At 71.7% G+C, this 55,204-nt stretch carries 55 protein-coding genes and 1 tRNA gene (1 of these 56 running past the window's edge); 35 read left to right on the top strand and 21 right to left on the bottom strand.

What is annotated here, in order from left to right; translation table 11 throughout:
• From G567_RS0116265 to G567_RS0116235, 6 genes are all read left to right on the top strand, one after another.
• On the top strand, positions 1-329 hold a 329-nt coding region (locus G567_RS0116265; protein WP_028928952.1), incomplete at its 5' end, for an IS630 family transposase.
• Between the two features lie 236 nt (positions 330-565).
• The gene (locus G567_RS0116255) at positions 566-790 is read left to right on the top strand and encodes a hypothetical protein (RefSeq protein WP_147201068.1); all 225 of its coding nucleotides are present in this window, start codon (positions 566-568) and stop codon (positions 788-790) included.
• Positions 791-1,020: 230 nt separating this feature from the next.
• Positions 1,021-2,886: a molecular chaperone DnaK gene (dnaK, locus tag G567_RS0116250; RefSeq protein WP_028930812.1), complete on the top strand. Its 1,866-nt coding sequence runs from the start codon at positions 1,021-1,023 to the stop codon at positions 2,884-2,886.
• Complete coding sequence (gene grpE, locus G567_RS29350; protein ID WP_084796184.1) at positions 2,883-3,617, top strand: nucleotide exchange factor GrpE; 735 nt, start codon at positions 2,883-2,885, stop codon at positions 3,615-3,617. The genes dnaK and grpE overlap by 4 nt, the downstream gene beginning before the upstream one ends.
• A gap of 24 nt (positions 3,618-3,641) precedes the next feature.
• The gene (dnaJ, locus tag G567_RS0116240; protein WP_028930811.1) at positions 3,642-4,844 is read left to right on the top strand and encodes a molecular chaperone DnaJ; all 1,203 of its coding nucleotides are present in this window, start codon (positions 3,642-3,644) and stop codon (positions 4,842-4,844) included.
• A gap of 8 nt (positions 4,845-4,852) precedes the next feature.
• Complete coding sequence (locus tag G567_RS0116235) at positions 4,853-5,317, top strand: heat shock protein transcriptional repressor HspR (RefSeq protein ID WP_028930810.1); 465 nt, start codon at positions 4,853-4,855, stop codon at positions 5,315-5,317.
• A 14-nt stretch (positions 5,318-5,331) separates the two neighbouring features.
• On the opposite strand, the gene G567_RS0116230 is transcribed toward G567_RS0116235, so the two are convergent.
• On the bottom strand, positions 5,332-6,504 hold the full coding sequence (locus tag G567_RS0116230; protein WP_028930809.1) for a globin domain-containing protein: 1,173 nt from the start codon (positions 6,502-6,504) through the stop codon (positions 5,332-5,334).
• A 354-nt stretch (positions 6,505-6,858) separates the two neighbouring features.
• Here G567_RS0116230 and clpB point away from each other — a divergent pair, with 354 nt between their 5' ends.
• The 11 genes from clpB to G567_RS0116175 all read left to right on the top strand — a co-directional run bounded on the left by clpB (position 6,859) and on the right by G567_RS0116175 (position 18,032).
• A complete protein-coding gene (gene clpB, locus G567_RS0116225; protein WP_028930808.1) occupies positions 6,859-9,474 on the top strand; it encodes an ATP-dependent chaperone ClpB in 2,616 nt (871 codons plus the stop codon).
• 63 nt (positions 9,475-9,537) lie between these two features.
• On the top strand, positions 9,538-9,897 hold the full coding sequence (locus G567_RS29345; protein ID WP_051233183.1) for a YbaB/EbfC family nucleoid-associated protein: 360 nt from the start codon (positions 9,538-9,540) through the stop codon (positions 9,895-9,897).
• Complete coding sequence (locus tag G567_RS29340; protein WP_037057456.1) at positions 9,894-10,193, top strand: type VII secretion target; 300 nt, start codon at positions 9,894-9,896, stop codon at positions 10,191-10,193. The genes G567_RS29345 and G567_RS29340 overlap by 4 nt, the downstream gene beginning before the upstream one ends.
• A complete protein-coding gene (locus G567_RS0116210; protein ID WP_028930807.1) occupies positions 10,190-11,197 on the top strand; it encodes a PPE domain-containing protein in 1,008 nt (335 codons plus the stop codon). Before G567_RS29340 ends, G567_RS0116210 begins: the two co-directional genes overlap by 4 nt.
• Before the next feature lie 47 nt (positions 11,198-11,244).
• On the top strand, positions 11,245-11,898 hold the full coding sequence (locus G567_RS29335) for a type III secretion system chaperone family protein (RefSeq protein ID WP_037057455.1): 654 nt from the start codon (positions 11,245-11,247) through the stop codon (positions 11,896-11,898).
• 37 nt (positions 11,899-11,935) lie between these two features.
• The gene (locus G567_RS29330) at positions 11,936-12,763 is read left to right on the top strand and encodes an SDR family NAD(P)-dependent oxidoreductase (protein WP_051233182.1); all 828 of its coding nucleotides are present in this window, start codon (positions 11,936-11,938) and stop codon (positions 12,761-12,763) included.
• Between the two features lie 11 nt (positions 12,764-12,774).
• On the top strand, positions 12,775-13,548 hold the full coding sequence (locus G567_RS0116195; RefSeq protein ID WP_028930806.1) for an SDR family NAD(P)-dependent oxidoreductase: 774 nt from the start codon (positions 12,775-12,777) through the stop codon (positions 13,546-13,548).
• 20 nt (positions 13,549-13,568) lie between these two features.
• Positions 13,569-14,129: an orotate phosphoribosyltransferase gene (gene pyrE, locus G567_RS0116190; RefSeq protein ID WP_028930805.1), complete on the top strand. Its 561-nt coding sequence runs from the start codon at positions 13,569-13,571 to the stop codon at positions 14,127-14,129.
• A gap of 141 nt (positions 14,130-14,270) precedes the next feature.
• Entirely contained in the window at positions 14,271-14,942 is a 672-nt protein-coding gene (locus G567_RS0116185; protein WP_147201069.1) for a hypothetical protein, read from the top strand.
• Positions 14,939-17,293, top strand: coding sequence for an AAA family ATPase (locus tag G567_RS29325; RefSeq protein WP_037057454.1), 2,355 nt, complete (start codon positions 14,939-14,941; stop codon positions 17,291-17,293). The genes G567_RS0116185 and G567_RS29325 overlap by 4 nt, the downstream gene beginning before the upstream one ends.
• Before the next feature lie 67 nt (positions 17,294-17,360).
• On the top strand, positions 17,361-18,032 hold the full coding sequence (locus tag G567_RS0116175) for a TrmH family RNA methyltransferase (protein ID WP_028930803.1): 672 nt from the start codon (positions 17,361-17,363) through the stop codon (positions 18,030-18,032).
• Between the two features lie 9 nt (positions 18,033-18,041).
• Here G567_RS0116175 and G567_RS32245 read toward each other — a convergent pair whose 3' ends face one another.
• Positions 18,042-18,485 (bottom strand): DUF4262 domain-containing protein, encoded by a 444-nt coding sequence (locus G567_RS32245; RefSeq protein ID WP_051233181.1) that lies wholly within the window; start codon positions 18,483-18,485, stop codon positions 18,042-18,044.
• Between the two features lie 53 nt (positions 18,486-18,538).
• Here G567_RS32245 and G567_RS0116165 point away from each other — a divergent pair, with 53 nt between their 5' ends.
• Positions 18,539-19,606, top strand: a complete 1,068-nt coding sequence (locus tag G567_RS0116165; RefSeq protein ID WP_028930802.1) for a glycoside hydrolase family 76 protein — start codon at positions 18,539-18,541, stop codon at positions 19,604-19,606.
• Here G567_RS0116165 and G567_RS0116160 read toward each other — a convergent pair.
• The 3 genes from G567_RS0116160 to G567_RS0116150 are packed head-to-tail and all read right to left on the bottom strand — an operon-like array spanning position 19,594 to position 21,183.
• The gene (locus G567_RS0116160) at positions 19,594-20,271 is read right to left on the bottom strand and encodes a DedA family protein (RefSeq protein WP_028930801.1); all 678 of its coding nucleotides are present in this window, start codon (positions 20,269-20,271) and stop codon (positions 19,594-19,596) included. The genes G567_RS0116165 and G567_RS0116160 overlap by 13 nt on opposite strands.
• A 28-nt stretch (positions 20,272-20,299) precedes the next feature.
• Positions 20,300-20,587, bottom strand: a complete 288-nt coding sequence (locus tag G567_RS0116155; RefSeq protein WP_147201070.1) for a hypothetical protein — start codon at positions 20,585-20,587, stop codon at positions 20,300-20,302.
• A complete protein-coding gene (locus G567_RS0116150) occupies positions 20,584-21,183 on the bottom strand; it encodes a SigE family RNA polymerase sigma factor (protein ID WP_245585668.1) in 600 nt (199 codons plus the stop codon). Before G567_RS0116150 ends, G567_RS0116155 begins: the two co-directional genes overlap by 4 nt.
• 100 nt (positions 21,184-21,283) lie before the next feature.
• On the opposite strand from G567_RS0116150, the gene fbaA reads away from it, so the two are divergent.
• The 4 genes from fbaA (at position 21,284) to G567_RS0116130 (ending at position 24,651) form a co-directional block, all read left to right on the top strand.
• Positions 21,284-22,318: a class II fructose-bisphosphate aldolase gene (fbaA, locus tag G567_RS0116145; protein ID WP_028930798.1), complete on the top strand. Its 1,035-nt coding sequence runs from the start codon at positions 21,284-21,286 to the stop codon at positions 22,316-22,318.
• A 76-nt stretch (positions 22,319-22,394) separates the two neighbouring features.
• Positions 22,395-22,808, top strand: a complete 414-nt coding sequence (locus tag G567_RS0116140) for a DUF3151 domain-containing protein (protein ID WP_147201071.1) — start codon at positions 22,395-22,397, stop codon at positions 22,806-22,808.
• Positions 22,809-22,819: 11 nt separating this feature from the next.
• Entirely contained in the window at positions 22,820-23,908 is a 1,089-nt protein-coding gene (locus G567_RS0116135; RefSeq protein WP_186814208.1) for an FUSC family protein, read from the top strand.
• Positions 23,909-23,973: 65 nt separating this feature from the next.
• Complete coding sequence (locus G567_RS0116130; protein ID WP_028930796.1) at positions 23,974-24,651, top strand: lysophospholipid acyltransferase family protein; 678 nt, start codon at positions 23,974-23,976, stop codon at positions 24,649-24,651.
• A gap of 44 nt (positions 24,652-24,695) precedes the next feature.
• On the opposite strand, the gene G567_RS0116125 is transcribed toward G567_RS0116130, so the two are convergent.
• Positions 24,696-25,391 carry a hypothetical protein gene (locus G567_RS0116125; protein ID WP_186814209.1) on the bottom strand — a complete coding sequence of 232 codons (696 nt, stop codon included), beginning with the start codon at positions 25,389-25,391 and terminating at the stop codon, positions 24,696-24,698.
• A 109-nt stretch (positions 25,392-25,500) separates the two neighbouring features.
• On the opposite strand from G567_RS0116125, the gene G567_RS0116120 reads away from it, so the two are divergent.
• Positions 25,501-26,781 (top strand): adenylosuccinate synthase, encoded by a 1,281-nt coding sequence (locus tag G567_RS0116120; RefSeq protein ID WP_028930794.1) that lies wholly within the window; start codon positions 25,501-25,503, stop codon positions 26,779-26,781.
• Between the two features lie 57 nt (positions 26,782-26,838).
• Here the strand turns inward: G567_RS0116120 and G567_RS0116115 are convergent, their stop codons facing one another.
• Genes G567_RS0116115 through nth form a run of 4 tightly spaced genes read right to left on the bottom strand, consistent with a single transcriptional unit; the run spans position 26,839 to position 30,148 of the window.
• Positions 26,839-28,041, bottom strand: a complete 1,203-nt coding sequence (locus G567_RS0116115; protein ID WP_028930793.1) for a MarP family serine protease — start codon at positions 28,039-28,041, stop codon at positions 26,839-26,841.
• A gap of 13 nt (positions 28,042-28,054) precedes the next feature.
• A complete protein-coding gene (locus G567_RS0116110) occupies positions 28,055-28,759 on the bottom strand; it encodes an NUDIX hydrolase (RefSeq protein ID WP_028930792.1) in 705 nt (234 codons plus the stop codon).
• On the bottom strand, positions 28,756-29,397 hold the full coding sequence (locus tag G567_RS0116105; protein WP_028930791.1) for a TlpA family protein disulfide reductase: 642 nt from the start codon (positions 29,395-29,397) through the stop codon (positions 28,756-28,758). Before G567_RS0116105 ends, G567_RS0116110 begins: the two co-directional genes overlap by 4 nt.
• A 19-nt stretch (positions 29,398-29,416) precedes the next feature.
• Positions 29,417-30,148 carry an endonuclease III gene (nth, locus tag G567_RS29315; RefSeq protein ID WP_084796189.1) on the bottom strand — a complete coding sequence of 244 codons (732 nt, stop codon included), beginning with the start codon at positions 30,146-30,148 and terminating at the stop codon, positions 29,417-29,419.
• 253 nt (positions 30,149-30,401) lie between these two features.
• On the opposite strand from nth, the gene G567_RS0116095 reads away from it, so the two are divergent.
• Together G567_RS0116095 and G567_RS0116090 are read left to right on the top strand one after the other, a co-directional pair.
• Complete coding sequence (locus G567_RS0116095; RefSeq protein ID WP_028930790.1) at positions 30,402-30,656, top strand: hypothetical protein; 255 nt, start codon at positions 30,402-30,404, stop codon at positions 30,654-30,656.
• A 166-nt stretch (positions 30,657-30,822) separates the two neighbouring features.
• A complete protein-coding gene (locus G567_RS0116090) occupies positions 30,823-31,497 on the top strand; it encodes a Crp/Fnr family transcriptional regulator (protein ID WP_028930789.1) in 675 nt (224 codons plus the stop codon).
• Between the two features lie 15 nt (positions 31,498-31,512).
• Here the strand turns inward: G567_RS0116090 and G567_RS0116085 are convergent, their stop codons facing one another.
• Together G567_RS0116085 and G567_RS29310 are read right to left on the bottom strand one after the other, a co-directional pair.
• Positions 31,513-32,307, bottom strand: coding sequence for an MBL fold metallo-hydrolase (locus tag G567_RS0116085; RefSeq protein ID WP_028930788.1), 795 nt, complete (start codon positions 32,305-32,307; stop codon positions 31,513-31,515).
• Positions 32,304-33,110, bottom strand: coding sequence for an NUDIX hydrolase (locus G567_RS29310; protein ID WP_147201072.1), 807 nt, complete (start codon positions 33,108-33,110; stop codon positions 32,304-32,306). The genes G567_RS0116085 and G567_RS29310 overlap by 4 nt, the downstream gene beginning before the upstream one ends.
• A gap of 542 nt (positions 33,111-33,652) precedes the next feature.
• On the opposite strand from G567_RS29310, the gene G567_RS36265 reads away from it, so the two are divergent.
• Complete coding sequence (locus G567_RS36265) at positions 33,653-34,363, top strand: VldE C-terminal domain-containing protein (RefSeq protein ID WP_051233175.1); 711 nt, start codon at positions 33,653-33,655, stop codon at positions 34,361-34,363.
• Between the two features lie 47 nt (positions 34,364-34,410).
• On the opposite strand, the gene G567_RS32235 is transcribed toward G567_RS36265, so the two are convergent.
• The 4 genes from G567_RS32235 to sp36 are packed head-to-tail and all read right to left on the bottom strand — an operon-like array spanning position 34,411 to position 37,559.
• Positions 34,411-36,270, bottom strand: coding sequence for a hypothetical protein (locus G567_RS32235; protein ID WP_028930787.1), 1,860 nt, complete (start codon positions 36,268-36,270; stop codon positions 34,411-34,413).
• 27 nt (positions 36,271-36,297) lie between these two features.
• Positions 36,298-36,921: a hypothetical protein gene (locus tag G567_RS29295; RefSeq protein WP_051233173.1), complete on the bottom strand. Its 624-nt coding sequence runs from the start codon at positions 36,919-36,921 to the stop codon at positions 36,298-36,300.
• The gene (locus G567_RS0116060; RefSeq protein ID WP_028930786.1) at positions 36,921-37,379 is read right to left on the bottom strand and encodes a RidA family protein; all 459 of its coding nucleotides are present in this window, start codon (positions 37,377-37,379) and stop codon (positions 36,921-36,923) included. The genes G567_RS29295 and G567_RS0116060 overlap by 1 nt, the downstream gene beginning before the upstream one ends.
• A 3-nt stretch (positions 37,380-37,382) precedes the next feature.
• A complete protein-coding gene (gene sp36 / locus G567_RS34345; RefSeq protein ID WP_147201074.1) occupies positions 37,383-37,559 on the bottom strand; it encodes a Sp36 family protein in 177 nt (58 codons plus the stop codon).
• Positions 37,560-37,669: 110 nt separating this feature from the next.
• Between sp36 and bagA the strand changes: the two genes are divergently transcribed.
• Both bagA and bagB read left to right on the top strand, forming a co-directional pair.
• The gene (gene bagA / locus G567_RS0116050; protein WP_028930785.1) at positions 37,670-38,704 is read left to right on the top strand and encodes an ATPase BagA; all 1,035 of its coding nucleotides are present in this window, start codon (positions 37,670-37,672) and stop codon (positions 38,702-38,704) included.
• Positions 38,701-39,870: an ArsA family ATPase gene (gene bagB, locus G567_RS29290; RefSeq protein WP_483826398.1), complete on the top strand. Its 1,170-nt coding sequence runs from the start codon at positions 38,701-38,703 to the stop codon at positions 39,868-39,870. The genes bagA and bagB overlap by 4 nt, the downstream gene beginning before the upstream one ends.
• 3 nt (positions 39,871-39,873) lie before the next feature.
• Here bagB and G567_RS0116040 read toward each other — a convergent pair whose 3' ends face one another.
• Positions 39,874-40,167, bottom strand: a complete 294-nt coding sequence (locus tag G567_RS0116040; protein WP_028930784.1) for a WhiB family transcriptional regulator — start codon at positions 40,165-40,167, stop codon at positions 39,874-39,876.
• A gap of 162 nt (positions 40,168-40,329) precedes the next feature.
• Here G567_RS0116040 and G567_RS0116035 point away from each other — a divergent pair, with 162 nt between their 5' ends.
• From G567_RS0116035 to G567_RS0116005, 7 genes are all read left to right on the top strand, one after another.
• The gene (locus G567_RS0116035; protein ID WP_307724140.1) at positions 40,330-42,771 is read left to right on the top strand and encodes a transglycosylase domain-containing protein; all 2,442 of its coding nucleotides are present in this window, start codon (positions 40,330-40,332) and stop codon (positions 42,769-42,771) included.
• Between the two features lie 89 nt (positions 42,772-42,860).
• Complete coding sequence (locus G567_RS0116030) at positions 42,861-43,328, top strand: hypothetical protein (protein WP_147201075.1); 468 nt, start codon at positions 42,861-42,863, stop codon at positions 43,326-43,328.
• Positions 43,329-43,530: 202 nt separating this feature from the next.
• Positions 43,531-45,510: a bifunctional MFS transporter/dTMP kinase gene (locus tag G567_RS0116025; RefSeq protein ID WP_147201076.1), complete on the top strand. Its 1,980-nt coding sequence runs from the start codon at positions 43,531-43,533 to the stop codon at positions 45,508-45,510.
• Between the two features lie 34 nt (positions 45,511-45,544).
• Entirely contained in the window at positions 45,545-46,696 is a 1,152-nt protein-coding gene (locus G567_RS0116020; RefSeq protein ID WP_028930780.1) for a DNA polymerase III subunit delta', read from the top strand.
• 69 nt (positions 46,697-46,765) lie between these two features.
• Positions 46,766-46,842 (top strand) — tRNA-Thr (locus G567_RS0116015).
• A 281-nt stretch (positions 46,843-47,123) separates the two neighbouring features.
• Positions 47,124-47,447: an antitoxin VbhA family protein gene (locus G567_RS35575; RefSeq protein ID WP_211223947.1), complete on the top strand. Its 324-nt coding sequence runs from the start codon at positions 47,124-47,126 to the stop codon at positions 47,445-47,447.
• Entirely contained in the window at positions 47,444-48,049 is a 606-nt protein-coding gene (locus G567_RS0116005) for a Fic/DOC family protein (RefSeq protein WP_028930779.1), read from the top strand. The genes G567_RS35575 and G567_RS0116005 overlap by 4 nt, the downstream gene beginning before the upstream one ends.
• A gap of 568 nt (positions 48,050-48,617) precedes the next feature.
• On the opposite strand, the gene G567_RS0115995 is transcribed toward G567_RS0116005, so the two are convergent.
• The 4 genes from G567_RS0115995 to G567_RS29275 form a co-directional block, all read right to left on the bottom strand.
• The gene (locus G567_RS0115995) at positions 48,618-49,754 is read right to left on the bottom strand and encodes a TIGR02679 family protein (protein ID WP_281169671.1); all 1,137 of its coding nucleotides are present in this window, start codon (positions 49,752-49,754) and stop codon (positions 48,618-48,620) included.
• Between the two features lie 92 nt (positions 49,755-49,846).
• Positions 49,847-53,941 carry a TIGR02680 family protein gene (locus tag G567_RS29280; protein ID WP_051233170.1) on the bottom strand — a complete coding sequence of 1,365 codons (4,095 nt, stop codon included), beginning with the start codon at positions 53,939-53,941 and terminating at the stop codon, positions 49,847-49,849.
• Complete coding sequence (locus tag G567_RS0115985) at positions 53,938-55,116, bottom strand: TIGR02678 family protein (RefSeq protein WP_028930777.1); 1,179 nt, start codon at positions 55,114-55,116, stop codon at positions 53,938-53,940. The genes G567_RS29280 and G567_RS0115985 overlap by 4 nt, the downstream gene beginning before the upstream one ends.
• Positions 55,113-55,204, bottom strand: the 3' portion of a protein-coding gene (locus tag G567_RS29275) for a TIGR02677 family protein (protein ID WP_037057451.1). 1,441 nt of this gene lie beyond the right edge of the window; 92 of the gene's 1,533 nt are visible here — the last part of the coding sequence; its start codon lies beyond the right edge, outside the window; it ends in the stop codon at positions 55,113-55,115. The genes G567_RS0115985 and G567_RS29275 overlap by 4 nt, the downstream gene beginning before the upstream one ends.

Here is a 55,204-nt window from a genome sequence, read left to right as displayed (position 1 = left end):
TTGACGTACACCTGGTCTGCGACAACTACAGCACCCACAAGGCGCCCGTGGTCCGTGCCTGGCTGGAGCGCCATCCGCGCTTCCACCTGCACTTCACCCCGACCTACTCGTCCTGGCTCAACCAGGTCGAACGCTGGTTCGGGCTGCTGACCGACCAACGGCTCCGCCGCGGGGTCCACAAGAACCTCCAAGCCCTCGAACGCGACATCCGGGAGTGGATCCAGAGCTGGAACGACAACCCCCGGCCCTTCGCCTGGACCAAGACCGCGGACGAGATCCTCGAACGACTCGCCGCATATCTTGACCGGATTCCTGGCGCGACTCACTAGCCCATCCCCGCGAGTCGCGGGATTCCCGCGACCGAGTCGGGCCTGCCCGGCATCGCCGCGACGGGTGGCCTCGGGTCGGTGTGCTGCGGGACCGACCGTGGCGACGAGCTCGCCGAGGTCGCGGAGCAGGCCTGCCCGGTCCAGCGGCTGATCGTGACGATGTCGCGTCCGCCCGGAGCCAGGCGGCGCAGCTGACGGTAGTGGCCCGCCGGAGTGTGGTGTCGATCAAGGCGCGGATGCGTTCGTTGAACGCCTGCGCGGCGACCGGCGAGATCGGGTCACCGCCACACAGCCTGACTCCCAAGTCCTTGCTGTGGCTGTCGAGCTTCGTCCGCAACCGGTACGCCTCCGCCAGCAGCACGGCACGCGCCTGCAGCACGGTCTCCCGGTCGATCTGCATCCGCAGGCTGTCCACGGCGGACTGGAACTGGGCCCGGCTCGACGCGGGGACACAGGCATGATCGGCAGCGTAGAGCGGCGACCGGATGCCGTGGGGCGGTTCGGAGAAGCAGGCCGCGACTCGCGCTCGGGAATCCCGCGACTCGCCGGGAACAAGGTCGGGGTGGTGTGCGTTGGGCTGGTACGAGGAAGTTGAGCGAGATCGGCTCAAGGTCGGTTTGACGGCCGGGGCGGGTCTTGTGGAGAATTGAGTCAGATCGGCTCAAGTACGCAAACCACGGAGGCAACCACCATGGCTCGTGCGGTCGGTATCGACCTCGGGACCACCAACTCCGTCGTCGCCGTCCTGGAGGGTGGCGAGCCGACGGTCATTGCGAACTCGGAGGGCTCGCGCACCACCCCGTCGGTGGTGGCGTTCGCGCGCAACGGCGAGGTCCTCGTCGGGCAGTCGGCCAAGAACCAGGCCGTGACCAACGTCGACCGGACGATTCGATCCGTCAAACGGCACATGGGCAGCAGCTGGGCCACGCCCGATATCGACGGCAAGAAGTACGCCGCACAGGAGATCAGCGCGCGCGTGCTGCAGAAGCTCAAGCGCGACGCCGAGGCCTACCTGGGTGAAGAGATCACCGACGCGGTGATCACCGTCCCGGCCTACTTCGAGGACGCGCAGCGTCAGGCCACCAAGGAGGCCGGCCAGATCGCGGGCATGAACGTCCTGCGCATCGTCAACGAGCCGACCGCCGCCGCGCTGGCCTACGGGCTGGACAAGGGTGAGAAGGAGCAGACCATCCTGGTCTTCGACCTGGGTGGCGGCACGTTCGACGTCTCACTGCTGGAGATCGGCGAGGGCGTCGTCGAGGTCAAGGCGACCAATGGCGACAACCACCTCGGCGGCGACGACTGGGACGAGCGGATCATCAGCTGGCTCGTCGACAAGTTCAAGAGCGCCCAGGGCATCGACCTGACCAAGGACAAGATGGCGATGCAGCGGCTGCGCGAGGCCGCGGAGAAGGCCAAGATCGAGCTGTCGAGCCAGTCGACCGCCACGATCAACCTGCCCTACATCACGGTCGATGCGGACAAGAACCCGCTGTTCCTCGACGAGACGCTCTCGCGCGCCGAGTTCCAGCGGATCACCTCCGACCTGCTCGACCGCACCCGGGCCCCGTTCAACCAGGTGATCAAGGACGCCAGCATCTCCGTCGGCGATATCGACCACGTGGTGCTCGTCGGCGGTTCCACCCGGATGCCGGCGGTCACCGAACTGGTGAAGGAGCTCACCGGCGGCAAGGAACCCAACAAGGGCGTGAACCCGGACGAGGTCGTCGCTGTCGGAGCGGCGCTGCAGGCCGGTGTGCTGAAGGGCGAGGTCAAGGACGTCCTGCTGCTCGACGTCACCCCGCTGTCCCTGGGCATCGAGACCAAGGGTGGCGTGATGACCAAGCTGATCGAGCGCAACACCACGATCCCCACCAAGCGGTCGGAGATCTTCACCACGGCCGACGACAACCAGCCGTCCGTGCAGATCCAGGTGTTCCAGGGCGAGCGCGAGATCGCGGCCTACAACAAGAAGCTCGGCATGTTCGAGCTGACCGGACTGCCGCCCGCCCCGCGCGGCGTGCCGCAGATCGAGGTCTCCTTCGACATCGACGCCAACGGCATCGTCAACGTCTCGGCGAAGGACCTCGGCACCGGCAAGAGCCAGGCCATGACCATCACCGGCGGATCCGCCCTGGGCAAGGACGAGATCGACCGGATGATGCGCGAGGCCGAGCAGCACGCCGAGGAGGACCGCAAGCGCCGCGAGGAGGCCGAGGTCCGCAACCAGGCCGAGACGCTCGTCTACCAGACGGAGAAGTTCGTCAAGGAGAACGAGGAGAAGCTCCCGGCCGACGTCAAGGACAGCGTGAACGGCGCGCTGGCGCAGGCGCAGGAGGCGCTGAAGGGCACCGACTCCGACGCCATCAATGCGGCCATGGAGAAGCTCGCCACCGAGTCGCAGAAGCTCGGCTCGGCGCTCTACCAGCAACAGGGCGGCGATGCTGCCGCTGCCGGGGCCGCCGGCGGTCCGAGCGGTCAGCAGACCGGCGCCGACCCGGGTGCCGACGACGTCGTTGATGCCGAGATCGTGGACGAGGGCAAGGACAACAAGTGAGCACCCACGACGGTCCCCGCGCCAACGCGGACCGCGACGGTGAGCACGAGGGCGAGCGGGTCGTGGTGCGCGATCGACGGCGCGTCGACCCGGTGACGGGCGAGGTCCGGGCCCCGGTCGGCGAGCAGCCGGCGGGGGCTCCCGGCCCGGCGCCCGAGCCCGTCGCGGACGCAGGTGCGGATTCAAGGCTGGCCGAACTGGAGAGCCAGGTCGCCGAGCGCACGGCCGATCTGCAGCGGGTCACGGCCGAGTACGCCAACTACCGGCGGCGTGTCGATCGCGACCGGGAGGGCGTGTTCGCCGGGGCCAAGGCTCAGGTTCTGTTCGAGTTGCTCAGCGTGCTCGACGATCTCGATCGGGCCGAGCAGCACGGCGACCTGAACGGCGCGTTCAAGGCGGTGGCCGACAAGCTCACCGACATCCTGACCAAGCAGGGTCTCGAACCCTTCGGCGCCGAGGGCGAGGTGTTCGACCCGACGCAGCACGAGGCGGTCCAGCACGAGGCGACGGACGCCCTCGCACCGACGATCACGGTGATCTCCGCCGTGCTCCGACGGGGCTACCGGATGGGCGATCGGCTGCTGCGGCCGGCGATGGTCATCGTTGTCGACAAGATCGACGACGGCAGCGGGGCCGGCGCCGAGAGCCCGGCGGATGCGGCCTCGGACACCAGGGATGCCCGAGATACCAGGGATGCCGCAGGCGGCGGGGCCGACCCGACGTCCCACTGAGCCACAGCACGGGAAGGAGGCGGAGTGACCCAGCGCGACTGGATCGAAAAGGACTTCTACCGCGAACTGGGCGTCGCCTCCGACGCGTCCGCGGACGAGATCAAGAAGGCCTACCGGAAGCTGGCCCGGGAGCTGCACCCGGACGCGAACCCGGGTGACGCCAAGGCCGAGGCGCGGTTCAAGGCCGTGTCCGAGGCCTACGGCGTGCTCTCGGACGAGAACAAGCGCCGCGAGTACGACGAGACGCGCGCGCTGTTCGCGGGCGGCGCCTTCTCCGGCGCCCCGGGCGCCGGAGGATTCCCCGGCGGGTTCGGTGCCGGCGCGGGCGGGCAGGCCTTCGATCTCGGAGACCTGTTCGCCCGGGCCGGTGGCCCCGGCGCCGCGTCGGGGGCCGGGGGTCTCGGCGACCTGCTCGGCGGGCTGTTCGGGGGTCGAGCAGGCGCCACCCGGACGGGGGCGAACCGCGCGCAGCGCGGTGCCGACGTGGAGAGCGAGCTGCGGATCTCGTTCGAGGACGCCGTCCGCGGCGCCGAGGTGCAGATCCGGCTGACCTCACCCGGACGATGCGAACGGTGCGGTGGCACCGGCGCCAGGCCGGGCAGCACGCCGCGCACCTGTCCGACCTGCAACGGCGTCGGGCTGGTGAGCCACAGCCAGGGCGCGTTCGCGTTCTCCGAACCATGCCAGGACTGCCGCGGCACCGGACGGCTGATCGACGACCCGTGCCCCGAATGCGGCGGCGTCGGCGTCAGCGCTCGCACCCGCACGCTGACCGTGCGGGTCCCGGCGGGTGTCGACGACGGGCAGAAGGTGCGGCTGGCCGGTCAGGGCGAGCCGGGACGCGGCGGGGCTCCGGCGGGCGATCTGTACGTCACCGTGCACGTCACCCCGCACCGGCTGTTCGGGCGCTCGGCGCGCAACGCCGACGACCTCACGATCAAGGTGCCGGTGACGTTCCCCGAGCTGGCGATGGGCACGACCCTGACGGTGCCCACGTTGGACGGGTCCGTCTCGCTGAAGGTCCCGCCCGGTACGGCGAGCGGCCGCACGCTGCGTGTGCGCGGCCGTGGGGTGCGCCGCCGCTCCGGGAAGACCGGCGACCTGCTGGTCACCCTCGAGGTCGCGGTGCCGAGCAAGCTCGACGGCGCCGCCACCGAGGCGTTGCGGGCCTACGCCGATGCGACCAAGGCATTCGATCCGCGGGCCGATCTGCTCGGCGGGAGGTGAGCGATGAGATGAGCACACGATCCCGGGACACCGGCGGCGCCGACGAGTCGCTGCCGCCGGGCGCCACCCTCGACAGCCCGGTGTTCGTGATCTCGGTGGCCGCCGAGCTGGCCGGGCTGCATGCCCAGACCCTGCGCAGCTACGACCGGCTGGGGCTGGTCAGCCCCGGCCGGACGCCGGGCGGGGGCCGTCGCTACTCGGCTCGCGAGATCGCACTGCTGCGCGAGGTGCAGCGGCTCTCCCAGGTCGACGGGGTCAACCTCGCCGGCGTGAAGCGGATCATCGAGCTCGAACGGCTGGTCGACGAGCTGCGCGGCCGGATCGCCGAGCTCACCGAGGAGCTGGCCGCCGCGGAGGCGGCCGCCCAGCAGGCCGCGGCGATGGTGCATCAGTCCTATCGACGCGATCTGGTCCCGGTCGACCGGCGGCAGGCGTTGGTGGTCTGGCGGCCGAAGCCGCGGCAGGACACCTGAGGTGAGCTGCCTTCCTACTCCATCGTGAACGGGTCGTACGTGATGCGGTCGAGCGGCGTGCCGGCGACCAGCATGCGCGACACCGTGGCCCGGATCATCGCCGGGGACCCGGACACCAGCACGTCGTGGTCGGCCCACGCACCGTAGCGGGTGACGACGTCGGCGAGGGTGCCGCGTTCGGCGCCCGACGCGCGGTCGTCCTGTTCGACGACCGGCACGACGTCCAGCCAGGCGCCTGCGTACGACAGCCTGCGCAGGGCGTCGAAGTCGTAGAGGTCCTCCCAGGTGCGGCCGCCCACGAACACCTGCGTGCGCGGCTGCCGCTGCCGCTGGCTGAGGTCATCGAGCAGCGCCTTGATCGGGGCCACCCCGGTTCCGCCCGCGACCATCAGCAGCTCGCGGTCGCTGTCGGGCCGCACGCCCATCCGGCCCATCGGGGAGCCGATCCGCCAGGTGTCGCCGACGTTGGCGTGCGCCACGATGGCCCGGCTGACCCAGCCGCCCGGAACCGCGCGGACGTGGAAATCGATGGTGCCGTCCTGGCGCGGGGCGTTGGCGGGCGACAGGTAGCGCCACAGCCGCGGACGCTGCGGCGTCTCGATGCTCAGGTACTGCCCGGCCCGGTAGGGAAGGGGTTCGCTGGTCTGCACGGTGAGCGTCGCGATGTCCCAGCCGTGCCGGGTGTGCTCGACCACCCGGCCCATCCACGATGCCGGTCCGCGCTCGGTGTCGGCCGCGGTTCGCATCGCCGTCGCGGCCAGCGCCAAGGTCTCCCGCCAGGCGTCCTCCACCTCCGGCGTCCAGGCCTCGCCGCTGACCTTCCGAATCCCGCCGACCAGCGCCGTGGTGACGGCGTCGTAGTGCTCCGGCCGCACGCCGAACTTCCGGTGGTCGCGCCCCAGCTGGTGCAGGAACGGGAGGAGCTCGTCCATGTCGTCGGTCTGGTGCGCGACATGGACCAGCGCACGGATCAGCCTGCTCCGATGCACCTCCAGGTTGACCGGGAACAGATCCCGCACCTCGGGGGCGATGTGGAACAGGATGGCGTAGAACTGGCTGCCGACCTCGTCGGCGCGAGGCTCGACGACGGCCCAGCTGCGCCGGGTGAGTTCGGTCGTGCCCGTGTCGGGGGAGGTCGTCGCACGGTCCGCGGAGAGGTCTGTCGTGAACAGTGGCTCAGCGGTCATGTCGGGCCGACACTCTCCTCGCTCGTGGTCGGTCAGGGCGGCGTCGGCGCCCGCATGGGGGTCGGAGTCACGACCCTAAACGCGCTCGGCGCTAAACCAGTCATCGTTCATCCGTTCGGGGACGGCGATCACGTGGGGTGGCACCGATGAGGCGCCAGACCGTGATCATAGCCGCTGCTCCCACCTGAGTGGCGTCTTGCGCGCACCGTGGTGATGGCGATGGATGACCCGGCGTCCCCGCGCACCGAAACCAAACCTGAGTGGAACAGACTCAACTTTTTTGACGTTGAGTACGACGACGGGCGCAGTGGTCCACTGGAGCCCAGCGACATCACGACGCAGGAGGACGCGGGGATGGACTCCTTCAACCCCACCACGAAGACCCAACAGGCGATCTCGGCTGCCGCACAGGCCGCCACCCTCGCCGGCAACCCCGACGTCGGTCCGACGCATCTGCTCGGCGCGCTGCTCGCGCAGGGCGACGGCATCGCCGCGCCGTTGCTGGCCGCCGTCGGCGCCGACGCGGCCGCCGTGCGCACCGAGCTCACCCGGCTCGGCAACCGGCTGCCCTCGGCGGCGGGCTCCACGGTCAGCGCGCCGCAGCTGTCCCGCGAGGGGCTCGCCGCGATCACCGCCGCCCAGCAGCTCGCCACCGAGATGGGCGACGAGTACGTCTCCACCGAACATCTGCTGGTCGGGCTCGCGTCCACGCCCGGCGCGGTCGCCGATCTGCTGCGCCGCCACGGCGCCACCCCCGAGGCGCTGCGCGAGGCGTTCACCAAGGTCCGGGGCAGTTCCAGGGTGACCAGCCCCGACCCGGAGGGCACCTACCAGGCCCTGGAGAAATACGGCGTGGATCTCACCGAGCGGGCCCGCAAGGGCGAGCTCGACCCGGTCATCGGCCGCGATACCGAGATCCGCCGGGTCGTGCAGGTGCTGTCGCGGCGCACCAAGAACAACCCGGTGCTCATCGGCGAGCCCGGAGTCGGCAAGACCGCGATCGTCGAGGGGCTGGCCCAGCGGATCGTGGCCGGTGACGTTCCGGAGTCGCTGCGCGGAAAGCGGGTGGTCGCCCTCGACCTCGGCTCGATGGTGGCCGGCGCGAAGTACCGCGGCGAGTTCGAGGAGCGGCTCAAGGCCGTCCTCAAGGAGATCACTGACTCGGCGGGCCAGATCATCACCTTCATCGACGAGCTGCACACGATCGTCGGGGCCGGTGCGACCGGCGAGGGTGCGATGGACGCCGGCAACATGATCAAGCCGATGCTCGCCCGCGGTGAGCTGCGGATGGTCGGCGCCACGACGCTGGACGAGTACCGCCAGCACATCGAGAAGGACGCCGCGTTGGAGCGCCGCTTCCAGCAGGTGCTGGTCGGCGAGCCGAGCGTCGAGGACACGGTCGGCATCCTGCGCGGGCTGAAGGAGCGCTATGAGGTCCACCACGGCGTCCGGATCACCGACGCCGCGCTGGTCGCCGCCTCGACGCTCTCCGATCGCTACATCACCGCGCGGTTCCTCCCGGACAAGGCGATCGACCTCGTCGACGAGGCGGCCTCCCGGCTGCGCATGGAGATCGACTCCCGGCCCGTCGCGATCGACACGGTGGAGCGGGCCGTGCGGCGGCTGGAGATCGAGGAGATGGCACTGGCGAAGGAGGACGACGAGGCGTCGCGGGAGCGGCTGGCCGCGCTGCGTGCCGAGCTGGCCGAGAAGCGGGAGGAGCTGTCGGCGCTGACCGCGCGCTGGCAGAACGAGAAGACCTCGATCGAGTCGGTCCGTGAGCTCAAGGAGCAGCTCGAGGCGCTGCGCGGGGAGTCGGAGCGGGCCGAGCGCGACGGTGATCTCGGCCGCGCCGCCGAGCTGCGCTACGGCAAGATTCCGGCGCTGGAGAAGAAGCTCGCCGAGCAGACGGCCGCGACCGCACCGGATGCCGACCTGATGCTCAAGGAGGAGGTCGGACCCGACGACGTCGCCGACGTCGTCTCGGCGTGGACCGGAATCCCGGCGGGCCGCCTGCTGGAAGGCGAGACGGCCAAGCTGCTGCGCATGGAGAACGAGCTCGGCAAGCGGGTGATCGGCCAGTCCGAGGCGGTGCGTGCGGTGTCCGACGCCGTGCGCCGGGCCCGGGCCGGTATCGCCGACGAGAACCGGCCGACCGGGTCGTTCCTGTTCCTCGGCCCGACCGGCGTCGGCAAGACGGAGCTGGCCAAGGCGCTCGCGGAGTTCCTGTTCGACGACGAGCGGGCGATGGTCCGTATCGACATGAGCGAGTACAGCGAGAAGCACAGCGTCGCGCGCCTGGTGGGGGCCCCGCCCGGCTATGTCGGTTACGACCAGGGCGGCCAGCTCACCGAGGCGGTGCGCCGGCGCCCGTACACGGTGGTGCTTTTCGACGAGGTTGAGAAGGCACACCAGGACGTGTTCGACACGCTCCTGCAGGTGCTCGACGACGGACGGCTGACCGACGGCCAGGGCCGCACGGTCGACTTCCGCAACACGATCCTGGTGTTGACCTCGAACCTCGGCTCGCAGGCGATCGCCGATCCCGGTCTGGACGACGAGGGTCGCCGCGACGCCGTCATGGCGGTCGTGCGCACCCATTTCAAGCCGGAGTTCCTCAACCGGCTCGACGACGTCGTGGTGTTCCACGCGCTGTCGACCGAGGAGCTGACGAAGATCGTCGACATCCAGCTCGGGCTGCTCGGTGAGCGGCTGGCCAGGCGCAGGCTGACCCTGGACGTGTCCGAGGCGGCCCGCGAATGGCTGGCGATGAACGGGTTCGACCCGGTGTACGGGGCGCGCCCGCTGCGCAGGCTGATGCAGGCCTCGATCGGTGACCAGCTGGCCAAGGAGCTGCTCGCGGGTGCCATCCGCGAGGGGGACAGCGTGCGCGTCGACCTCGATCCGGGCGCGGGCGGGGGTACCGGCGGGCTCGTCGTCGGGAAGGGGCTGCCGGTCGCGGCCGCCTGACCGGCGCCACGAGTCCGGGCAAAACGCCACGGCGAACGCCGCTCGTGCCTACCGTTGTCCGGCATGGACGCACCCGAGTGGCTCCCCGGCTACCGCCGGCGCACCGACGATATCGCCCGCCGCGCCGCGCAGGCGCACGCCGAGCTCGCCACCGTCCGGGCCAGCGCGAGCAGCCCGGACGGGGCGGTGACGGTCACCGTGAACCCGGCAGGCGCCCTGCAGGGACTGGCCCTCGGCCGCGCGGCCGAGGGCCTTTCCCGGGTCCAGCTCGCCGAGGCGGTGCTGGTCACCGCCCGGCGGGCGCATTCGCAGGCCGCGCAGCTGGCGGCCGCCGCGATCACCCCGCTGATCGGCGAGACCAGCGAGGCGATGCGCGTGGTGCGCTCGGCGCTGGCCGCACCGCCCTCCGGAGAAGCGCGGTGAGGGGTGGGTTCGCCGTCGACCTGACGGCGCTCGGTTCGCATGCGGGGCAGGTCGAGGTGGTGGCCGACCGGTTGGGCGCCGCCGCCGATGCGGGCAGGCCGCTCTCCCGCGACGCCTACGGCCTGATCGGGCAGATCTTCGCCGACGCCGCGGCCGAGACGGCGGCGCGGTCCTCGGTCGTCGTCTCCGTGATGGCGCGGGCCGCGACCTCGTTCGCGGACGGCGTGCGGTACTCGGGGGCGGACTACACGGCGGTGGAGCGGGGCGTCGTGACCATGTTCCGGGGGTTCCGGTGACCAACCCGCTCATCGCCGCGCCCGAGAACGAGGACGCCGAGCCCGCCAACTGGGAGGGGGCCGGCGTGTTCTCCAGCGTCGCCGACCTCACCGCGGGCCTCACCGGCGGGGACGCGCAGCTGGCGGCGTTCTCCGCGGCGGGGGCCGGCCTCGATGCGCTGGGCCTGGTCATGAACCCGCTCGGGTCGCTCCTCGAGGCCGGGATCGGTTGGCTCATCGAGCACGTCGCGTTCCTGCACGAGCCGCTCGACGCGCTCGCCGGGGACCCCACCCAGATCAGGGCCCAGGCCCGGACCTGGCACAACGTGGCGGGTGAGCTCCGCTCGGTGGTCGGCCGGTACCGCGACGAGGCCGGTGCGCTGCCGGGGTGGGAGGGCGCCGCCGCCGACGCGTACCGCGCCGCGGCCCGCTGCTACACGACCGCGCTGCGGAACATGGGAGCCCAGGCCGATGAGCTCGCGGTGCTGATCCTGGGTACCGGCGAGCTGGTGGGCACGGTGCGGGCACTCGTCCGGGACGTCGTCGCCTCGTTCGTCGCCGATCTGATCATGGTCGGGATCGGCGCGGTGGTCGCCGCGGTGGCCAGCGCGGGGACCACCCTCGCCGCGGCCGTCGCCTGGGCCGTCAACCGGGCCTGCCAGGTGGCGGCGATGATCGCGGACCGGATCGGGTCGCTGCTGGATGATCTCACCGGTCTGGCCGGTTCGCTCGGCCGGACCTGCGGGCGGCTCGACGACGTGTCCGACGCGGTCGCGCGAGGCGTCGAGCGGATCGGCGCCGGGGCGACCGGTTCCGGTGCGCTGCGGCGGCCGGCTCCCGGGGAGAATCCGCTGGGGATGTCGCCGGCCGTGGCGGGTGCCGCCGAGGAGCTCGGACGGCTGCCGGGCGCCAAGGTGGTCGTCGAGCGTGGCAAGGAGGACGCCAAGGCCGACGCGGAGCTGCGGGGGTGGCAGGCCTCCCGGCCCGCCGATGACGATCTGTTCGGGCGATACCCGTCCGGATGATCGTGGCGTTACCGGCCCCCGGGGGTCCCCGGGGCTAGGCTCCGCGCGTGGGCATCCCATCCTCGGTGTGGTTCGTCATAGCCGCGGTCGCGTTGCTGGCCGGGGGCGTTCTGCTGCTGGTCGACCGGTCGCGGGGCAGCGGAGGTATCCGCGACCGGAAGCGGTGGGCCGCGCTGCACGAGTGGGAACACGCGGACAGCGATCCGGTCCTTCCCAGCCGCTGGCGCTACGGCACGATTCACCAGGGTGGGCCCGGAGTGGCCCGAAACCTGATCAGCGGCATGGTCCCGACGCCCGACGGACCGCGCCAGGCCTACGTGTTCGACCACGAGCAGGCCGGGCGGGTCGGCTCGGTGCTCGCCGCCGTCCAGGTCCGGACCCAACTGCCCGCCGCGGTCGAGCTCCGGCTGCCGTCGGCCCCGTTGCCCGACGACGCGGGCCTGGATCTGCTGGAGCCGGTCGGCGAGCGCTACGCCTTCGTGTCCGATGCCGAGGCCGTCAAGCCGCTGCTGACCGAGCGGCTGGCCTCGGCGGGCGACGCGATCGGCGAGGACATCGAACTGCTCTGGGCCGAGGATTCCTGGGTGCTCGCGGCCGCGCCCGTCGAGGCCACGCCGGAGCGGCTGCAAGACCTGCTCGCCGATATGGCCGAGGTGGCCACGGCGCTCGAGCAGGGGCAGACGGTGCCGAAGAGTCACTGATGGAGGATTCGCCCGATTCATCCACTAGCCTCGCCGGGTGCCCATCGCTCTCATCACCGGCGGCAGCTCGGGTATCGGTACCGCCTTCGCCGACCAACTGGCCGTCGAGGGCCACGACCTGGTGCTCGTGGCCCGTGGCCGGGACCAGCTGGAGAAGGCCGCGGCCCGGCATCGAGCGCGGCACGGCGTCGCGGTCGAGCCGCTGGTCGCCGACCTGGCGGAGCCTGTCGGCCGCGCGGCCGTCGAGGCCCGGCTCGCCGACCCCGCCGCGCCGGTCGACGTGCTGGTCAACAACGCCGGCGTCGAGATCCGCGACGAGTTCGCCGAGGCCGCGCTCCCGGCCCTGCAGCGCGAGATCGACGTCAACATCACCGCGGTGCTGCGGCTGACGCATGCGGCTCTTCCGGGGATGATCGAGCGCGGTCGCGGATCGGTGATCACGGTGTCGAGCTTCTCGGGGTTTCTGCCGCCGCGCGGGTCGTCCTACGGCGCGACGAAGGCGTGGGCGATCGCGTTCACCGACACCATCGCGGCATCGCTGCAGGGCACCGGGGTGCGGATGACCGCGCTGACCCCGGGCTACGTGCGCACCAACCTCGTCGCCGAGATCCACCCCGACGCCGCGTTCCGGCAGGGCTTCCTGATCATGGATGCCGGCCGGGCCGTCGCCCGTTGCCTCGCGGACAACCGCCGAGGAAAGGTCGTCTCCGCGCCCGGGATCGTGTACCGGATGGTCAGCGGGTTCATCGAGCTGCCCCGCCGGACGCTGCGGCTGGGCGCCCGGGTCGCCGGGCGTGGCCGCACCCAGCACACGATCGCCGGGAAGAACGCCGTCGCCGGTGAGCCGCGCGCCGCCGGACACTAGTGTCTGTGGGCGTGCCCACCGCCCTGATCACCGGAGCCACTGCCGGCATCGGCGCCGCCTTCGCGGCGCGGCTGGCCGCGGACGGGCACGACCTCGTCCTGGTCGCCCGGGATGCCGACCGGCTCGAATCGTCGGCGCACCGGCTGCGCCGACGGGGTGCCTCGGTCGAGGTGTTACCGGCCGACCTCGCTGTCTCCACCGACCGGCGGCGGGTGAGCGCCCGGCTCGCCGACCCGGATCGCGCCCCGGTCGAGATGCTGGTGAACAACGCCGGGATGACCGTCGGTGACGGCTTCCTGGAGGCCGAGGCCGAGGCGTTGCAGCGCCAGCTCGATGTCAACGTCACCAGCGTGTTGCAGCTGACCAGAGCCTCGCTGCCCGGCATGGTCGGCCGCGGCCGCGGCGCGGTGGTCAACGTGGCGAGCGTGGCCGGTTTCCTGACCGGGAGCGGCTCCAGCTACACCGCCGACAAGTCGTGGGTGATCACCTTCACCGAGGGGGTGGCGGCGTCGCTCGCCGGCACCGGGGTGCAGGCGCTCGCGCTGTGTCCGGGGTTCGTCCGGACCGAGTTCCACGCCCGCGCCGGCATCGATGTCGGTGACCGGAGCGGACCGCTCTGGCTCGACGCCGAACGCGTCGTCGACGAATGCCTGGCCGATCTCGCGCGCGGCAAGGTCGTCTCGGTACCCAGCCCCCAGTACAAGGCGATCGTCGGGCTGGCGGACCTGCTGCCCCGCGGCGTGCTGCGCACGCTGATCAGCCGGTTCGACCGCGACCGTACGTGACCGCCGTCCGAGGAGGACCAGTGACCACCCCCGACACCGCCCGCAACCGGCTTGCCGCCCTGGTCCGCGACCTGGGCGTCATCCATCAGCGGGTCACGTTGGCCTCCGGGGCGGAGGCGGACTACTACGTCGACCTGCGCCGGGTCACCCTCCAGCACGAGGCCGCGCCGCTGATCGGGCGGTTGCTGCGGGTGCTCACCGCCGACTGGGACTACGAGGCGGTCGGCGGTCTGACCCTCGGTGCGGACCCGGTCGCCGCCGCCGTGCTGCACGCCGCCGCGCTCGAGCCGGACTCCCGGCCCGTCGACGCGTTCGTCGTGCGGAAGTCCACCAAGGAACACGGAATGCAGCGGCTCATCGAGGGCCCGGACGTGACCGGGCGCCGGGTGCTCGTCGTCGAGGACACCTCCACGACCGGCGGGTCGGTGCTGACCGCGGTCCGCGCCGTCCGCGACGCCGGGGCCACCGTGGTCGGCGTGGTGACCGTCGTCGACCGCAACACCGGGGCCCGGGAGGCGATCGAGGCCGAAGGGGCCCTCTACCGTTCCCTCCTCGGCCTCGCCGACCTCAACCTCCTGTGAGTGCGTAACAGTGTTCTAACACTGTTACGCACTCACGGCCGCTGTTGACGAGCCGTTTCGTGCAACCTGTTCGGTGCAGGCGCACCGGCCACTCGTGCCGCATACTTCCAAGTCACGGATAGGTCACGGCGGGGAGGACGCATGACTGTCCGGGCGGGGCGACAGCGGTTCGCGATGGCATGTGTGGCGATCGTCGCGGTCCTGCTGGCGCTGGTGGGCTGCGGGGCACCGTCGTTCACCTACGTCGCGAACTCCGCGGAGCACACCTATATCAAGGTTCCCGCGAGTTGGCGGCCGATCGACCAGCGGCAGCTCGCCGAGATCCTCGGGATCGATCCGGCCGCCGGCGACCAGGGATTCTGGATGGAGGCCTATGACGCCGACAGCCAGCCGTCGCCGTCGCATCTGTTCGGGCCGGACGCCGCGCACCCCGTCGTGTTCGTCAGCGTGCAGACCATCCCCGAGGACGTCCGCGGGCAACTGGGGCTCGATCACATCCGGGATCTCGTCTATCCGGTGTCGCCGACGGCTCGCCAGCAGCTCGAGTTCAGCGGATCGTCGACGCTGAGTGACTTCACGCTGATCACCGACGAGGTGCTCACACCCGGCCATGGGGTGCGCGGCGTGCATTCGGAGTACCAGTACCGGATCCAGGAGGGCCCGCTCCAGGTCATCGACCAGATCGGCTACCTCAACGACGACGCCAGCAAGCTCTACCTCGCCTTCGCCCGCTGTTCTGCCCAGTGCTTCCAACAGCGGGAGCAGGAGATCGAGAGCGTCATCTCCTCGTTCACCGTCCGGGAGCAGCCATGACCACTGCGGCCGCGTCGCACGCCAAGCGCAAGCCCATGCCGATGTGGGACCGGGTCCGGCTGCTGCTGCTGTTCGCGGTGGCCTTCCTGGTGATCGTGTGGGCGGCGATGGCGGACAACCCGCTGCTGCCGTTCATCGACTCGCTGCGGATCCGCCTCGTCGAATCGCAGTGGCTGCTGTGGCTGTTCGGCATCGAGCTGCTGCGCCAGGTACATTTTCTGGTGAGCGAGCACTGGTCGGCCTATCACCGGTTCTGGAACGAGAAGATCTTCGGTGGAACCGATCGTATGGTCAAGCGCCGGTTCTCCGACTGGACCCGGTTCCGGATCGGCCGGCTGCTCAAGATCGTCGCGATCATCGTGTTGTTCGCGCTGGTCGCCGCCCAGATCTTGCAGACCTCGCCGGTGTTCGCGGTGTTCCAGCTGCCGGCGCTCATCTGGTCCGCGTTGCCGTTCATCCTGCAGCTGGCGTTCGCGTTCTTCTTCATCGCGTTCCAGTTCATCGGGCTGTTCTGGTTGCTCTCGCGCGGCGGCGTCGACACCTACTACCCCGACGACATCAAGACCCGGTTCCGCGACGTCTGGGGCCAGGACCACGTCCTCGAGCGGATCAAGGAGAACATTCTGTTCCTGGAGCGGCCCGAGGAGATCGAGCGCAAGGGCGGATACGTGCCGGGCGGCATCCTGCTGTGGGGGCCCCCGGGCACGGGCAAGACGCTGATGGCCGAGGCGGTGGCGGGCGAGACCGGCAGGCCGTATGTCTTCGTCGACCCTGGCGCGTTCATCAACATGTTCATGGGCGTGGGGATCCTCAAGGTCAAGTCGCTGTTCCGGAAGCTGCGAAAGCTCGCCCTCCGGTACGGCGGCGTGATCGTCTTCTTCGACGAGGCGGACGCGCTCGGCAACCGCGGCGCGCTCGCCCAGACCGGCCCGGGTGGTCCGCGGGGGATGCGCCCGGCCCCGTTCCACGCGACGGGCTGTCACGGCTTCTCCTACCTCTCCGAGGACACCCGGCTGTTGCTGGCCCGCGAGGCGATGCGGGTCGCCGCCCCGGATCCGCCCGCGGAGCCCGCTCGGCGCAGCCGCTTCGTGATGGGTGGGCTCGGCGGCGGCGGCGCCGGCATGGGCACCCTGCAGGCCCTGCTCACGGAGCTGTCGGGGCTGAAGAAGCCGCGTGGGTTGATCAACCGGTGGGGACGCCGGGCGCTGGGCATGCGGCCCAAGCCACCGCCGCAGTACCGGATCCTGGTCATGATGGCGACCAACATGCCCGAGGCGCTGGACGAGGCGCTGCTGCGGCCCGGCCGCATCGACCGGATCTACAAGGTCGGCTACCCGAGCAAGGCCGGCCGGATCCGCACCTATGAGGGCTACTTCGCGAAGGTGCCGCACGAGATCACCGCCGCGCAGCTCGACAAGCTCGCGACGATCACCCCGTACACCACCGGCGCGACCATCAAGGACCTGGTCAACGAGGCGCTGATCATGGCGATCCGGGACAGCCGCAAGGTCATCACCTGGCGCGACGTCCTCCGGGCCAAGCAACTCAAAGACCTCGGCCCGCCCGAGGACGTCGAGTACATCGAGCGTGAGCGGCACGCGGTCGCGGTGCACGAGGGCTGTCACGCCGTCGTCGCGTTCCGGGTGCGCGAGCACATGGAGATCGACCTCGCGACGATCGAGAAGGGCAGCGACTACCTCGGGATGGTGGCCAGCATCCCGCCGGAGGACCAGTTCACCCGCTGGCGTTCGGAGTATGAGGCCGACATCCTCGTCTCGTTGGCCTCGCTGGCCGGCGAGCGGATGTTCTTCGACGGCGACAGCTCGTCCGGGGTGTCGGGCGACCTGGAGTCCGCGACGACCCTGGCCTCGTTCATGGAGGGCTTCTGGGGCATGGGCTCGACCGTGTCGTCGTACTCCACGGCGCGCAGGCTCGAGGTGGGTAGCCCCGGCGGCGGCCGCGGCGCACCGGGCAAGCACGGCGAGAGCACCGAGACGATGCTGCGCAAGGCGCTGGCCGACCGGATCGAGGACCAGCTCTCCGATCTGCTAGACCGGGCCGAGATGATCCTGCGGGACAACCGCGCGGCCGTTCTGGCGCTCGCGCACGCGCTGGAGACGCGGAAAACCCTTTCGGGTGAGGACGTCGAGGCGGTGTTGTCGGGTGCCAAGGGTCCGATGGTCGACGGGAGCGTCTACACCGATCCGGACTTCCTCGCCCGGTTGGAGGAATACCACGCGGCCGTCGTCGGGGCGCATCGCGGACACACCGGGGTGCAGATCGGGCTACCGGGCGCACAGCCCGCTCCCGTCCCCGCGAGTCGCGCTATTTCCGAGCCCGAGCCGGGGTAATCGCGCGAGCGAGTCGCGGCGGGCCCGCCGTGTTGGGCGCGCGGCACGGCAGCGGGATCATCGGAGTGTGACCGAGCAGGAGACCGTGCCCGCCGGACCGACGGAATGGACGGTGCCCGGGCAGGTGGGCGTCGGGCCGTGGCCGGGTGGGCGCGGCGCATGGCCCGATGACGAACGCTACGATCCCGCTCTGCTCGAGCACGGCGACCGGCGCAACGTGGTGGACGTCTACCGGTACTGGCGACGCGACGCTGTGGCCGCCGATCTCGCAGCCCGCGCGCACCCGTTCCACGTCGCCATCGAGAACTTCGGGCACGACCACAACATCGGGACGGTGGTGCGGACCGCCAACGCGTTCGCGGCGGCGGGGGTGCACATCATCGGGCGGCGACGCTGGAACCGTCGGGGAGCGATGGTGACCGACCGCTACCAGCAGATCCATCACCACGCCGACGTGGCGGGGCTCGTCCGGTTCGCGACCGAGCACCGGCTGGCGATCGTGGCGGTCGACAACACGCCGGGGGCGGTGCCGCTGGAGACGGCGCGGCTACCTCGGCAGTGTCTGCTGCTGTTCGGGCAGGAGGGGCCCGGCCTGACGGGCGAGGCGCGTGCCGCGGCGAGCCTGGTCGTGTCGATCGCCCAGTTCGGCTCCACCCGCTCGATCAACGCCGGGGTCGCCGCGGGTATCGCCATGCACACCTGGATCCGCGCCCATGCGGACCTCACAAGGGCCTGGTAGCCGAGTGGATCACGAGCAGCAGGGGCAGGGCCGGTCCTCTCCGGGCGTCTCGACCAGCCCGTCCTCGGGCACGACCAGCAGCACCGGGGCTGGCGGTGCGCCCGACCGCCGGTAGAGCGACTGGGCTGCGAGCAGCCAGTCGGCCGAGTCCGGAAACGCGAGTAACTGCACCCGCCCCGCCGACACCCGCGCCGCCCGGCCGGCCTCGAGCCGGGCACCCGCGGGGACCATCTCGCCCAGCTCGTTGAGGACCGTCGCGGCAGTGGCCTGGGTCGTCGCGAAGAGGATGAGCTCGGGATGGCCGAACCCGGTCAGACCGACCGTGTAGACAAACGGTGGAGAGTCCCCCTCGGCGAGCACCGCCTGCAACGCCCATCCATAGCGCCGGATGGTGTCCCGCTGCCAGGTGTCGTACTGATCGGCCTGATGGATGAATTGTTCGCTGCGGTTCATGCGGCGCAGGCTAGGCACGGACACCGACAGAACCCGGTGCGAGGATCGGAGGCATGACCCGGTGCTGGGCCGATCGCGCTGCGCTCGCCGAACGCGCCGTCACCCACCGTCACCTGCGCAGGCTCGCGGGGGTGCTGCCGGGCACCCGGATCGGCCGCGTGCGCTGGCCGCGCCGGATGCCGGCGCCGCTGTCGCCATGGCACTACTGGTGGCAGGCCCATCTGCTCGACTGCCTCGTCGATGCCCAGCTGCGGGCGCCGACGCGGCAGCGGGACGCGGCGATCGCGCAGCTGGTCCGCACGGTGCGGCTGCGCAACCTCGGCCGCTGGACCAACGCCTACTACGACGACGTCGCCTGGTTCGGCCTGGCCGTGCAGCGGGCGGGCGCGCGGGTCGGGCCCTCGGGACGGGCCGCGCTCAGCGCTGTGACCAGGCAGCTGCGGGCGGGCTGGACCTCCGACGGCGGAGGCGGGATCTGGTGGCGGCGCGGGGACGATTTCAAGAACGCCCCGGCGAACGGCCCGGCCGCCATCCTGCTGGCCCGCGGCGGGCAGCTCGGGGCGGCCGTCGAGATCACCGACTGGATGGCCGCCACCCTGGTCGATCCGGACATCGGGCTCGTCCGCGACGGCGTCCGGGTGCACCCCGACGGCTCGGTGCGCCTGGTCGAGACCGCCATCTACACCTACTGCCAGGGTGTTTACCTGGGCGCGTGCGTGGAGCTCGCTGAGCGTGACGGCGATCCGCGGTGGGTGCGCCGGGCGGCCGCGGTGCTCGCGGCCGTCGCCGAGCGGATCGCCGGCGCCGACGGGGTGATCCCCGGCGGCACCGATGCCGGCGACGGCGGCCTGTTCAACGGCATCCTCGCCCGCTATCTCGCCGAGGCGACCCTGCGCCGCCGCGAGCTGGCTGCCGACGCCGGTCGGCTGGTGCTCGCCAGCGCCGAGTCGGTGTGGGCGAACAGGGCCGAGGCCGAGGGCGGCCCGGTGTTCGCCGAGGACTGGCGCCGCCCGGCACGAATCCCCGCCCGCGACACCCCGGAGGCCGATCTGTCGGTGCAGCTGTCGGGATGGATGCTGCTGGAGGCGGCGGCCCGGCTGACGGTCGATCAGCGCAGGTGACGAGGCCCGGTGGCGGAACGGCGTGCGGCCCGGCGGGCGCGGTACATCTCGATGATGATCGGCAGCACCGAGATCAGCACGATGAGCACGAGCATGAACTCGATGTTGTCCTTGACGACGTCGAACTGGCCCAGGAAGTAGCCGAGGACGGTGACGCCCGCCGCCCAGGCGACGCCGCCGATCAGCGAGTAGGTCAGGTAGCGCCGCGCCTCCATCTGGCCGACCCCGGCCATGACCGTGATGAACGTCCGCACGATCGGGACGAACCGGCCGAGCACGATTGCCCGGTTGCCGTACCTGTCGAAGAACTCCTGGGTCTTGACCACGTGCTGGGGCTTGAACAGCCGGGACCGGGGACGGTCGAAGATGGCGGGCCCCGCGGAGCGGCCGATCCAGTATCCTGTCACGTTCCCGGCGAACGCCGCGACCACCAGGATCAGGCAGGTCAGCCATAGCGGCGCCTTGATCGAGTTGTGCGCGACGAACAGACCGGCGGTGAACAGCAGCGAGTCACCGGGCAGGAAGAACCCGATGAGCAGGCCGCACTCGGCGAACACGATCGCCGCGAGGCCGACCAGGGCCCACGGGCCCAACCACTCGATGATCGTGTCTGGTTTCAGCCACTCCGGGCCGAGCGCGAGAGTGCTGGTGGCGAGAGGCGTCACGGAACACGACGGTACCCGTCAACAGAGATCACCCGAGTGGGGGCAGCAGTCCCGGCGCGAGTACGGACAGCAGCCCGAGCGCGCAGCCGAACACCGCGCCGGCGATCAGCGCGATGAGCAACGCCCAGCCGGCCTGGGCCTGCAGGCTGCGCGCCGGGGCGTCGCGGCGCGAGCCGGGGGCAGGATTGGGCGGGGCCGACCGGAAGCCGGGCACCTGCTGCGGGGGTGGGGGCGGCGGGGCGGGGTGCCCGGCCTGCGTGGCCCGGGCTCGCAGGGCCTCGGCCAGTCGCTGCTCGGGATCGTCCATCGTGCTCATCGTCTCGTCGCTCGCCCGGCCATCGCCCTGGCCACCGCGTCCAGGGCCCTGCTCGCTGTCGACTTGACGGTACCTCGGCTGATCCCGGTCGCGTCGGCGATCTCGGCCTCGGACAACCCGCCGTAGTAGCGCAGTACCAGCACCTCGCGCTGCCGCGGTGGCAGGGTCGCCAGCGCGTCGACGACGGCCTGGTGCTCGGCCGACAGCATCGCGAGCGACTCGGCGGACCGGGCGTTGACCTGGTGCGGGGGAACGTAGTCGCGCGCCGTCCGGCGCCGGCGCAGCACCGAGCGGGACCCGTTGACGACCGCGGTGCGCAGATAGCCGAGGGCGGCCGACTCGTCGCGCAGCCCCGACCAGTTCCGATGCAGCCCGGTGAACGCCTCCTGGACGACGTCCTCCGCGGTCCCCGGTTCGTCGACGAGCAGGATCGCGAGCCGGACGAGCCGCGTCCGGTGGTCGCGGTAGAGGTCGGCGAGGGTGCGCGGGGCCGCCTGCGCGGCGGTCTCGGGCAGCGAGGGGCCTGGGCGGCTGTCGATGCGACGCAACCTGCTCAGCGTCTGCTCGACGGCGCGCTCGATCCCGTCTGCACTCACCCGGCACACCCTATCTGCGTCCGGATCCGGCACCCGGGGTATCCATCCTCGGATGGGCGATACTGGCGGCTGAAGCCGCAGACATCGAGGAGGCCGACACATGCCGATCGCCACCCCCGAGATCTACAACCAGATGCTGGACAACGCCAAGAGCAGCGGGTTCGCCTTCCCGGCGATCAACGTGACGAGCAGCGAGACGCTCAACGCCGCCCTGCGTGGTTTCGCCGAGGCGGAGAGCGACGGGATCATCCAGGTGTCCACCGGCGGTGCCGAGTTCCTGTCGGGCACGACCGTCAAGGACATGGTCACCGGATCGACCGCGTTGGCCGAGTTCGCGCACGTCGTCGCGGCGAAGTACCCGGTGAACGTCGCGCTGCACACCGACCACTGTCCGAAGGACAAGCTGGACGGCTTCGTCCGGCCGCTGCTGGCGATCAGTCAGGAGCGGGTCGCCCGCGGCGAGAACCCGCTGTTCCAGTCGCATATGTGGGACGGCTCCGCGGTCGAGCTCGAGGAGAACCTGAAGATCGCGGCAGAACTGCTGGACGAGGCGACCCGAGCCAAGATCATCCTCGAGGTCGAGATCGGTGTCGTCGGCGGCGAGGAGGACGGCGTCGCCCATGCCATCAACGAGAAGCTCTACACCACCCCGGGTGACTACGAGCGGACCGTCGAGGTTCTCGGCGCCGGGGAGAAGGGTCGTTATCTGTTGGCCGCGACGTTCGGCAACGTGCACGGGGTCTACAAACCGGGCAATGTGAAGCTGCGCCCGGAGATCCTCAAGCAGGGCCAGGAGGTGGCCTGCGCGAAGCTCGGTCTCGAGACCGGTGCCAAGCCGTTCGACCTGGTCTTCCACGGCGGCTCCGGATCGCTGCTCGAGGAGATCCACGAGGCGCTGAGCTACGGCGTGGTGAAGATGAACATCGACACCGATACCCAGTACGCCTTCACCCGGCCGATCGCCACGCATATGTTCACGAACTACGACGGCGTGCTGAAGATCGACGGCGAGGTCGGCAACAAGAAGACCTACGACCCGCGCTCCTACCTCAAGGTCGCCGAGGTCGCGATGGCCGACCGCGTGGTGCAGGCCTGCGAGAACCTGAAGTCGTCGGGCCGCACGGTCGGACGCTGACGTCCGATCGCGCGGTAGGCGGTTGCGCCGGTACCGCCTACCGCGTACGGCCCCACGACCGGGCAGGATGTGCCGCATGAGCTTGCACGGCAACCTGCTCGGCCCAGATCCGACATTGCTCCCGGTCGATCCCGCCGCTGCGGCGCTGGACGCCGGCACCGATCCGGCCGAGGTCGCGGCGGCCGACCCCACCTCGAGCCTGGCCTGGGCGACGCTCGCCGAGGCCGCGCTCGCCGAGGGCCGGACGATCGACGCATACGCCTACGCGCGCACCGGCTACCACCGCGGGCTCGACCACCTGCGCCGCAACGGCTGGAAGGGCTTCGGCCCGATTCCCTGGTCGCACGAGCCCAACCGGGGCTTCCTGCGTGCCCTCGCCGCGCTGCTGCGGGCCGCCGAGGCGATCGGCGAGACCGACGAGATGGAGCGCTGCCGAACCTTCCTCGCCGAATCCGACCCCGCCGCCCCGGCGGCGCTCGGCCTGACCTGACCGAGGCCGCGGTGCCCACCCGGGCGCGGGCCGCGGTCGCGAAGCGCGCCCGCAGGCTGACGGTAGCCGCCGTGCCCATCGTGCAGTGCGCGGTTTCCGCGGGTCTCGCCTGGTGGGTCGCCGCGGAACTGGTCGGACACATCCAGCCGTTCTTCGCCCCGATCGCCGCCGTGATCAGCCTCGGGGTGTCCCTGGGACAGCGGCTGCGCCGGGCGGTCGAGCTGGTGGTCGGGGTGAGCCTGGGGGTGCTCGTCGGCGACCTGATCATCTCGGTGATCGGCAGCGGCCCGTGGCAGATCGCCCTGGTTGTGGCGTTGGCGATGGCGGCTGCGGTGTTCGCCGACACCGGCACGCTCATCGTCGGCCAGGCGGGGGCGTCGGCGGTGCTGGTGGCGACGCTGCTCCCGCCCGGCAGCGTCGGCGGACTGGACCGCTGCGTCGACGCGCTCGTCGGCGGTGTCGTCGGGTTGGTCGTCGCCGCGGTGCTTCCCGTTGACCCGGTCCGTCCGGTGCGCCGGGCGTCCCGGGCGGCGCTCGACGAACTGGCCGCGGTGCTGCACGCGATGGCCGATGCACTGCGCGACGGCGACGTCACCGCCGCCGCGGCCGCGCTGCGCCGCGCCCGGCAGAGCCAGCCGCTCATCGACGGGTTGCGCGCGGCCCTGTCCTCGGGGCGCGAGGTCACCGCGGTCGCGCCGCTGCGCCGGCCGCGCCGCCGCGAACTGCACCGCTTCGACGAGCTCGCCGAACGTCTCGACTACGCGATGCGCAACACCCGGGTGCTCGCCCGCCGCGCCCATACCGCGCTCGGCGACCGAGGCTCCACCGTCGACGGGTTGGGGGATGCGGTCGCCGCGCTCGGCAACGCCGTCGGCAGGCTGGCCGCCGAGCTGGGCGAGGACGGGGACCGGGCGCGGGTGCGCGCACCGGTCCTCGAGATCGTGCACGGCCTGTCGTCCTCGACGGGGGAGGGTGGGGCAGCGCTGAGTCCCGCGGAGCACGTGATGGTGGCTCAGCTCCGGTCCATCGCGCTGGATCTGCTGCAGGCCAGCGGGATGAGCCGGGACGACGCGCTGGCGGCGATGCGGTCGAGAGACTGACGGCTCGGGCCGCTCTCGGAAACGCGTGCCAGGCTGACACCCGTTTCCCGGATCCCAGAGGTGGTGTGATGCACCTGTTGATCAGATGGTTGCTGGCCCCGATCACGCGGCTGCTGTATCGACCCGTGGTCGAGGGTGCTCAGCGGATCCCGCGATCCGGGCCGGTGATCCTCGCCGCCAACCATCGCGGCGCCGTGGACACGGCGGTGATCTCGCTCGTCACCTCGCGCCCGGTCTCGTTCCTGGGGAAGGCGGAGTACTTCACCGGCCGAGGCCTCAAGCGGCGGCTGGGGGCACGGTTCCTGTCCGCGTTGGGCTATGTGCCCGTCGACCGGGCGAACGCCAAGGCGGGGCTGGCCGCGCTCGACGCCGGGCGCACGGTGCTGCGCTCCGGTGGCGTGTTCGCGATCTATCCGGAGGGCACGCGCTCGGTGGACGGGCGGTTGCATCGGGGGCATACCGGTGTCGCGTCGCTGGCGCTGAGCACGGGCGCGCTCGTCGTCCCGGTGGCGTTGCTGGGTACCGAGAAGGTGCAGCCGATCGGAACGAAGATCCCGCGGATCGCACCGCTGACGGTCCGCTTCGGCGAGCCGCTCGACTTCTCCCGCTACGAGGGTCTCGAGAGCTCGGCCGCGATCCGCCGCGCGGTGACCGACGAGATCATGGACGCGATCGCCGGGCTGTCGGGGCAGGAGTACGTCGATCGTTACCACCCTCGCCCCGGCGACATCGCCGCAGCCTGAACCCCCCTGTGAGTGCGTAACAGTGTTAGAACACTGTTACGCACTCACAGGGGGGGTTTGACCAGGAGCCAATCGGAGGTGTGGCGGTACCAGGTCCAGCGGGTGACCTCACGCGGGTGCGGCACCCCGTCGTGGACGACGGTCGCGGAGATGCACCCCACCTGCAGCGCCCGGCCGGTGGCGGCCTGCACCCCACGGCCGGGCAGGGCGGACACTCCCCGCGGGCCGGCCTCGACGTGCAGCCGCCGCACGCTCCCGCGCAGCACGAGCCGCTCGTCGCAGTAGGCCTCGCCGCGCAGCCCGCGCACCTCGCCGCGCCCGACCAGCACGCCTCCGGCGTCGTCGCGGATCAGCGGGACCGCCGACGCCGTCCCGTCCAGCGCCAACGCCGCGGCCCGCGCCGGATCGCGCGGCAGTTCCCACACCTGCGCCGCCGCCGACCGGCGGCTCGTCGGGACGTAGGCCACCTCGGTCGTTCCGAGGCGCTCGGTGCGCAACAGCCGCACCAGCACGGCGCTCAGGTCGGCGTCGCGCCCGGCGACGATCAACCGGGCGGGCCGGTACTCGGCGAGCACCGGATCGATCTCGGCGCGCCCGGGATTCGCCGGCACCTGCACGGCCGGGACGTTCGCCAGGACGGCGGGGATCCGCGTCGCTCCGCCCGCGGGGATGCCCCGACGACGTTCCGCCGCACCACCGTCACACGTCAGCAGCACCACGTCCGAATCGATCGAACTCACCTGATCGGATACCCTCTCGCCGCGACGCCGAGGCGCGCCACCCGTCTGCTTCGCGCGTGTCGGGGCGTGTGCTCACGCCGCGTCGCGCCGTCAAGGACTGGAGTTTCGCATGCCGGCGATCGTGCTCATCGGTGCCCAGTGGGGCGACGAGGGGAAGGGTAAGGCGACCGACCTGCTGGGCGGTCAGGCGCAGTGGGTGGTGCGTTACCAAGGCGGTAACAACGCCGGCCACACCGTCGTACTGCCCAACGGGCAGGACTTCGCCCTCCACCTCATCCCATCCGGGATCCTCACCCCGGGCACGAAGAACGTCATCGCCAACGGCGTCGTCGTCGATCCGGGCGTCCTGCTGGAGGAGCTGGCCGGGCTCGAGGCCCGCGGCGTCGACACCAGCAGCCTGCTGATCAGCGCGGACGCACACTTGATCATGCCTTACCACATTGCCATCGACAAGGTGACCGAGCGCTTCCTGGGGAAGGCGAAGATCGGGACGACCGGTCGCGGCATCGGGCCCGCCTACCAGGACAAGGTCGCCCGTGTGGGGGTGCGGGCCGCCGACGTGCTCGACGAGAAGATCCTGCACCAGAAGGTCGAGGCCGCGCTCGCCTATAAGAACCAGGTTCTGGTCAAGGTCTACAACCGGCGGGCCCTGGACGTCGACGAGGTCGTGGACACCGTGCTCGCCCATGGCAGGCGCTTCGCCGGCCGGATCGCCGACACCCGGCTGCTGCTCAACAAGGCCCTCGAGGCGGGCGAGACGGTCCTGCTGGAGGGTTCACAGGGCACGTTGCTGGACGTGGACCACGGCACCTACCCCTTCGTGACCAGTTCCAACCCGACTGCCGGCGGCGCGGCGGTCGGATCGGGCATCGGCCCGAACAAGATCGACCGGGTGATCGGGATCCTGAAGGCGTACACCACGCGAGTGGGTTCGGGGCCGTTCCCGACCGAGCTGCTCGACGCCATGGGCGAGCATCTGCGCAAGGCCGGGGGGGAGGTCGGCGTGACGACCGGGCGGGCCCGCCGGACCGGCTGGTTCGACGCCGTGATCGGCCGCTACGCGGTGCGGGTCAACGGGATCACCGACTTCTTCCTGACCAAGCTGGACGTGTTGTCCGGACTGGAGAAGGTTCCGATCTGTGTGGCCTACGACGTCGACGGCAAGCGGACCGATGAGATGCCGATGACGCAGACCGACGTGCACCACGCCGTTCCGGTGTACGAGGAGCTTCCGGGCTGGTTCGAGGACCTTTCGGTCTGCCGGACGTTCGAGGAGTTGCCCGCCAACGCCCGCGCCTATGTGCACCGCGTCGAGGAGCTGACCGGCGCTCCGGTGAGCGCGATCGGGGTGGGCCCCGGCCGCAACCAGACGATCACCCGGAACGTCTGATCGGGTCCGATGGCCCCGGCCCGGCCTTGACAGGTCCGGGGCCTTGGGCACGGCGAGTCAGGCCGCACATGCCCCGGTGTCGGCCTTGCGGCTGAGCGCAGGCGAGCTGAGCCGCGCGTCGGCCACCTGATCCGCGGTGAGCACGAAACCGGTCTCCGAGTCGTCCAGCGCCGCCCCGAAGACCACACCGATGACCTGCCCATCCGGGTTGATCATGGGCCCCCCGGAGTTCCCGGAGCGCACAACCGCACGCACCGTGTAGACGTCGCGGGTGACGGTGCCGCTGTCATAGATGTCCGGGCCGCGCAGCTGGATCCGGTCGCGGACCTTGCCCGCGGTGGCGGTGAACGGTCCGTCCAGCGGATAGCCGAGCACGATCACGTCGTCGCCGACATTCGCCGGGTCCGGCGCGAACTCCAGCGGTGTGGCCTGCAGGCTGGGCACCGCGAGGATGGCGACGTCGATCTCGGGGTCGTACGAGACGACCGTGGCCCGCAGGTCACGGGTGCGCCCGCCGCGGCCCATGACCTCGACGCTGGTCTCCGATGTACCGGCGACGACGTGGGCGTTGGTCATCACCCGCTGCGGGCCGATGACGAACCCCGTTCCTTCGAGCTGACGCGAGCACGACGGTGCCCGCCCGCGGACCTTCACCACGGAGCCTGCGACCTCGCGCACGACCGGGCTGCGCGCCACTCCAGGGTCGGGCGGGCCGACGGCGGTGATCGGGGTCTGTGCGAACGGGCTCAGTACATCCGGAAATCCGGAGTTGTCGAGCAGTTGACGCAGCTCGGCGGGCAGCTGGCGGGCCCCCGTCGGCATCACCGAATCGACGGACTTGAGCACCTCCGAGCTGCGCACACTCGACGCCAACTCGGGGAAGCTCGCCGAGGCCAGCGGCAGCGCCACCAGCCACGCTGCGACCACAACGGTGAGCGCCTGCAGCACCGACCCGAACGCCGAATCGACCTTGAGGCTGCGTTCGCCGGTGATCCGGTCCCGAATCCGGCGACCGAGGAACACCCCGGTCGTCTCGCCCAGCGCGACGAGCAGCACCACCACGACGATGCTGACGATCACCCGGGTGCTCTCGGTCTCGATGTTCTGTGCGAGCAGCGGCGCCAGCCGGACCCCGAGGATGGCGCCGCCCAGCACACCGACGAAAGACAGCAGCGCGACGGCCATCCCGTGCCGCCATCCGGACACCCCGGCGATCAGTGCGAGCACGATGATGAGGACGTCCACCCAGCTGACGCTCATGCGGAGACCGTGGTCATCGGCCTGCGACCTCCTGCCCGGCGGCCCTGGCGGCGGACCACGCTTCTCCCAGGTTGTGGGCCCGAGACGGATCCCACGGCCGTTCCCAACCCCCCAGCTGCAACAGCGCGGACAATATGCCCCCGGTGAAACCCCAGACGAGGAGGCCCGCGACGTTGAACGCCGGGCCGACGAAACCCGAGGGATGGTGCACCGTGAGCCTGTTGGCCGGGTCGGCCAGCTCCTCGATCGGAACCCTCACCACCCGTGCGGTCTCCGCCGGGTCGACCGCGCGGACCTGCGTCGGCCGTTCCCAATGTGCCAGCACCGGGGTGACCACGAACCCCGATGGTGGGATGAACAGCTCGGGCAGCCGGGTCAGCGGCACCACCCCGGTCGGGTCGAGTCCCGTCTCCTCCTCGGCCTCCCGCAGTGCCGCGGCGACGGGGCCAGGATCGGTCTGATCGATGCTGCCGCCGGGAAAAGCCACCTGGCCCGGGTGGTTGCGCAGATCGGCGGCTCGTTCCATGAGCAACACGTCCGGCGTGCCGTTGCCTTCGGCGAACAGCATGAGGACCGCGGCCCGTCTGCCTCCCGCCGGCGGCGGAATCCGGTGGCGGCTCAGCGTCGCGGCATCGACATCGCGCACGCCCTCCAGCAGCGGCACCAGCCACTGCGGCGCTCGCTCCGGATGCAGCCGGAGCAGCCGTTCCGGGATCATGCGGCTCCCCCGAGCCGGGCCACCGCGTCGGCGACGTCGTCGGCGTCGGCGAACGGTATCGGCGGGTCGACGAGCGCGACGCTGCCGTCCGCACGTACGACGTAACTCACCGGCAGCGCGGGCGGCAGGGACAGGGCTCGGCGCAATGCGTCGTCGGGATCGGTCACCGAGGGGAGCCGCACGCCAAGGTCGGCAAGCAGCGACAGCGCGGACTGCGGGTCGTCCCGGACGTCGATGCCGATCACGGGAACGGCCCCGGGGCGCGCCGCGTACTCCGCGAGCACCGGCAGCTCGGCGCGGCACGGCGCGCACCACGACGCCCAGACGTTGAGCAGCGCCGGCCGGCCCGCAAGCGCGGCCGCGAGGTCGACCGAACCGTCGGCGCCCAGACACGGCACCGATATCCCGGCCAGGGGTCCGCTTCCAGGACCGGTCCCGATCGGGCATGGCTCCAGGGCCGCGGTGGCGCGCAGCGAGTCGAGGTCCGCAGCCCCTGCCGCGCTGGGTGCGGCCGCCGGGGCGCCCGGTTCGGAACCGCCGCGGGGCCACAGAGCGAACACCCCGGCCGCGGTGAGCAGCACCACGACCACGGTGATGACGATCTCGGAACGCGATGGCCGTGTCAGCTTCGCGCTCATCGCCTCCACCTGCGCAGGATCATGGCTCGCTGTCCCCCGCCACGATCACCGCACCGTCGCCCTCCGGTACGCCGAAGCCGGCCAGTGCCAGCAGATGCACCGTTTCCGGACCCTTGACCAGTACGGCGGCCTGCGCCGGGTCGGTGGGCCCGGTGCCGAACGCCGGGCAGTCGACGGCGAGGGTGCAGACCCCGCACGCCGGCTTGCGGGCATGGCAGATCCGGCGGCCGTGGTAGATCACGTGATGCGAGACCATGGTCCAGTCCCGCTTCGGAACGAGGGCCCCGACGGCGTGCTCGACCTTGACCGGGTCCTCCTCCGCGGTCCAGCCCCAGCGCCGGACGAGCCGGCCGAAATGCGTGTCGACGGTGAGCCCGGGGACTCCGAAGGCATTGCCCAGGATGACGTTGGCGGTCTTGCGCCCGATCCCGGGGAGCTTCACCAACTCGTCGAGGGTGCCGGGCAGCACGCTGTCGTGGCGCTCGACGACCGCCTGCCCGAGCCCGATCAACGCCGTCGCCTTGTTGCGGAAGAAGCCGGTGGGCCGGATGAGCTCCTCGAGCTCGGTGCGATCGGCCCCGGCGTAGTCGACGGCGGCCGGATAACGGGCGAACAGCGCGGGGGTGACCTCGTTGACCCGCTTGTCCGTGCATTGTGCCGACAGGATCGTGGCGACCGCGAGCTCGAGTGGGGTGGTGAAGTCGAGCTCGCAGCGTGCGTCGGGGAAGGCGGCGGCCAGCGCGCGCAGCATGCGGCCCACGCGCCGGGCCCGGCCCAGGCTGCTCTCCCCGGCGGCGATCCGGGCGGCGAGCCGGGCCGCCCTGCGCCGGTCGGGGAGGGGCCGATCGGGGAGGGTCCGGACGGGGTTGTTCACGGTTTCGAGCCTACGGGCGCCCGCTGACAACCGGCGATGCGCAGGTCAGGTCACGAATGGGTATCGGGTTCCGCGGATCGGGGCCCCCGGTGAGCGGTCCCAGGGGCGGTGCGGAATCATCGATGCCGACATGACTGCCTGGTTGTCCGTCCTTGTGCCGCTGCTGGTGATGTTCTTCGCGCTTGGGATGGAGCGCGTCGAGTCCCGGCTGCGAGAAGCCACTCTCCGTCAGGACGAGCTCGATGAGCTGCTCCAACGACCACGTCCCGACGAGGTGCGTGCGCTGTTCCGGCAGGGCACGGTCCGGGCGCTGGAGCTGTTCCGGTTGCGCAACCGGACACCGGGTCATCGCCGTTCGGCGCGGCGAACCAAGATCTCCTCGTAGCTGATCGGGTCTTTCGAGGGGGGCGGTCGCGCCGAGTGCGCGCGACTGGCATGCTCCGGCTCGCACTTGAGACGGGACCTCGTCGTCGTTGGAAGGGCAGTAACGCCTAGACTAGCGCGCCGATGATCCGTCGTGAGTAGCGGCTGGATGGACGAGGAGCGGGAATGTGGACGACGTTCTGATCCGCGCAGGAATTTTCCAGGGCGTGGAACCGCAGGCTGCGGAGGTACTGGCCCAGTCGCTGGAGCCAGTTGAATTCCCGCGCGGGCACGTCATCTTCGCCGAGGGCGAACCCGGTGACCGGCTCTACATCATCGGCAGCGGCAAGGTGAAGATCGGCCGTAAGTCGGCGGACGGGCGGGAGAACCTGCTGATGGTGGCGGGCCCGTCGGACATGTTCGGCGAGCTTTCGATCTTCGACCCGGGTCCGCGCACATCGACCGCCACGACGGTCACCGAGGTGCGCGCCTTCACGATGGACCGCGTCGCGCTGCGGGAGTGGATCGGTAAGCGGCCCGAGATCGCCGAGCAGTTGCTGCGGGTGCTCGCTCGCAGGCTGCGCCGGACGAACAACATGCTCGCGGACCTGATCTTCACCGACGTCCCCGGCCGGGTGGCGAAGTCGCTGCTGCAGCTGGCGCGCCAGTTCGGGTCGCAGGAGTCTGGCCTGCTGCGGGTCACCCACGACCTCACGCAGGAGGAGATCGCGCAGCTGGTCGGAGCCTCGCGGGAGACGGTGAACAAGGCGCTGGCCGACTTCGCGCACCGTGGCTGGCTCCGGCTGGAGGGCAAGAGCGTGCTGATCCTCGAGCCGGAGCGGTTGGCCCGCCGGGCCCGCTGAGGTCCCGCTCTGGCGTCAGGTACGCAGGTGGTCCAGCTGGGCTCGGACCGACCACTCCGCGGCGCCCCACAGCACCGGGTCCACGTCGGCGTAGACGATCTCGACGATCTCGCGAGCCGTCGCGTCGGGTCCGAGCCGTGCCAGCGCGGCTCGGACCTGATCGAGCCGCTCCTCACGGTGCGCCTGGTAGGCTGCGGCGACGGCCGGAGCATCGGCGAGTTCGGGACCGTGCCCGGGCAGCACCGCGGTGCCCTCGGGAAGGTCGGCAAGGATCGCCAACGAGCTCAGGTACGGGCCCAGCGCCCCGTCGGGATGCGCGATCACCGTCGTTCCACGGCCGAGGATCGTGTCACCGGTCAGCACGCTCGCGGCTGCGTTACCGGGGCCGTCGAGAACGAAGCAGATCGAGTCGGCAGTATGGCCTGGAGTGGCGAGCACACGGATCTCCAGCCCCGCCGCCGCAACGACATCCCCGTCGGCCAACGCCTCCGAGCCCAGTACGAGTGACGGGTCGAGCGCCCGCACCGGCGCCCCCACCAGCTCGGCGAACCGGCGGGCACCGCCGGCGTGATCCCGGTGGTGATGCGTGAGCAGGACCTGAGCCACGGGGCCCAGCGCGGCGAGCCGACCGAGATGCACCTCGTCGTCCTCACCGGGGTCGACGATCACGCACTCCTCGGTGTCCGGTGCGCGCAGCACCCAGGTGTTGGTGCCTTCCAAGGTCATCGGCGACGGGTTCTCGGCGAGCAGCACCGACGCGATCGGAGTGACCTCCCGCAGCACGCCGTAGGCGGGATGTTGCCCCGTCATGGTCGGACCGCCGGGTTCAGGTGATCGACGGCGAGGGGATAGTCCGGGTCACCGGGGACCACGACGACGATCTCGTCGCCGCGCCGCACCACCTTCGGAATGACCGGTTCGATCGGCTGCTGTTCCGCGCTGGCGAGCACCCCGGACGTATCGGAATGCTCGGCGAGCTGCCGCAGCGTGCGCAGGGTGGGCGGCATCAGCTGGATCGCGCCTTGCCGCCACTGCGCGAGCGCGTCCTGCGGGCGCCACCAGGAGGCCTCGACCGCCTCGGTCGTCGCGCCGTCGGCCTGCTGGTCGTCGGGGACGGTCGCGGTGAAGAAGAACGTGTCGTAACGTCGCGGGCTGGACTCCGGGGTGATCCAGCGGGCCCAGCCGCGCAGCAGGTCGGCGCGCACGACGAGATCGGCGGCGCCGAGCAACCCGCTGAACGTCCGCCTGCGGGCGACGACGTCCGCGCGCCCCTGCACGAGCACGTCGGCATCGACCGGGTCTCCGTCGGCGGGTCCGGCGAGCAGCACCCCGCACTCCTCGAAGGTCTCCCGCACGGCGGCGAGTACCAGCGCGCCGGCCAGTTCGGCCGAGCAGCCCAGCCGCTCGGCCCACCAGCGCGGCTCAGGGCCGGACCACCGCGCCGGATCGGGCCGGTCGTCGGGGTCGACGCCACCGCCGGGGAACACCGTCATCCCCCCGGCGAACGCCATCCCGGTGACCCGCCGCTGGAGGAAGACCTGCAGCGGCGAAGGTCCGTCCGCGGGCCCGGGCGAGTTGCGCACGAGCAGAACGGTTGCCGCAGGACGTGGCACGGAAGGCTCCCGCGGCTCTCCGGCTCCGATGCTCACGCGGCAGACCGTAACCGATCGGCCGGGTAGCGCGCGGTGACGACGGACACGGTGTGGGGAGGTCCTTTCGCCGGAGCGGGTGGACGACGCGTGGCGCGCTCGGCGGTCCACGCCGCACCGCAGGCTGGTCGGCACTTCTTGGTCGGAAAGGGCCAATGGATGGTGTGGCGAATGGCGCAGTAGGGGACCGCTCGTCGCTCCGGACCGCTCCGTCGTCTCAGCTGCCGCTCTGAGGAGCGGCGATCACGGCGGTCGATTGCCTACCTTTTGTCGCGGATCGAACACGACTCGGTTACGAAACGGACACAAGCGCTCCCCGCTGCTCCTCCTGGTGTCCTGCCGAGCCGTGGATCCGGAAGGTAGTCGTGGCTCGGCATCGCTCCCCCCGAGGCCGTCGCCCCACCCTCGACCTCCCGCGGCCGCAGGTCCGGCGGGCGGCGAAGGCGCGGGGTGCGGCAGCAATCCTCCCCCAACACAGGCACCGTCCGATCCGACGAGGTGGCATCATGCTCGCCGTCACCGGCGGGGTCCTGTCCTTGCTGGGCGCCGCAGGCGGCGGTGCGGACGTCCCCGCACCGACTGTCACCGCCCCCGACACCGCGGCGGCTCTCCACGTCGCTGCCGACACCGTCGTGCCGAACTCCACCGTGCTGAACTCTGCTGCACCAGTGGACGGCGTCGAACACGCGGCGAACGTCAACGGCTTCATGGTGGTGGCGGCGCTCCAGCGGGCACAGGACCGGGTCGGCCTGCTCGAGGCGGAGCGCGCGACCGCCCAGGCCCAGGAGCGGGTCGCGCACAGCACCCGGCAGCGTTCGCCACAGCCGGCCACCGCTGCGGCCGTCTCCTGCAACCCGTCCACCGCCGGGCTCGGCGCGGTGAAGCCCTGGGTCCGGGACGCTGCGGAGTTCCTCGGGTGCCGGTTCGGCCAGCCGCAGGTGGGAGGCGTCGCCGGCCGCGGCGGCCCCTCTGACCACCCGGCCGGGCTCGCCGTCGATTTCATGGTGGACCGCGCCACCGGTGACGGGCTGGCCGAATGCGCCCTGAGGAACATGGACGCCCTCGGTATCAAGTACGTCATCTGGCGGCAGCGCATCAACACCGGCAGCGGCTGGAAGCCCATGGAGGATCGGGGCGGAGCTACGGCGAACCACATGGACCACGTCCACGTCTCGTTCGAAGGCAGCCCCGGCAGCGGCCCCCCCGCAGGCTGTTGATCAGCTGATCGCGCGAGAGCCGCCGCGCAGGTGGCGGACGCGCCGGCTCAGTTGTTGAGCTCGGGTGGGCCGATCGGGTGCGGCGGGGTGAACCCGTTGCTGTGCTCGTTGACCGGGTCCGCGTGGCGCGGAGCCCGTTCGCGCGCGGCCAGCTCGGCGCGCAGCTGGCTGAGCAGGTCGCGCTCGGTGTCGCTCAGCGTCAGCGTCGGATCCGCCGCGGACTCCGTTGGGTCGCCACCGCCCGCGGCGGGCGGTGGCGCGCCGGCGCCGCGCTGCTCCTCGGGGTCCGGGTCCGAGCGATGCCGGGCCCGTCGCCGACCGCCCTCCGGTGCGGGCGGTTCGCCGGTCGCCTGATGCGGCGCGCGCCGCCGGACCGGCCGCGGCGCGGCCGGTCCGGTCATCGGCTGGGGATGATCGGGCCGGGTCGACTCCGGCCGGGGCGGGCCGGACCGCCCGGGATCGGGTTGGCCGAGATCGGACGGGTCCCGATCGGGTTGGGTCGACTCCGGTTCGAAGAGATCGGGTTCGAAGAGATCGGGTTCGGCGGGATCCTGCTGTTCCGCGCCGGGCGCCGCGTCGGTGAGCCGGGCGCTCGGGCCGGCCGCGCGGCCGGTGTCCGGCTGGTCGATGGCGCCCTGCTCCTCGGCGGCGTCGGTGGCGACCTCGTCCGTGGGGGCCGCGGTCCCGGAGTCCTCCGCGGGCACCGACGGCGCGGGCATGGCCCACTCACCCGAGGCCCATTCGTCCGCCCAGGGCTGCTGCGGCGGCTCGGTCGCCGCCGAGGGCCTGGGCGCGGCCGGCGGCTTGAGCGGGGCCGGTGGCCTGGGTGAGGCCTGCGGCTCGGGTATCGCCGAGGTCGGGTCGAGCAACGGGTCCAGCAGCGGCTGACGCAGCGGACCGTTGAGCGGGTCGGGCCGCCCGCCGGGGGATGCTGCAGCCATACCGTCACCCTCGTCGTCGGCCTCGGCTTCGACGGGTGGTTCCTGGACGGGCGCGACGTCTGCGTCGGAACGTTCGGCGGCCGGATGCGCGTTCGGAGCCGGAGGTAGGGCAGCCGGCGGGCCCTGGACGTACCCACCGCCTGCGGGCGGCCCGGCCGGGCCGAGCCGCAGCCCGACGGTGGGTACGTCCACCGCGGAAGGGTCGGCGGCGAGCCGGGGAGCCGGATGCTGCGGGGGGACCGGACGGGGCGGGACTCCGTCGACCGAGGGCGCCCGGCCAGGGGTGGGCGGCGGTGGCGTCGACCGTGGACGCACGTGCGCAGCCGGCCGGCGCGGGGCGGGTGGGGACGCATCCGGGACCGGGCGTGCGGACTTCAGCGCCGCCGCATGGTAGCTCGGCAGCGCCGTCCCGGCCACGAACACCTCGACGGACGCAGCCGTGCCCGCCCGGTCGAGGGTGGCCGCGAACCGGTAGGCCATGACGTCCGCGAGATGCTCCTCGAACGCGGCCTCGGCGGCGATCTCGACCAGTATCACTGGGTACGGCAGCGGGCCGGGCGCGGATCCCGCGGGGGTGATCCGCCAGGTGAGCCAGGTCCGACAGCCAGGCGGTCGATGGGCGGCGCCGGCCAGCACCGTGCCGATGCGCGCCGCCGCAGCGGGGCCCCCGGCGTCGGCGTCGAAGCGGTGCGTCGTGCCGCCCTCCCGGCGCGCCGGGACCAGCTCCCGCTCGGCATCGAGCCCGATCCGCAGGCTCTGCCCGAGCGCCACGACGGTCTCGCGGACCTGCGACGGAAGGGCGGTGCGGTCGGCGACGAGGGTGGCGGCGAGCAGCTCCAGGGCTTGCGTGTCCTCGCCGATCGCCACCAGCTCCCTGCTCTGGGCGAGCAGGTCGTCGTCGACCCTGCCGGCCAGGGCGAGCAGCAGCTCGTGCATCGTCAGGGCCGGAGTCCCGGTCCGTGCCACGGCACCTCCTTCGCTCGGCTCACCAGGTCACGCGGACGTCAACGCACCGACCGGCGCCGCGGTGGCGTGCTCGCCGCCGGTGGCGGACCACAGCAGTGTGGAGCCGGTCATCGCGGCCTGGTGGTAGGGGGCGGGTTCGAACCCGGTGGGCAGGACCTCGACGCCCGGCGTGCGATCGCCGTGCGCGCGCAGCAGCCGTTGCAGCGTGCCGGTCAGCACCCACGGCCGGTCGGCGCCGAGGACGAGCACGACGCGCTGTTCGCCACGGGGACCGATCCGGAGGCTCTGGCGCAGCTCGCGCACCCCGGTCTCGCCACGTACGACCGCGAGCACGCAGAGCGCGGCGACGTCGGGCACGACGGCGCCCGCTCGGAACCCGGCGCTGCGCGCCTCCGGCGCGTGGACCGGCAACACGGCGTCGAGCAGCCGGCGCGGCGCGCCCCAGCCGCCGACGGCCTGCACCAGCAGGTCGCGCTCGTCGGCGGTGAGCCCGATCCGGTTGCGCAGCAGCGCCCTCGGCAGGGTCGCACCGACCGCGGAGCGGCCCTCGACCGAGAGCCAGTCGCGCAGCCGCCACAGCAGGTCGTCGGGAAGCCGACCGGCCAGCCGCAGGAGCAGCTCGTGGCAGGCGCGGTCGGCCTCCGCCTCCATCACGCGACCTCGACGATCAGCTCGACCTCGACCGGGGCGTCCAGCGGAAGCTCCGCGACACCGACGGCCGAGCGCGCATGCCGTCCCGCTTCCCCGAAGACCTCGACGAGCAGATCCGATGCCCCGTTGACCACGCCGGGCTGGCCGCCGAATCCGGGCGCGGACGCCACGAATCCGACGACCTTGACCACCCCCGTCACCGCGTCGATACCGACCAGTGCGTCGATCGCCGCGAGCGCGTTGAGCGCGCAGATCCGAGCGTGGCCACGGGCGTCCTCGGCGCTGACCTCGGCCCCGACCTTCCCCGTTGCCGGCAGCGCGCCGTCGACGAACGGCACCTGCCCGGCGGTGAAGACCAGCGAGCCGGTGCGCCGGGCCGGGATGTAGGCGCCCGCCGGGGCCGTCACCGACGGCAGGGAGATACCCAGTTCCCGCAGCCGTTCGCTGGGGGTCGCCACGGCTCAGCCGCCCTGGATCGGACGCTTGAAGAAAGCCACCAGCTGCTCGGGGTTCGCCCCGGTCGTGACGGTGACCAGCTCCCAACCGTCCCGACCGAAGTTGTCGAGGATCGCCTTGGTGTTGTGGATCAGCAAAGGTGCGGTGAGATACTCCCACCGGGTGACGCCGGGTGAGCTCATGATGCGTGACTGTAGTGTGCGCCGCCACGCGGCCGATTCGGCCCTCGGCCGCAACCGCCTGACTCGGTAGGCCGGGCCCGCCCGGCGACGGCGACCGTAGGCTGGAGCCCGTGACCTCCCCCGGTTGGCCCGCCGCGTTCTCCGGCGTCCGCCTGCATGTCGTGTCGGGCAAGGGCGGCACGGGCAAGACGACGGCCGCGGCCGCGCTCGCGCTCGCGCTGGCCACCGGCGGGAAGCGAACGCTGCTGATCGAGGTCGAGGGCCGCCAGGGCATCACCAGGGTCTTCGACACCGCGCCGCTGCCCTACGAGGAGCGGCGGATCGCGGTCGCCCCCGGCGGCGGCGAGGTCCGCGCACTCGCGATCGATGCGGAGGCCGCGCTGCTCGAGTACTTCGAGATGTTCTACCGGCTCGGGATGGCCGGTCGGACGTTGCGCCGGATGGGCGCGATCGAGTTCGCGACGACGCTGGCCCCCGGCCTGCGGGACGTGCTGCTCACCGGCAAGGTCAAGGAGTGCGTGACCCGCACCGGTCGCGACGGCCGGTACGTCTACGACGCGGTGGTGCTGGACGCCCCGCCGACCGGACGGGTCGTCACGTTCCTGGACGTCACGAGAGCCATGGCCGACCTCGCGAAGGCAGGGCCGATCCACAGCCAGGCCGACGGCGTGGTCCAGTTGCTGCACTCGCCGCAGACCGCGGTGCATCTGGTCACGCTGCTGGAGGACCTTCCGGTGACCGAAACCCTCAATACCGTTCGCGAGCTCGACGCCGCCGATCTGCGGGCCGGGGCATTGATCATCAACAAGGTGCGGGAGCAGTGGTTGCCCGACCGCTCGGTGGCTCCCGCCGCGGACGGTCGCATCGACACCGCCCGGGTCCGCAACGGGCTGGCCGCCGCCGGGCTGGACCTGCCCGCGGAGGTCGTCGACGGGCTGGTGGCCGAGACCGTCGAGCACGCGGTGCGGGTCGCCGCCGAGGCGGCCGCGCTGGCCAGGCTCGACAGCGAGCTCGCCGAGCCGATGCCCCGGCTCGAGCTTCCGCACCTGCTCGGCGGCGTCGATCTCGGCTCGCTCTACGAGCTCGCCGAGGCGCTGGTGGCTCAGGGCGTCCACGTGCGGCAGACCAGCGGGGCGTCGGCGTGAGCCCGCCGAAGCAGCCGCCACCGCTGAAGATCGACGCGATGCTCGACGACGCCGAGACCCGGATCCTGGTGTGCTGCGGGTCCGGCGGGGTCGGCAAGACGACGACGTCGGCCGCGCTCGCCATGCGGGCGGCCGAACGTGGCCGCAAGGTGGTCGTGCTGACGATCGATCCGGCGCGGCGGCTCGCCCAGGCCCTCGGTCTCGGCGAGCTCTCCAACGAGCCCCGCCGGGTCGCCGGACTCGATGCCGACGGCGAGCTGCACGCCATGATGCTCGACATGCGCCGGACCTTCGATGAGATGGTCTATGCGCATGCCGACCCCGATCGTGCCGAGAAGATCATCGCCACGCCGTTCTACCAGGCCATTTCCTCGTCGTTCTCCGGGACGCAGGAGTACATGGCGATGGAGAAGCTCGGTCAGCTCGCCGCAACCGGGCACTGGGACCTCATCGTCGTCGACACTCCACCGTCGCGGTCGGCACTGGACTTCCTCGACGCCCCGCAGCGGATGTCGGACTTCCTCGACGGCCGGATGATCAGGTTGCTCTCCGCCCCGGCGCGCGCGGGCGGCCGGGGTCTGCGCAGGATCGTCGGGGCCGGGTTCCAGTTGTTCGCCAAGGCCGTCTCGACGGTCATCGGCGGCGCCATGCTGGCCGACGCGTCGGCGTTCGTGCAGGCCTTCGACACGATGTTCGGCGGGTTCCGGGAGCGCGCCACCGCGACCTATTCGCTGCTGCGCTCGCCGGGAACCGCGTTCCTCGTCGTCGCCACACCCGAACCGGACGCGCTGCGCGAGGCCGCGTACTTCGTCGACCGGCTCTCCACAGAGGACATGCCGCTGGCCGGACTCATCCTCAACCGGACGCATCCGGTGCTGGCCAGGCTGTCGGCGGCCAAGGCGCGTGATGCCGCGGACAACGCGAACGGTCCGACGCTGGCCGCCGCGGTGCTGCGGCTGCACGCCGACCGGGTCGAACTCGCCGAGCGTGAGGACCGGCTGTTCAGCCGGTTCGCCGGCGCCCATCCCGAGGTCGCGGTGGCGCGGGTGCCCGCCGTCGCGGGGGATATCGCCAACCTCGACGGGCTGCGCGAGATCGGCGCGCGGCTGGCGGCGGACGGGTACCCGGAGCACGAGCGGTCCGCCGCGCTGGGTGCGGCGCGTTGACCACTATCCGCTCGTCGCGCCCGCATAGTGCGCCGAACGGGCCTCGCCGAGCAGCCGGGCCCAGGACCGCACGGCCGGCCGGGCGCGCAGCAGCGCGCGGCGCTCCCGCTCGGTCATCCCGCCCCACACCCCGAACTCGATCCGCTGGTCGAGGGCGTGCGCCAGGCATTCCGTGCGCACCGGGCAGACGAAGCAGAACCGACGTGCGTCCCGCTGCCGCGCTCCCGTCACGAAGAGTCCCTCGGCGTCTCGGGTCCGGCACCGCGCCGCTGCCCGCCAGTTCCACCTGCCCGTCATCCCGACCCCCACGGTCCGTCCCCAGGCCGCCGGAGTCGACGACCTTGCCTGTGACGGATCCTCTGGCCGACCGGTTCCACCGATAAGCGTGTGGAACTACTCAACCTCACTCCTTTGTGACCTGACGGGGGCCGAACCGGACTCCGCGTACCCTGACCCGATGTGAACATTCCGCGGCATCTGGTCCGGCCGATCGGACTGCTTCTGGGGTTCTGCATGCTGGCCGGCGTCGTCACCGCCGGGATGGTGTTCCCCTTTGCCGCCTGGATGGGCATGGTCTCCAACGAGGCCGGGGACAGCGTCAACAGCACCTCCGGCGATCTCGTGGACGGCGCTCTGCCGCAGCGCACGACGATCACCGACTCCGCGGGTCAGCCGGTCGCCTACCTGTTCGACCAGAACCGCACCTCGGTCGCGGCCGACGACATCTCCCCGGCGATGAAGGCGGCGATCGTCGCGATCGAGGACCGGCGCTTCTACCAGCACCAGGGCGTCGACTGGCAGGGCACGATCCGCGCGGTGGTCGCCAACTCGGCGTCCGGGGACGTCGTGCAGGGCGCCTCGACGCTCTCCCAGCAGTACGTCAAGAACTACATGCTCTACGTCGACGCCCAGACCGAGGCGGAGCGGCTCAAGGCCACCGAGCAGACACCGGCTCGCAAGCTCAAGGAAGCGCGTATCGCGCTGCAGATGGAGCGATCGCTGAGCAAGGAGGAGATCCTCACCCGGTACCTGAACATCGTGTACTGGGGCAACGGCGCCTACGGGATCGCCGCGGCGGCGCGCACCTACTTCGGCGCCACCCCCGACAAGCTGACCGTGCCGCAGGCCGCGCTGCTCGCCGGGATGGTCCGCAGCACCACCGGGTTCGACCCGGTCGCGCACCCGCAGGCCGCGCTCGACCGGCGCAACCTCGTCATCGCCCAGATGCGTGAGCAGGGCATGATCAATGATGCCCAGGCGCAGGAGGCCGCGGCCAGCCAGCTCGGTGTGATCACTCCGCTGAACACCCAACCCAACGGCTGTATCGGCGCGGGCGACGCCGGCTTTTTCTGCAAGTACGTCGTGGAGTACCTGACCGAGGCCGGTTTCCCGATCGACCAGCTCACCCGGGGCGGCTTCACGATCAAGAGCACCCTCGACCGCGACGCGCTGGAGAAGATGAAGGCCGCGCTGGACGAGAGGGTGTCGCCGACCCAGCCGAACGTCGCGAACGTGATGTCGATGGTGCAGCCGGGACAGGACAAGCACCGGGTGCTCGCGATGGGTTCCAGCCGCACGTTCGGGTTGAACGCCGACGAGTACGAGACGAGCTACGGGCTGCCCTACGAGCCGGTCAACCTCGGGGCCGGCTCGGTCTACAAGATCTTCACCGCGGCGACCGCGCTGGAGAAGGGGATCGGCATCAACTACTCGCTGGCCGTCCCGCCCAGCGGCTACACCTCGCCGATCTACCTCGACGGCGGCGGACGTCCGATCCCGGTGCAGAACGCCGGTAGCTACCCGGAGCGGATGAACCTCACCGACGCGCTCGCGACGTCGCCGAACACCGCGTTCATCAAGCTCGAGGAGTTCACCGGGGTCCCCGACGTGGTCGATATGGCGGTCCGGCTGGGATTGAAGTCGCTGTCCACGATGCCGTTCGTCGATCCCGCCACCGGCAAGCGGACCGACCGCTCGATCGCCGAGGTGACCAAGGCGCAGAAGCAGGCGTCGTTCACCCTCGGCACGAGTCCGACGAGCGTGCTGGAGCTCGCTAACGTCGCCGCGACCCTCTACAGCGGCGGCAAGTGGTGCCCGCCGAGCCCGATCGAGTCGATCACCGACGCGGCGGGGAAGCCGGTTCCGATCATCGAGGCGCCCTGTGACCAGGCCGTCGACCCGGGTCTGGCCAACACCCTGGTCAACGCGCTGAGCAAGGACGACATCAGCGGTACCGCCGCCGCCGCGGCTCGTGCGGCAGGCTGGAACCGGCCGATGCTCGGCAAGACGGGGACCACCCAGCAGCACAAGTCGGCCGCCTTCGTCGGGGCCGTCCCGCAGCTGGCTGCCGCAGTGATCACATTCGACAACTCGCGCTCGCCCAAGCCGCTGTGCGACGGCGGCGGCGCACCGTTCGCCTGCCGCAGCGGCAACATCTTCGGCGGCAAGACGCCGGCGCAGACGTGGTTCAACGCGGTCAAGCCGATCCTCGAGGGCGAGCCCGTGCTGCCGTTGCCGCCGACGGAGGATCGGTACCTGCAGGGCGGCGCGGAGTCCCGTGTTCCCGATGTCGTCGGCCGTGGCCTGAACGACGCCCGTGCAGTCCTCGACCGGGCCGGCTGGCCGGTTTCGACCCGCACGGTCGACAACCTGGCCGCGCGGGGGACCGTCGTCGGCCAGAGCCCCCGCGGCACCGCACTGCCGGGTGAGACGATCGTGCTGCAGATCAGCAGCGGCACGGTGCCCGCCCCGCCGCCCGCGCCGAGCGGCGAGCCGGCGCCGGGTGGTGAGCCGGCGCCGGGTGGCGAGCCCGCGCCGCCCGGTGGTCCGCCGCCCGATGGGGGTGCCCCGCCGCCCGATGGGGGTGCCCCGCCGCCCGATGGGGGTGCCCCGCCGGGGTGAGGGTGCCGAGGCGTCGGGTGCGGGTGATCGTTCTGACACGCCGCTCGACGGTGCCGCCTACGGGCTGACCAGGCTCTACCATCCGCCCCATGGGGGATGGTGACGATCGGTCCGACGTGTTGTTCGGCCCCGATGGGACCGACGACGCGGAGCCGCCCGGCGGCCGGCCGCCCGAGCCCCTCCCCAAGACCGGCCGGCCGCCCTGGCCCGCCCCCAAGATCGGCGTTTCGGAGCCGCCGGCCGCGCCATTCGCGACGGACGCTGCCCAAACGCCGATCATGGAGTCGTCCGGCTCGGTTCCGACAGGCCTGAACGGCCCGGTTCCGGGATGTCCGCCCGGCCCGGTTCCGGCGTTCCCCCAGCGCGGCGTCCCAGCAGGCCCGTACCGCGCTGTTCCACCCGATACCTACCGCCCCCGCATCGAGGCCGAGCCGAGCCTGCTCGGCCTGTCCCGGCATACCCGCGGACGGCTGGGATCGCGGTTGTTCAACCTGTTCTTCGCGATGATCTTTGTGATGATCTTCGTTCAGATGATCGTCGCCCTGCTCGACGTCTGAGAACGTGCTGAGCCCCGCGAACCGCCCGTGCCACCGGCTGGAGCCCGGTGGCGACTACCCTGGCGGCGGACGGTCGTCGCCCGCCGCTGGTGGCGGCCTGTATCCCAGCAGCCGGGCGGCACCGCCGAGGAGGTGAGGAGCGATCCGTCCCGAGACCGCTCCGCCCGGCGGGCCGTCGCTTTCCCCGCCGACATCGCACCGCGTGCGCAGCGTGCTGGCGATTCCCGCGTTTCGCCGGTTGTGGCTGGTCACGGCGGTGTCTTCGACGGGCGACTGGCTGTCGCTGCTCGCATTGACCTCGCTGGCCACCCAGCTGACCACCGGCTACCAGGCGCAGAGCTTTGCGCTCGGCGGCGTCGTCGCGACGAAGCTGCTCCCGGCCCTGCTGCTCGGCCCGTTCGCCGGTGCGCTCGCCGACCGGTTCGACCGCCGTCGCGTCATGGTCGTCTGCGATCTGCTGCGCTTCGGCCTGTTCATCTCGATCCCGCTCGTCGGGTCGCTCTGGTGGCTGTTCGTGGCCACCTTCCTCATCGAGATCTGCGCGCTGTTCTGGATCCCGGCGAAGGATGCCGCGGTGCCGAACCTGTTGCGGCGTCCCGACCAGATCGAGACGGCCAACCAGCTCGCGTTGGTGATGACCTACGGCGTCGCCGTGATCACCGCCTCCGGGCTGTTCACCGTGATATCGAGCGCCGGGTCGCTGATCAGCAGCACGTCGCCGCTGATCACCGTCTACGTGGCGTTGATCATCAACGGTTCGGCGTACCTGCTCATCGCGATCACGGTCTGGTTCCGGATCAAGGAGATCTCCGGCCGCGGGGCCCGGCGCCAGGAGGAAGCGCCGAGCCTGATCCACTTGCTGCGTGAGGGTTTCCGGTTCGTCGGCAGCACACCGCTGATCCGCGGCCTCGTCATCGGCATCATCGGGGCGTTCGCGGCAGGCGGCGCGGTCATTGCGTCGGCCAAGCTGTACTCGGCGAGTCTCGGCGGCGGGGATGCGGCCTACAGCGTGCTGTTCGTCTCGATCTTCGTCGGGCTCGCGGTCGGGATGGGTGCGGCGCCCCGGCTGGCCCGCAGGCTTCCGCACAACAGGCTGTTCGGGACGGCCATCGTCGCGGCCGGGCTGTCGCTGTCGCTGGTCGCGCTGGCGCCGCACCTGTTTCTGGCGATCATCGCGGTGGGGTTGGTCGGCGGGTTCGCCGGGATTGCGTTCCTCACCGGCCTGACGATCATCGGCGCCCAGGTCGCGGACGAGGTCCGCGGGCGGGTCGTCGCATTCGTACAGTCGCTGGTGCGCATCGTGCTCCTGGGCTCGATGTCGATGGTTCCGCTGCTCGTCGGGCTGGTCAGCGCGCGCCGGGTCGAGGTGTTCGGCTACCCGTTCGTCATCGACGGCACCCGCACCGTGATGCTCGCCGGCGGCCTGGTCGCCGCGGCGGTCGGCACGCTGGCCTATCGCCAGATGGACGACCGGCGTACCGAGCCGTTGCTGCCGGACCTGCTCGCGGCGCTGCGCCGAGGGGACCGCAGGACCGGCTCCGGGGTGCTCATCGCCGTGGAGGGCGCGACGGCCGCGGAGACGACCGAACAGGCCGGTCGGCTGGCCGCGGCCCTGCGCGCCCAGGGCCACCTCGTCGTCGAACCCGATCACGGCGAGCGCGACCAGGCCCGCTGGGCCGCCGCCACTCGGGAGGCCAACCTGTCCGGTGCCCGGGCCAAGGCGCTGGCGGCCGCGGCCGTGCGCGCCGACATCGTCGAACGAGTGATCCGCCCCGCCCTGGCCGGGGGTGCCGTCGTCGTGGTCGATCGGTTCCTGGCCAGCCCGCTCGCCCAGTTCGGCGTGGCCGCGGACCGGATGGACGCGGTGCTCGACCAGGGCGAACTGGAGAATCTCGCCGCCTGGGCCACCGGGCGGTTGCGGCCCGATATCTCGGTGCTGCTCGACCGCGCGCCGACCCCCGACCTGCTGGAGAGCCGCGGTCTCGCGGGCGAGGAGCACGTTCGGGTCCAGCGGCTGCTGACCCGGATGGCGGCGGCCGAACCGCACCGCTACGTAGTGGTCGACGCCGACGGCACGCCCGAGCAGGTCGCCGAGCGGGTGTTCGCGGGCCTGCTGCCGATCCTGGGTGGTCCGCGCGTGGCGGAACCCCCGATCGGCCCGGACGCCCGGACGCACTCGTGAGCCTTGCGGCTACCGACACGAGGATGGTGCACCAGTGAGCGTGTGGCGCGACGTCGTCGGACAACCGGCGGCCGTGGCCGAACTGAGCGCCGCGACGCGGGATCCCACTGCGATGACCCACGCCTGGCTGTTCACCGGTCCGCCCGGTTCGGGCCGCTCGGTGGCGGCCCGGGCATTCGCCGCGGCGCTGCAATGCCCACGCCAGGGTTGCGGGGAGTGCGGCGTGTGCCGCACGGTGCTGGCCCGCACGCACGCCGACGTGCGCGAGGTCGTGCCCGAGGGGCTCTCGATCGGCGTCGGCGAGATGCGCACGCTCGTCCAGCTCGCGGCGCGCAGCCCGAGCACCGGGCGCTGGCAGATCCTGGTCATCCAGGACGCCGACCGGCTCGGCGAGCGCGCCGCGAACGCGCTGCTCAAGGCCGTCGAGGAGCCGGCACCGCATACCGTCTTCCTGCTGTGCGCGCCGTCCGACCATCCCGAGGACGTACCGGTCACCATCCGCTCGCGCTGCCGTCCGGTCCCGCTGCGGACACCCTCGCCCGAGGTGGTCGCGGAGGTGCTCGTCGAACGGGACGGGATGGACCCGGAAACCGCGCGATGGGCCGCCACCGTGGCGGGCGGGCATGTGGGCCGGGCGCGCTGGCTCGCCCGTGACCCGGAGGCTCGGCAGCGTCGCGCCGAGGCGCTCGACCTGCCGCTGCGTCTGCGCGGTCTCGGCGACGCCTTCGCCTTCGCCGACACGTTGGTCCGCACGGCCAAGGCCGAGGCCGCGGAGGCCGCCGATGTCCGCGACACCGCGGAGCGCGAGGAGCTCGCCGTCGCGATGGGCGCCGGCGGCGTGGGCAAGGGGGTCGCGGCCGCGGCCCGCAGCGCCAAGGCCGCGGAGCGTGAGCTGGAGAAGCGCCAGAAGTCACGCAGTACCCGCAACCAGCGCGACGCCCTCGACCGCACGATCATCGACCTCGCCGGCTTCTTCCGAGACGTCCTGGTCGCCGGCAGCGGCGCCCGCGTCGCGCTGGCCAACCCGGATCGGGAGGACGACGTGCGGCGCGCGGCCGGCGAGTGGAGTCCCGAATCCGCGCTGCGCAGGCTCGAGGCCGTCCTGGCCTGCCGCGAGGCGCTGAACGCCAACGTCAAGCCCGAGATCGCCGTCGAGGACATGCTGGTCTCGCTGCACCGCGGCTGAGCGTCGCGCCGAACCGACCGGGCGCCGGAACGGCGAGGGATGGTCGCTACACTGGGCCCCGCACCACCTGCCGCCTTAGCTCAGTCGGTTAGAGCGACGCACTCGTAATGCGTAGGTCTGGGGTTCGACTCCCCAAGGCGGCTCCACCATAACTGCAGCTCAGAGCCTTGCAGCTGTGCGCTCTGTGTTCTGGGTGTCTTCGACCCGACGCATTCGCGGAAACACTGTTTCGACTGCTGAGGTTCCGGCTTTGCCGCTGGTCAGCGGCTTCGGGTGATCGATCCTGTCTGCGGAGACTGTGGCATGACGGACTCATGCCACGGTGAGCGCGTTGTCCGGAGAGACTGAGGAAACGAGTGAGTTCGCGACCGCGACCGCGACCGCGATCGCGACCGCGACCGCGTACGCGTCTGCGTACACTGGTGGTGTGCAGCTTCCTGAGGTCCTGTCGTTCCGGGAGTTCCGTGCTGGTCTGGCCGCTGCCCTTCGTCGCGTGCAGGAGCCTGGTGCCGAGCCGGTTTTCGTGGGTGCGCACCGCCGTGCTGAGGCGGTGGTGCTGTCGGTGGAGCGTTACCAGGAGCTCGTCGCGGCGGCGGGGCGCCGTGAGGCGGTCGGCGAGGCGTTGGCGTCGGTTCGGGCGGAGGGGCTGGAGCCGAGTCCGGAGGGGCTGGTCCGGCTGGAGGCGGTGGCCGAGGGGCGATTGTCGACGGCGGAGGCGCGTGAGCACGTGCTGTCCCGCTATCGCCGGTGAGCGCAGCGGATCCGTACTTCGACGCCGAGTACGGGCTGCTGCGGAATCGTCTAGGGATCGTCGACCCGGTCGAGTTGGAGCAGGTCGAGGCGGAGCTGACGGCGCTGCGCCTCGTGGAGCTGCAGGACGACCCGCTTCCTGGCGGGTACGACCTGGCGCACCTGCAGGCGTTCCATCGGTTCGTCTTCGGCGACGTCTACGACTGGGCCGGCGAGCTGCGCTCGGTGGTGATCGGTAAGGGCGACGTGTTCTGCCTACCGCAGTTCATCGCGTCCTTCGCCTCGGACGTCTTCGGTCGTCTGGCGGGCAAGGATTTCCTGAGGGGCCTGGAGCGGCCGAGGTTTCTCGATGAGCTGGCGAACCTGTTCGCCGATGTGAACGCGTTGCACCCTTTCCGGGAGGGCAATGGTCGCGCGCATCGTGCGTTTCTCACCCAGCTGGCGGTAGACGCAGGATGGCGGCTTCGGTGGGCGTCGATGGATCCGGAGGAGAACGTGCGGGCTTCGCAACAGGCTCATCGCGGTGACATCCTTCCGCTGCGAGCGATGCTCGACGGCCGCGTCGATCCGGGTGAGCAGATACCTGCTCCGCGGTCGCACTGACGACGAGTAGGGCCTGGCCGCATCGGCTCGGGCGATCTCGGTTGGTTGCGTCGCATGCCTCGGTACGGTGCCGGGCGTGCGGACCCACTCGGCTGTGAATCGCGATGCGATACGTCGAGCAGACTGTCGTAGGGTCACTCAGGCCCGCGGCCCAACTCGTTCCTGACGATCGACTTGGTATCAGTACCGAGCCGCCCATCGCCGGAGCCGGCCTTGCCGGTGAGGGTGGAGAGGCCGCGTCGACGTGGAGTCTCAGCGCCATCCGACCTCACGACGTGCAGGCGTACACGGCGTCCTCTGGCAGCCTGACGCTTGACTGACGTAGCGCAGCCACGATGAGGTCGTGCGTGATGGCGATCTCGACGTCGCCGTCGGGCGCAACTGGGTTGCTCACGTCGTGCGCTACCCTCGCGGAGGGACATAGCTCTGTTCAGGACGCCACGCCGAGACGATTGGTGTCAGGCAGGCGATCTCCTCGTCGCGACACGATCTCGGCCTGCTTCACGCTCATGCGGCTCTCACGGGGGCAACGACACTCTCGGCGCGTCGGACACGGCCTGCCGTAAGCTCATCCAGCCCGGAGGTCCTGGAGCAGGTCGCCGACGACTCGCTCTTCCTCTACCGCTCGCCCGATCTCCGCCATGGCTGTTCCCAGTCCGAGGTCCCACGTGGGCGTCGCAGGCTCACCGGTGAGTAGTGAGCCGTGCATGCTGACCTCGCGGTAAGCGCCTTCATCGAACCGCCAGGGGGCAATGGGAAGGCGGGCGGCGAGATGGTTGGCGATTCGTACGCCGGGCCAGTCGAAGTCGCCGTGATAGCGAAATGCGGCTCCCACGTCGGCCAACTGTCGGAGAAGGGTGAGCGCGGCGACCCCCGGCTGTCCTCCGACGCACACCAGCGGACCGCTGTCGGCGCCCAACCGGTCCGCTGCCTCGGCCACCACGACCGGGTTCTCGCACACCGAGATGGTCGGAGCAGGGCCACTGACGCGGAGGGGACTACGGAGCTGGCGCAGGGTGACGACCGCCGGCTCTCCTGTCTCCCGTAGACCCGCCAGCATCCGTCCGGTCGCGGTGTCGGCCGCCACCGGGAGGTTGAGGACGAGGACGGTGGTCGACACCTCGTCGAGGACCAGACCGACCGAGGCCCAGACTCGACGGCGCCATTCCGCGCCGCTGCCATCACCTTCTCCGCCGAGCACTCGTGCGGCACTGAGAGCGAGCCCATGCACCGGACCACCCGGATCGAGTGCGTGTGCCGAGCCGAGCAGGCGTTCGGCGAAGCGGCCGATCGGTTCCGCCGGGTCCACCGGTAGGGCCTCGAGGACGACGCCGAGCCGTCCGAGCAGCTCACGCGCTCGTTCGGGTTCCCGGACGATCCGGCGCACTGCTCCGCTCGCCTGCAGCCCGGCCACCCAGGCCGCCAGGTCGTCGCGACCGGCGGCCGCCCGCTCGACCGGAGCGAACGCCTCTCGCCAAGCCGCAGCCAGTCGCGCCGCCGCCGCCGCGCGATCGTCGACCGGTCCGGTGAGCGCCACGACTGCGGCGCCGAGGCCGTCCGGGCACACTCCCGAGCGACACAGCACCGCGTCGACCGCTTCCAGACGCACGGTCACGGTGGCCCCGGAGCCAGCCGGTCTCCCCAGCAGCCGAGCCACCGCCACCCGCTGTGCCTCGGTGGCCCCGCTGAGCGTGACGGGTCCCACCAGGGGCTGACCGAACTCCAGTCGCCTGCGGACCCGGTCGCGCACCCACGCGAGGTCGGGTCCGCCGAGCAGACGCTCCAGCCGCGGGTCGCTCAGAACAGTGCCTCCTCGTCCGGGACCGGGGTGACCTGCTGCTCCGGTACGACGACGGGACGCGGCATGCGTTCGCGACGGCTCCCGTCCCAGCGCCAGTGGGTCACCAGGACCGCGGGAACCCCGTCCGCCCGCGCGAGCTGGGCGATCGACAGCCCCGGCACCTCCGGGTAGCAGCCCCACTCGCGCTCGCTTGTCATGACGACGTCGAGGTCGAAAGCGGCGAGCAGGCCGAGGTACTTGGCACGAGCGTTGTCATCCACGCCCGCGAACGCCTCGTCCAACATCACCAACCGGGGAGCGTGTGGGCTACCGGCCGAGGCGTAGTGCGCGGATGCCGCAGCGAACAGCGGAACGCTCGCGGCGAGGACCCGCTCGCCGCCCGAGGCCGGGCCGGTCGCGGGACGCCACTGCCCGTTCTGGTGCCGCTTGATCGCGAAGCGGTGCCACGACCGGTAGTCCAGGGCCAGGGTGAGGTGCTCCAGCCACGTGCCCTTGTCGTCCGCCGCACGCTCCGCGGCGATCCGCTCCTGCAGGAACCCGCCGACCGCCGTCCGATCCTCTTCGGACCACGCGTCGGAGGTCTGGCGGAGCAGGCGCCGGCGCGCCTCGGCCAACCCAGGCGGCCCGTCGTCGACCGGGAGCCAGTCCAGGCGCAACCGCATGCCGGTGCTGGTGGGGCGCGCCGCCAGCTCGTCGTTCATCCGGCGGACCTGTCCCTCCGCCTCGGAGATCAGCTCTTGCAGGGTGCTCGCCACCTCGTTGACCAGATGGTTTTCCAGGATCTCGCGTTCTCGCTCGTCGAGGAGTCTCCGCCGGTCCGTGATCTCGCTGCCGAGCGCCTCGGCCAGCTCAGGGACTGTGGCGGGCCGCCCGCGCCACAGGACCTCCACGACGATGCCGTCCGCCAGCAGCTCCGCCGAGACCCGGTGACCCTGGACCGCGAGCGCGTCGGTGAGGCCCTTGAGCTCGTCGTTGACCCGACGCTGCGCACGGTCCCAGGCCGTGTCGTAGTGCGGCGTCCCGTCCAGCTCCTGGTCGATCTGTCGGGCGAGCCGGACGGTGGGATCCGGCGCCCAGTCGTTCGCCGGGTCGGGCAGGGCGAGCTCGGGGAGCGCGACGGCGAGGAGGCCGGTCGCGGCGAACCGGCGCAGCTGCTCCGTCGCGGCGGCCCGCTCCGCCGCCGCCTTCTCCAGCTCCTGCCCCGCGGTCTCCCGCTCGCCCTCCGCACGAGATCGCCGCCCGAAGGCCTGCGTGTGGGCGTCGGAGCTCGCCCGGTGCTGGTCGGTGACCGTCCTGGTCTGCCGGTCGATCGAGGCCAGCCGCTCCTGCAGCTCCCGCACCGAGGCACCGACCGTTTCCTCGCGCGCGGCGTGCGCGGCGGCGCTCGCGCGAGCGCGGCGCTCCGCCTCCTCGGCCCGGTCGACGGCGAGCAGATGGGTCTCGGAGGCCGTCTGCAGGTCGGCTGCAGACCGCTGCTCCTGGTCCGTCGCGTGCCCGAGCGCCTCGGCGGCCGGCCACAACGCCGTCAGGGCGAGTTCGTAGCGATGGACGCCGGCCTGGACGTCGTCGAGGGCGGTGCGGTCCGGAGGCAAGTCGACGTCCTGGGCGCCCTCGGTGACCTCCGCTGCGGCCTGTGCGGCGGCCTCGGTCACCGCGCCGAGGCGACGCTCCGCCTCGACCCGGTCCTGCATCGTCTCCCGGTGTTGGGCGGCGAGGGCGCCGAGCGTCGCGTGGGCCCGCTGGAGCTCCGCGTCGTCCGGCTGAGCGGCGAGCTCACTATCCAGTGTGGAGCGCCGCCCAGCCAGCTCGGTCCGTTGGTCCGTGATCACCCGTTGTTCGTCCTCGACGCGGGCGACCTCCTCCCGCAGGACGACGAGCCGCGCCCGCCGGGCGGCGTCCCGGGCGCCGCGACCGATGTACTCCGCTGAGAGCTTGTGCCAGGAACCGGTGAGGGGCCCCAGCCGGAACCGACCCCGGTCGTCCACCCACACCTCGTCGCCCGCGCCGAACCCGATCGCGCCGAGCACCCGCTCCACGACGGCGACCGGGACGGCGGCCGCCGCGTCGTCTCCCGGGTCGGCCGCCGGCCGAAGGACGGTGGCGAGGGACGTCGTGGCGGCGCCGGCTGCCGGGGCGAGCACGACGTCCCCCACCTGGTCGCGGAGCACGCCGTCCGGGTCCACCCAGGCATCGAGCACTCCCGAGGCCTCCAGGGCCGCCTCCAATCCGGCCCGCCGATCGTCGGCGAAGTCGTCGGAGAAGTCGATCAGCCGCCAGAACGGCGCTCCGGGCCGACCGTCCCTGACCCCGGGATCCCGGGTGTGCGGTGCGGGTGGCTCGCCGTCCTCACCGGCCTCGAGCCGGGCGATCTCCCCCTGGAGTTCCGCGGTCCGGGCCTCGGCGTCGGCCGCACGGCGGTCCAGCTCCGTGGCCACGCGCGCGTGCCGGTCCGCGGCCGCACGGCCCGCTGCGTCGATCGCGACCCGGGCCGGATTCGGTCCGGCGAGGGTCTCGGCCCACAGGGTGGTGGCCTCCAGCACCGCGGCGACGTCCGCCACGACGAGCTCGACGGCCGCCGCGAGCCGGGACCGCAACTCGGTGAGGAAGACCTCGGCCGCGGCGGTGATCGCCGCCTCGGTTTCCGCCCGCTGGTCGGCGAGCCGCGCCAGGACGCTGTCGAGGCGGTCTCGCTCGGCACGAGCCTTGCCGGCTGCCGCTGCGGCCTGATCCGCGATGTCCAGGAGCTCGACGACGTGGCGGAGCGCGCGCTTTCGACGATCGACGAGTGCAGCGGCCGCGGTGCGCGGCGGATTGTGCGGTGTATCGGTGAGGACTGCGTCGATCTCGCGCAGGTGCTCCTCGGCCAGGAGGGCCGCCGCTGCGGCCTCCGCCGCCTGGCTGCGGAAGGCCGTGACCTGGTCCTGCTGGGTGTGGAGGTGCGTGCTCGCCGCGGTCAGCCGCCGCTCCCGGTCCGCGACCGCGGCAGCGTCCTCGTTCCGTCGGTTCGCGGCATCCGTCGCGGACTCCCGCGCCTCGCGCGCGGCCGTCCGGAGTCTCTCCAGATCGGCCGCCGCGTCCATGGCGGGGCTCGTGCGCAGTTCCCGGTCCTGTGCCTGCAGCTCCTCGAGCTGGGCCGCCAGCTCGTCGCGGCGTTCGAGAGTCTCGGCGACGGCGTAGTCGGCGTCCGCGTAGGCGGTCTCCGCCGTGGTGACCGCTTCGCGCGCCTGTCGATACCGCTGCTCACCGCGCCGCGGCAGCTCGGCCCGCCGCCGCGCGGCGACGGCGGCGTAGCGGCGGTAGTGCCCGAGGAAGGCCTGCGCCGAACCGTGCGCTTCCACCATCGCGGCGAGGTCGTTCCGATCCGCCTCCAGGGTGCGGAACGCATCCGCGACGTCCCTGATCACCGCCTGGTCCAACGGCGGCAGGGCCTCGGTGAGGGCGGCGGACAGCGCCTTCTCGTTGGGCCGCTTCGACAGCTGGGGCTGGCGCAGCTGGACGAGCAGGTCCACCAGCGCGCCGTACCGCTGCTCGCCCAGGCGGAACAGTGCCTCGTCGACCGCACGACGGTAGTCGCGCTGCTGGTCATGGACGGCCCCCCGTCCGGCCAGCGCGTCGGCGAGGCGCTCCCGGCTCAACGCCGTGCGGGTGGCGTCGAGCAGTGACAGCTCGGTTCCGACACGCTGGTCGGTGACGAAGAACCAGTGCTTAGCGATGCCGCGGCCCGCGACGGCCTTGAGCCCGCAGCCGATCGTGCAGAACTCGGTGTCGCCGTCCTCGCGGCGCCGGCCGAACTCCAGCCAGGTGTAACCGAACCGCTCGGAGTGCGGATGGTCGCCGCCGAGCAGCAGGTTCCACTCCATCCGCTTCTTCGGGTCGGCATCCGGCTCGACGCGGTGCGCGGACAGGTCCCCGTCCAGCAGGAACGGCAGCAGGAGCGCCAGCACCTTCGACTTGCCCGCACCGTTGTTGCCCCGCAGCAGGAGCCTGCCGTCGTGGAATCGGAACTCCTCGACGTCGTAGTAGAAGAGGTCGACGAGCCCCGCGCGCAGCGGCTGCCAGCGCTCGAGGGCGGGTTCCGGGAGCGTCGTCACATGACCTCCGGTTCTCCGACGGCGTAGCGGCTCAGGGCGGGCAGCGCGTGTACCTCGTCCCCCGCCCGGCGCACGAGCTTGAGGGCCTCCAGCCGCTGGAGGGCCTGGTCGGTCAGCTCGTTCTCGGCGCCGGGCTCCTGCGCCGCCCGCCGCCAGTAGGCGGCGTGGGCCTTCGCCTGGACTCGCAGGTGAGCCCGCAGGGCCGACACTCCGACGGGACCGTCCGCAGCGATGAGGTGTTCGGCGAGCAGCAGCGTGGCGTGCCCCTCGGTGCCCGTGTCCGGCATCCGGACGTCGGTGAGGTCGTCCGCCGGGTCGACCATCGCGATGCCCTCCGCGCGGACCTCGGGGACGAGGCCGGTCAGCTCGGTGATCCGGCTGGTCACGTGGTGGCGCTGGCTGGTGAGGTAGGCGAGCTCGGCCTCGTCGAGCTCGGCGAGGTACACGACGGGATCGTCCAGCAGCCGACGGGTGAGGCTGCGGCGGATCTGTTGGTTGCGCAGGTCGTCCGTGGTCGGCAGGAGCTCCTCCGTGATCATCGCGAGGCGGGTGTCGGGGTCCGTCGCGGTGACGGTCGACGGGCCCCGCGGCGTGACGATCAGGGTGGCCAGCACCCGTCGGTCCACGTCGTAGAGAACATCCCCGTCCGCCCGGACGAACGCCTCCTCGTCCCCGGCCACCCGAGCCAGGATCCCGAGCTCCAGCAGGAGTCGGACGACGGCGACGAGATCGCCGCGCTCGTCCCGCCGCTCCATGGTGAAGACGATCTCCGCTGCGGCGAGCTCCGGGGCCGAGGCACCGAGCACGACCTGCTCGGCCAGCCTGCCGAGGGTGATCTGCGCGTCCGCGCGCTCCAGCGCCGCCAGCGCCAGGCAGAACAGGACGTAGCGGCGCCGGGTGAAGGGCGCCTTCGTACGACGGTCCCGTGCGGGGTGCGTGGCATCCGGCTCGGTCGTGGTCTTGACCAGCCGCGCCACCTCGCCGTCGACGTGGAGGCGCCAGCCGGTGTTCCGGCCGAACCAGTCCCGCAGCTCCTCGGCCCGGCGTCGGACGAGCACGTACTGCTCCGCCGTCGGCCCGCCCGCCTGCAGCACCGGCCTGCGGAGCAGGGCACGCGCTGCACGGTGCAGATCGGATCGTCGTGCGCTGTCGACGGCGTCGAGTTCGGCGCTCACGCGGTGCGCTCCACCTGCTCGGGCGCGGTGAGGTCGGTGATCCGCAGCAGGTGGTCCGGCCCGCGGAAGACGCCGTGCGGCGTGTCCA

The sequence above is a fragment of the Pseudonocardia asaccharolytica DSM 44247 = NBRC 16224 genome (genome assembly GCF_000423625.1).
Taxonomy (GTDB): domain Bacteria; phylum Actinomycetota; class Actinomycetes; order Mycobacteriales; family Pseudonocardiaceae; genus Pseudonocardia; species Pseudonocardia asaccharolytica.
Note: the sequence above shows the minus strand (reverse complement) of the source record. Positions and strands in the feature narration are given on the sequence as shown.

Bases quoted from the DNA above. Each gene is read 5' to 3' on its own strand.
- G567_RS0116255 (WP_147201068.1), top strand. From the start codon at position 566: ATGCGTTCGTTGAACGCCTGCGCGGCGACCGGCGAGATCGGGTCACCG.
- dnaK (WP_028930812.1), top strand. From the start codon at position 1,021: ATGGCTCGTGCGGTCGGTATCGACCTCGGGACCACCAACTCCGTCGTC.
- G567_RS0116235 (WP_028930810.1), top strand. From the start codon at position 4,853: ATGAGCACACGATCCCGGGACACCGGCGGCGCCGACGAGTCGCTGCCG.
- G567_RS0116230 (WP_028930809.1), bottom strand. From the start codon at position 6,504: ATGACCGCTGAGCCACTGTTCACGACAGACCTCTCCGCGGACCGTGCG.
- clpB (WP_028930808.1), top strand. From the start codon at position 6,859: ATGGACTCCTTCAACCCCACCACGAAGACCCAACAGGCGATCTCGGCT.
- G567_RS29345 (WP_051233183.1), top strand. From the start codon at position 9,538: ATGGACGCACCCGAGTGGCTCCCCGGCTACCGCCGGCGCACCGACGAT.
- G567_RS0116185 (WP_147201069.1), top strand. From the start codon at position 14,271: ATGACTGTCCGGGCGGGGCGACAGCGGTTCGCGATGGCATGTGTGGCG.
- G567_RS29325 (WP_037057454.1), top strand. From the start codon at position 14,939: ATGACCACTGCGGCCGCGTCGCACGCCAAGCGCAAGCCCATGCCGATG.
- G567_RS32245 (WP_051233181.1), bottom strand. From the start codon at position 18,485: ATGAACCGCAGCGAACAATTCATCCATCAGGCCGATCAGTACGACACC.
- G567_RS0116165 (WP_028930802.1), top strand. From the start codon at position 18,539: ATGACCCGGTGCTGGGCCGATCGCGCTGCGCTCGCCGAACGCGCCGTC.
- G567_RS0116155 (WP_147201070.1), bottom strand. From the start codon at position 20,587: ATGAGCACGATGGACGATCCCGAGCAGCGACTGGCCGAGGCCCTGCGA.
- fbaA (WP_028930798.1), top strand. From the start codon at position 21,284: ATGCCGATCGCCACCCCCGAGATCTACAACCAGATGCTGGACAACGCC.
- G567_RS0116140 (WP_147201071.1), top strand. From the start codon at position 22,395: ATGAGCTTGCACGGCAACCTGCTCGGCCCAGATCCGACATTGCTCCCG.
- G567_RS0116120 (WP_028930794.1), top strand. From the start codon at position 25,501: ATGCCGGCGATCGTGCTCATCGGTGCCCAGTGGGGCGACGAGGGGAAG.
- G567_RS0116115 (WP_028930793.1), bottom strand. From the start codon at position 28,041: ATGAGCGTCAGCTGGGTGGACGTCCTCATCATCGTGCTCGCACTGATC.
- G567_RS0116110 (WP_028930792.1), bottom strand. From the start codon at position 28,759: ATGATCCCGGAACGGCTGCTCCGGCTGCATCCGGAGCGAGCGCCGCAG.
- G567_RS0116105 (WP_028930791.1), bottom strand. From the start codon at position 29,397: ATGAGCGCGAAGCTGACACGGCCATCGCGTTCCGAGATCGTCATCACC.
- nth (WP_084796189.1), bottom strand. From the start codon at position 30,148: ATGCTGCGCGCGCTGGCCGCCGCCTTCCCCGACGCACGCTGCGAGCTC.
- G567_RS0116095 (WP_028930790.1), top strand. From the start codon at position 30,402: ATGACTGCCTGGTTGTCCGTCCTTGTGCCGCTGCTGGTGATGTTCTTC.
- G567_RS0116085 (WP_028930788.1), bottom strand. From the start codon at position 32,307: ATGACGGGGCAACATCCCGCCTACGGCGTGCTGCGGGAGGTCACTCCG.
- G567_RS36265 (WP_051233175.1), top strand. From the start codon at position 33,653: ATGCTCGCCGTCACCGGCGGGGTCCTGTCCTTGCTGGGCGCCGCAGGC.
- G567_RS29295 (WP_051233173.1), bottom strand. From the start codon at position 36,921: ATGGAGGCGGAGGCCGACCGCGCCTGCCACGAGCTGCTCCTGCGGCTG.
- sp36 (WP_147201074.1), bottom strand. From the start codon at position 37,559: ATGAGCTCACCCGGCGTCACCCGGTGGGAGTATCTCACCGCACCTTTG.
- G567_RS0116040 (WP_028930784.1), bottom strand. From the start codon at position 40,167: ATGACGGGCAGGTGGAACTGGCGGGCAGCGGCGCGGTGCCGGACCCGA.
- G567_RS0116030 (WP_147201075.1), top strand. From the start codon at position 42,861: ATGGGGGATGGTGACGATCGGTCCGACGTGTTGTTCGGCCCCGATGGG.